Source organism: Pseudomonas sp. UBA6699 (genome assembly GCF_002454615.1).
Taxonomy (GTDB): Bacteria; Pseudomonadota; Gammaproteobacteria; order Pseudomonadales; family Pseudomonadaceae; genus Aquipseudomonas; species Aquipseudomonas juntendi.
Genome location: NZ_DKJF01000049.1, coordinates 1 through 46,458 on the forward strand (window position 1 = coordinate 1; position 46,458 = coordinate 46,458).

The window sequence follows — 46,458 nt, forward strand, 5'->3', positions numbered from 1 at the left end:
CAAACGTAGGAGCGAGCGCAGCTCGCGATGCGCCGCGCGGGCGGCGCTCGATCTCACAGGCGCTGAAGATGCTCCGGCTACCCCTGCCAGGAACCATAGAATCTCCCACAGGTAAAACTCAGCCTTCGAGACTTGTGGCATACCTGTGGAAGCTGGCTTGCCGGCGATTGGGTCGCGCAGCGGCCCCTTTGTTGTCCGATCCATTCAACGGACCGTTCCGGTTATTTTGGTTGTCCATGCTTGTACATACAAGTAAAGGTGTGTTTGTATATTGTCCACGACATACCCGCCCGCGCTCGACCGCAGAGGACCCTTCCCGTGACCGACAACAATAAATACCGTGACGTTGAAATCCGTGCCCCACGTGGCAACAAGCTCACCGCCAAAAGCTGGCTGACCGAAGCGCCACTGCGCATGCTGATGAACAACCTCGACCCGCAGGTCGCGGAGAACCCGAAGGAGCTGGTTGTTTATGGGGGCATCGGCCGCGCCGCGCGCAACTGGGCGTGCTACGACAAGATCGTCGAAACCCTGACCCGCCTGGAAGACGACGAAACCCTGCTGGTGCAGTCGGGCAAGCCGGTCGGGGTGTTCAAGACCCACAGCAACGCCCCGCGTGTATTGATCGCCAACTCCAACCTGGTGCCGCACTGGGCCAGCTGGGAGCACTTCAACGAGCTGGATGCCAAAGGCCTGGCCATGTATGGCCAGATGACCGCCGGCAGCTGGATCTACATCGGCAGCCAGGGCATCGTCCAGGGCACCTATGAAACCTTCGTCGAAGCCGGTCGCCAGCACTATGGCGGCAACCTGAAGGGCAAGTGGGTACTCACCGCAGGCCTGGGCGGCATGGGCGGTGCCCAGCCACTGGCGGCGACCCTGGCCGGGGCTTGCTCGCTGAACATCGAATGCCAGCAGAGCCGCATCGACTTCCGCCTGCAAACCCGCTACGTCGACGAGCAGGCCACCGACCTCGACGACGCCCTGGCACGCATCGCCAGGTACACCGCCGAAGGCCAGGCAATCTCCATCGCCCTGCACGGCAACGCCGCCGAAATCCTGCCCGAACTGGTCAAGCGCGGCGTGCGCCCGGACATGGTCACCGACCAGACCAGTGCCCACGACCCACTCAACGGTTACCTGCCCGCCGGCTGGACCTGGGAACAGTACCGCGACCGCGCGCAGACCGAACCTGCGGCAGTGGTCAAGGCCGCCAAGCAGTCGATGGCCGTGCACGTGCAGGCCATGCTCGACTTCCAGAAGCAGGGCATCCCGACGTTCGACTACGGCAACAACATCCGCCAGATGGCCAAGGAAGAAGGCGTAGCGAACGCCTTCGACTTCCCAGGTTTCGTACCCGCTTACATCCGCCCGTTGTTCTGCCGCGGCGTTGGCCCGTTCCGCTGGGCGGCGCTGTCCGGTGAGGCCGACGACATCTACAAGACCGACGCCAAGGTCAAGGAACTGATCCCCGACGACGCCCACCTGCACCGCTGGCTGGACATGGCCCGCGAGCGCATCAGCTTCCAGGGCTTGCCGGCGCGTATCTGCTGGGTTGGCCTGGGCCTGCGTGCCAAGCTGGGCCTGGCGTTCAACGAAATGGTCCGCAGCGGCGAGCTGTCGGCGCCGGTAGTGATTGGCCGCGACCACCTGGACTCCGGGTCGGTGGCCAGCCCCAACCGCGAAACCGAAGCCATGCGCGACGGCTCGGACGCTGTCTCCGACTGGCCGCTGCTCAACGCCTTGCTCAATACCGCGGGCGGCGCCACCTGGGTCTCGCTGCACCACGGCGGCGGCGTGGGCATCGGCTTCTCGCAGCACTCGGGCATGGTCATCGTTTGCGATGGTACCGATGAAGCCGCCGAGCGTATCGCCCGCGTGCTGACCAACGACCCGGGGACCGGTGTCATGCGCCACGCCGATGCCGGCTACGACATCGCCATCGACTGCGCCAGGGAGCAGGGCCTGGACCTGCCGATGATTACGGGCTGACCCCCGGCTTTGGCTCGCACCCCGCCAAGGGTGATACTGAACAACAAGAAGGAGCGCACGGCACCACAGACGGGCCTGTGGCTCCAAACGACTGGAGTAGCAACGTGACCGAATTCACCCTCAAGCCAGGCACCCTGACCCTGGCCCAGCTGCGCGCCATTCACGCCGCGCCCGTGCGTTTGCAGCTGGATGCCAGCGCCGCGCCAGCCATTGACGCCAGTGTGGCCTGCGTTGAGCAGATCATTGCCGAAGACCGCACCGCCTACGGTATCAACACCGGCTTTGGCCTGCTGGCGTCGACCCGTATCGCCAGCCACGACCTGGAAAACCTGCAACGCTCGCTGGTGCTGTCCCACGCTGCCGGTGTCGGTGCGCCGCTGGATGACGACCTGGTGCGGCTGATCATGGTGCTGAAGATCAACAGCCTCAGCCGCGGGTTCTCCGGCATTCGCCGCAAGGTCATCGACGCGCTGATCGCCTTGGTCAATGCCGAAGTCTACCCGCACATACCGCTGAAAGGGTCGGTCGGGGCTTCCGGTGACCTCGCCCCCTTGGCGCATATGTCGCTGGTGCTGCTGGGCGAAGGCAAGGCACGTTACAAGGGTCAGTGGCTGTCAGCGACCGAAGCCTTGGCGGTGGCCGGCCTCGAGCCATTGACCCTGGCCGCCAAGGAGGGCCTGGCCCTGCTCAACGGCACGCAGGCGTCCACCGCCTATGCGCTGCGCGGCCTGTTCCAGGGTGAAGACCTGTACGCCGCCGCCATTGCCTGCGGTGGCCTGAGCGTCGAAGCCGCGCTGGGTTCGCGTTCGCCATTCGATGCGCGTATCCACGAAGTGCGGGGCCAGCGTGGCCAGATCGACACCGCGGCGTGCTTCCGCGACCTGTTGGGCGACGCCAGCGAAGTGTCGCTGTCGCACAAGAACTGCGACAAGGTGCAGGACCCGTATTCGTTGCGCTGCCAGCCGCAGGTCATGGGTGCGTGCCTGACCCAGTTGCGCCAGGCCGCCGAAGTGCTGGCGGTCGAAGCCAACGCCGTATCCGACAACCCGCTGGTGTTCGCTGCCGAAGGGGACGTGATTTCCGGCGGCAACTTCCACGCCGAGCCGGTGGCCATGGCCGCCGACAACATTGCCCTGGCCATCGCCGAAATCGGCTCGCTCAGCGAGCGCCGCATTTCGCTGATGATGGACAAGCACATGTCCCAGCTGCCGCCGTTCCTGGTGGAAAATGGCGGGGTCAACTCCGGCTTCATGATTGCCCAGGTGACCGCTGCTGCGCTGGCCAGCGAGAACAAGGCCCTGTCCCACCCGCACAGCGTCGACAGCCTGCCCACCTCGGCGAACCAGGAAGACCACGTTTCGATGGCCCCGGCTGCCGGCAAGCGCCTGTGGGAAATGGCCGAGAATACCCGAGGCGTCCTGGCCATCGAATGGCTGGGTGCCTGCCAGGGCCTCGACCTGCGCAAGGGCCTGAAGACCTCCACCAAGCTGGAGCAGGCGCGCCAGGCGCTGCGCAGCGAAGTGCCGCACTATGACCGTGACCGTTTCTTTGCGCCAGACATCGAAAAGGCCGTGGAACTGCTGGCCAAGGGGAGCCTGACCGGTTTGCTGCCGGCCGGTGTGCTGCCAAGCCTGTAATGCCCCTGGGGCCGCCACGCGGCCCACTCGCCGGCAAGCCGGCTCCCCCAGTGAGGGGGCTGGCTTGCCGGCGATCTGGCTGCAAGGCAGCCCCCTCTCGACCTCACGACCACAAAAACAATTCAAGGACGTGACATGCAACAAGCTCAAGGTCTAAAGCGTGGGCTAAGCGCCCGCCACATCCGTTTCATGGCCCTCGGCTCGGCCATCGGCACCGGGCTGTTCTATGGCTCTGCCTCGGCCATCCAGATGGCCGGCCCGGCCGTGTTGCTGGCCTACCTGATCGGCGGCGCCGCCGTGTTCATGGTCATGCGCGCCCTCGGCGAAATGGCCGTGCACAACCCGGTGGCCGGCTCGTTCGGCCACTACGCCACCACCTACCTCGGCCCCATGGCCGGCTTCATCCTCGGCTGGACCTACGCCTTCGAGATGGTCATCGTCGCCATCGCCGACGTGACCGCCTTCGGCATCTACATGGGGTTCTGGTTCCCCGAGGTCGCCCGCTGGATCTGGGTGCTGGGCATCGTGTTCCTGATTGGCGGCCTGAACCTGTGCAACGTCAAGGTCTTTGGCGAAATGGAGTTCTGGCTGTCGTTGCTCAAGGTCGGCGCCATCGTGGCGATGATCCTGGCCGGCCTGGGCATCATGGCCTTCGGCTTCAGCCAGGTGGGCAGCGGGCAGGCCGTTGGCGTGAGCAACCTGTTCGACCATGGCGGCTTCATGCCCAATGGCGTCGGTGGCCTGATCGCCTCGTTCGCCGTGGTGATGTTCGCCTTTGGCGGCATCGAGATCATCGGTGTCACGGCCGGTGAGGCCAAAGACCCACAGCGCGTGATCCCCAAGGCGATCAACGCGGTGCCGCTGCGCATCCTGCTGTTCTATGTGCTCACCTTGTTCGTGCTGATGTGCCTGTACCCTTGGCCGCAGGTCGGTAGCCAGGGCAGCCCGTTCGTGCAGATCTTCAGCAACCTGGGTATCGGTTCGGCGGCCGCGGTGCTGAACGTGGTGGTGATCTCGGCGGCGATCTCGGCCATCAACAGCGACATCTTCGGTGCCGGCCGCATGATGTATGGCCTGGCCCAGCAAGGCCATGCGCCGCGCGGCTTCAGCAAGTTGTCCAGGCACGGCGTGCCGTGGATGACCGTGGTCGTGATGGGGGCGGCACTGCTGGTCGGCGTGCTGCTCAACTACCTTATCCCCGAGAACGTGTTCCTGCTGATCGCCTCGATCGCCACCTTCGCCACCGTCTGGGTGTGGTTGATGATCCTGGTTACCCAGGTGGCCATGCGCCGCAGCCTGCGCCGTGAAGAGGTCGCCCAGCTGAAGTTCCCGGTACCGTTCTGGCCCTATGGCCCGGCCATGGCCATTGCCTTCATGGTGTTCATCTTTGGCGTGCTCGGTTACTTCCCGGACACCCAGGCGGCGTTGGTCGTCGGGGTGGTCTGGGTGGTGTTCCTGGTGGCGTCCTACCTGCTGTGGTGCAAGCCGCGGGCAGGGCAGGGCCAGCCAGTTGCAGAGCCGGCCGAGCTACACCGCTAGTACAGGAGATTGTGCATGAGAACCCTCTGGCAGCACTGCCATGCGGCAACCATGGCCGAAGGCCGTTATTCGCTGATCGAAGATGCGGCCATCGTCACCCACGCCGGGCTGATCGAATGGATCGGCCCGCGGGCCGGGCTGGGCCCGGTTGAGGCCGAGCGCACGGTGGATCTGGGCGGCGCCTGGGTCACCCCCGGGCTGATCGACTGCCATACCCACGCGGTATTCGGTGGCAACCGCAGTGGCGAGTTCGAACAGCGCCTGCAAGGCGTCAGCTATGCCGAAATCGCCGCCCAGGGCGGGGGCATTGCCAGCACCGTGCGGGCCACCCGCGCGGCCAGCGAGGATGAGTTGTTCGCCAGTGCGCGCCAGCGGGTTCAAGCCTTGATGCGCGACGGCGTGACAACCCTTGAGGTCAAGTCCGGCTACGGCCTGGACCTGGCCAACGAACGCAAGATGCTGCGCGTGGCCAGGCGGCTGGCGGATGCCCTGCCACTGACGGTACGGGCCACCTGCCTGGCTGCCCACGCCTTGCCACCGGAATACGCCGGCCGGGCGGACGACTACATCACGCACATCTGCGACGAACTGCTGCCATGCCTGGTCGGCGAAGGCCTGGTGGACGCAGTGGACGCCTTCTGCGAGCACCTGGCGTTCACCCCGGCCCAAGTCGAGCGGGTGTTCATCAAGGCGCGGGCGTTGGGGGTGCCGGTCAAGCTGCACGCCGAACAGTTGTCTTCGCTACACGGCTCCAGCCTGGCTGCGCGTTACCAGGCGCTGTCGGCCGACCACCTGGAATTCATGACTGAAGAAGACGCCATCGCCATGGCCAAGGCGGGCACGGTCGCGGTGCTGCTGCCGGGCGCTTTCTATTTTTTGCGCGAAACCCAACTGCCGCCGATGGACGCCTTGCGCCGCCATGGGGTGAAGATCGCCCTTGCCAGCGACCTCAACCCGGGTACCTCGCCCGGGTTGTCGCTGTGGTTGATGCTGAACATGGGCTGTACGTGCTTCCGTATGACGCCGGAAGAAGCCCTGGCCGGCGTCACGGTGCATGCCGCCACCGCGCTGGGCCTGGGTGACAGCCACGGCTCGCTGGAAGTTGGCAAGGTGGCCGACTTCGTCGCCTGGCAGGTCGAGCGCCCCGCCGACCTGGCGTACTGGCTCGGCGGCGACCTGCCCAAGCGCGTGGTGCGCAGTGGCCATGAAATTACCAATTGAGGGAGGCTAGATGGACAAGGTATTGAGTTTCCACCAAGGGCATTTGCCGTTGCTGATCAGCATGCCCCACGCCGGCCTCAAGCTCACCCCGGCCGTGGACCAGGGCCTGGTCGACCAAGCGCGCAGCCTGCCCGACACGGATTGGCACATACCACGTCTTTACGACTTTGCCCGGGAACTGGGGGCCAGCGTGGTCGCCGCGCAATATTCGCGGTTCGTCATCGACCTGAACCGCCCGGCTGACGACAAACCGTTATATGCCGGTGCTACAACCGGCTTGTATCCGGCCACGCTGTTCGATGGCGAGCCTTTGTTCAAGCAGGGGCTGGAGCCCACTGCCGAAGCGCGCAAGGCCTGCCTGGCGACGATCTGGCAGCCTTATCACCAAACGATCCGCAACGAGCTGGCGCGCCTGCGGGAAACCCACGGCTACGCGCTGCTGTGGGATGCCCACTCGATTCGTTCGCTGATCCCGCACCTGTTCGATGGCAGGCTGCCGGACTTCAACCTGGGCACGTTCAATGGCGCCAGTTGCGACCCGGGCCTGGCCGAGCGGCTGGTCCAGGTGTGCAGCCAAGCCCAGGGTTACAGCCATGTGCTTAACGGGCGCTTCAAAGGCGGCCACATCACCCGGCATTACGGCGACCCGGCGCATGACATCCATGCCGTACAGCTGGAGCTGGCGCAAAGCACCTACATGGAAGAGCAGGAGCCGTTTACCTACCGCGAAGACCGCGCCCAGCCGACACGCGAGGTGTTGACGGCGTTGCTCCAGGCCGCATTGGCGTGGGGCCGGGCGCATTACTGCAAGTAATGGGCGGCGCCCAGTTGCGCGCCGCCGCCGCGTGGGCTTGCTCAGCTGTTGCCCACGAAGGTGAGGGTGAGTTCGCGCAGCAGCGCCAGCTCTTCCTGCTGCTTGTCCTCCCAAAGGCCCTGCTGCAGAGCGACTTCCTCGTGCAGCGGGTGCCCGCTGCCGGACAGCTCCAGTACCCGCTGGCGGTAACGGGCCTCTATCTGCGCGAAGCGCGGCGCATATTCGCCGCGCAGGCGCTGGGCCCAGCCGCTATTGGCCAGCAGGTAATCGATGAACACTTCACTGTGTTCGCTCTGGCGCACGCTTTCCAGTACCCGCGACAGCTCGCCACGGGCCAGGTTTGCGGCCCCGCGAAAACGCATGCTGTCGGCGATCGGCAGGTCCAGCTCCCTGGCCAGCTCGCGACGGTAGGCCAGGCGCACCGAGACCAGGTCGCCCGAACCGGTGCGCGTGGCGGCAAGCTTTTCCAGCTGGTCCACGCGGAACAGCCGTAACAGGCGCTGGTGCAGGCTGTGCAGGGTATCGCCAGCGTCGATCAGCAGGCGGTTGGCCATGAGGTACAGTTCGATGTTGTTGAACTCCTGAAGTGCGCCGTCGTGGCATGTCTGCGATCCCGTCTCTGGGTCGGGCAGCGCCGCTGCGGCAATGCTTTCCATGATCGGCCGTTCATCTTGGTTGGCTGCGGCTGCCACCAGCATCAGGCGCACCCGCGCACAGAAGTCGCCCCGGGTGGTAGGGTCGACGAACGGCGCGGCGTTGTGCAAACGGCCTGCTAGCCGCAACAGGTCGCTGCCCTCCAGCTGTTGCCAGCAGCTGCGCAAGGCTTCGTTCTGAGCCTCGTCACCCAGCAGCCAGTCTTCGAGCCTGGGGGTGTCGTCGCCCTGCAACGGGAAGTGCGGATGGTCGAGCGAGCCTTCACTGGACGAGTTGACCAGCATCAGGTTGTCTGGAATGTCCAGGGCGAACGAGTAACTGCGCTGGCTATCCGAGTAGGCCCGCACGCGCAGGATGGTGGCGTCGGGCAAGGGGTTGTCGAACAACGAAATCGACGAAATCGGCATGGCGTTGTTCAGGTTGGAGAGGATGTGCTCGGGCAGTTGGGTGATGTTGTTCGAGCTCAGGTCTAGCAACTCCAGGGGTAGCAGCGCGTCGCACCAGTCTGGCCACGCGTGCAGGTTCATGTTGGTCAGTTCGAGGGACGTCAGGTTGGCGGACAACCGCGCAGGCACCTGGGTGATGTTGCCGACCCGGTTGCCAGACAGGTCGAGCGAGGTCAGGTGCTCAAGCTCGGCAAAGGTTTCCAGCATGGCCTGGTCGACATCCAGGCCCATGTTGCGAAACTCCAGGTAGGTCAGGCGCGGCAGGCGTGGCAAGGCCGATGCCAGTGCAGGCGTAGCACCTTGGTGAGCATCGATGGTCAGGCGGGTTATATTCGGAAAGCGTGCAAGCAGTTCACTGAGTTGTGCTGAGGTGCCACTGAGGCGGGTCAGGGTCATTGCATGCACACGCTCGCCGAAGAACGCCGGGAGGCGGCGCGGGAAGTGTTCGATGGCAACGTCCTCCAGTTGCAGGCGAAGGTATCGCTGGCCCTGCTCCTGGCGCTCCCAGAATGCGTTTATCGCTGCCGCCATACGCTGCCGGTCGGTCAGGGCCGCCTGGGTCAACGGGTTGCTCGAACTCGAGGCATGGACCCAGCCATCGATCGCATCGCGCATGAGTTGCCGCTCGCTGCGGAGGCGTTCCAGCCGTTGGTTCAGCGCCGGGGGCTGATCCACGGTGACCTGGGCGGTTTCCGGGCGTTCGTTCAGCAGCAGGCGTTGCAGGTGCGTTTCATTGATGGGGTTGCCTTGCAGCGAAATCACCGGCGCGCGTTGCAGCGGCGTTTCCCCCAGCAGGAACGCGGGCAGTGACGTCAGGTTGTTGTCCTGTAACGACAGGTGCCCGATACGGCTCAGGGTTTCGCTGTCGATACCGGTGGGCCATTGGCTCAGTTGCATCCGGTTCAAGCCCAGGTAATCCAGGGTAAACCAGTGGAAGCTGGCCCTGTCGATGCCTTGCTGCAGCCGGTTGCCACTGAGGTCCAGATGGGCAAGCCGTGCATGGCCTGCCAGCTCGCCAAGGTGGCTGTTGCTGAACGCCAGGTTCTGGTTGGTCATGGCCAGCCTGCGCAGGTTCGGCAGGGTCGAGGCAATGGTCGGCACGCTGGGCAGCAGTAGCGAGGGGGTTGCCCTGGGGTTATACGGCCTGCTGATTTCCAGTGCTTCCAGCCCGGGCATCAGCCGCAGCAAGCGTTGCATCAGCCGCTCGCTCTGGCCCCAACCTGCCAGGGTGCCGCTTGGCAGGTCGAGCAGGTGCAGGCTGCGCACGCCGCGGTAGAAGAAATCGGGCAGGGTCAGCGGGATGTCGGTCAGCGGTACGCCTTGCACGCGCAGCTCGGCACCGAGCGCGGCATCATCCTCCAGGGCGGTGTCGTACCAGTGCTGCATGATCGCTTCACGCAGGGTGTCATAGGTGCGGGCCGCCTGGTCGGAGGCCGGTGAAATGGCTTCGCTCCAGTCGTCCAGGCTGCGTTGCAAGGCGTTGCGTTGCTCCATCAGCGTGGTCAGGTATTCGAGGATCTGCAGCCGGGTGCGGCCGTTGGCGGCAAGCGACATCAGCACCTGCTCGGCCGGCCTGCCGGTGCGTTCCGGAATGCCGGTGGCCCTCAGCGTGCTCAGCAGGTGCTGGCGCATGCTGCCCTGGCTTTGGTCATCACCGCTGCTCAAACGGTAGCCAACGCGGCCATCGGCAAGGCGCATCGGCGAGCGATAGCCGGGCCGGGGCGGTTGCATGCCTAACGCATCGCGCAAGGCCGGGCGGGGTAATAGCGGGCTCTGTTGCAGCAGGTGCTGAAGGGCCTCGCCGCTGGTGACGCCCAGGCCTTGCATGGCGTCGGGCAAGGCCGCATGCAGCGCGCTGAAGAGCTGCGGGTAGCGACGCACCACCGCCCCGGGCTCGCCCTGCGCGTGAACGATGTAGCCGGCTGGCGAGTGGGTGATGGTCGCCCAGGGGCTGCTGCCCTGCGCGCCGATGGCATGGTCCTGGTCGGGCCAGTGACTGCGCTGCAACAGGCGCAGCCGCGTGTCTGCGGGCCAGCCCGGCAGGTGGGGCAGGGTTTGCATGATCAGCCGGTCGCTGTCCCAGCTTTGCGCGCCGGCCAGGTACAGGCCCTCATAAGCGCGGGCAAGGCGCACGTGTTGTTGGTAGGCGCGAATTTCCTCGGCCAGGTGCAGGGGCACCTTGCCGGCACCAAGGGCTTGCAGGTCAATGGCACTTGCGTCGCGCACCAGCTCATCGATGATCGGCGCTGGCAGGCTGGGGTAGACCCGGCGGATCACCTCGCCGTTGGCCGGCAGGGGGCTAGCGATGCGCGCGTACGCCGTGGTGAACGCTGCAGGCCAGGCGCTTTGGTCTGGCAGCTGGCGGATGTGGGCATCCAGCTTGAACCGCTGCAGGGTGTCTTCCAGCAGTGCGGGCAGCCGCCGGTTGTGGGCCAGGCAGTGGCGCAGCGTGTCTTCGTGGATATCGCAGACGTGCAGGATCCGCTGCAAGGTCGCTTCATCGAAAGACCCGCTCAGGTGCCCCAGGCGGCGCAGCAGGCGTGCGCCGTCCCAGCTTTGCGGCTGCTCGGACTCCAGCAACCACGCCCCTGCACCATTGTGCAGCGCTTTGGGCTGGTAACCTGCCGGGCGGGTCGGGTGTTCAAGGCAGTAACCCGTCGCAGCGCGGGTCACCGAGTAAACCCGGTTTTCCACGGGCAGCCAGGTTTTGCCGCCATAGTGCAGCAGGCCGGATTCGTCTGGCTCCAGCCCACCCGGCAATACCCGGTCGTGGGCGAAGGGCGCCAGGTCCGCGTGCCACAGGCGTCGCTCGCCGTCGGCCAGGTCGATCGGCTGCAGTTCTTCGATGAAGGAGGGCGTCTCCACAGGGATCCGCTCGACCACCGGCGTAGCCTGCCCCCCGCCGGCTGCCGCGAGCGCGGCCATGATGGCGACGTTGTCGATCACGTCCATCAAGTAGTCGACTGCCTGCTGGCGATCACCGTCAAGCCAGCTGTCGATGCCCTCGAACGTTTCATTGGCCAGCTGCAGGGCCGTAACCCCAAGCATCGCGGCGCCGAGCGGGGGGATGAACAGGGCGGCAACGTTCAGGCTGACGAAGGCCAGGGCCTTGAAGTAGTCAAGGTGGCGTTGCGCAGTCTTGCCGTTTTGCATGGCTGTCGGCACCGCATGGAACAGCCCGTCATCCCTCAGCCGCTTCTGCCGCTGGCAGGCCAGCTCGTCCAGGTACGGGCGGGTGAAGGGCTGCACGTGCAGACGCACCTGCGCGTTGGCGATGCGCTCCAGGAAGGGGCGCTTGTGCCGATCGGGTAGCAGGCGCTGGCATTCCGGGCGGCGGAAGGCAGGCAACTGTTCACGCAGGAACGCTTCGGCATCGGCCCTGCTGGCGTGCTGGGTCAACGGCTCGGGCATGCCGGGCAGGTAAAGCACCACCCAGCCCGCATACGGGTACACCGGCCCTGGTGGGAATCGGCCGGCGCCCACCGGCCGGCGTGCGTCGAGGCCAATCGCCATGGCTCCGGTCAGCGGAACATGCAGCAACTCGATGCCCGCACACAGGACCGGGCGGCCATCGTGTTCAACCTTTGGCTCAGTGGCGAGCTTGAGCAAGGTTTCATGGAGGGCCGTGTCGATCCGGCCCAGCAGGCAGGCGTGGTGAACCTGCAACTCGAATGTGGAGCGCTCGGCAGCCTTGAATACGCCGGCAATGGCCGGCGCGTTGGGCTGCTCGGCCGGTGGGTCGAGCGCGTCGAGCAGCCGTTGATACTTGCCGCCGATATCCAGCTCGCGTGCCAGGGCCGCGAACGCTTCCGCGACGATGGGCAGTGGCACCGCCTGGGAGGCCAGGCCAACGTCGTTGCTATCGAGAATGGCCGAGGCGTGGCCGCCGGCGCACAAGCCGTCGGGCTGGGCCTCGAAGGCCTCGAAGTTCTGCAAGGCACAGTGCAGCAGGGGTTGGGTGGCCAGCTTGAGCGCGCGGGACGAGGTGACGAAAGGATCGCCGCCAGGGCTGGAGAGCACCTCGGTAAGGGCGGCCGCCCTGTTCAGGTTCATCAGGTAGGTACGCTCGACATCGAGTGTGGTGCCCAAGCGCTGGCTGACCGCGGTGGACAGCAGCTCGGTGGCATAGCGCTGCAGGTCCGGCAGGGTTGCCAGGAGGGCACTCAGGTTGGCCTCGGCTTGCACATGTTGGCCATAGGTTTGCACCAGGGCCTTGGCCACCGTTGGGTGTGCCAGGCATGCGCGTTCCAGCCTGGGGTCGCGCTGGCTGGCCGCCTGGCGCAGCTGGCGGCGCTGCTCTGGCCGGGCGTCGACCACCCAGGCGGGTAGCTTGCTGCTGACCAACTGGTGGTAGAAGTCGGGCTCGCAGGCTGCAGGTTTGGTGGAGTCGATCATGGGGAGTCTCACTTCGAGGGTGTTCCCCGATGCTAGGGAGGCTCGCCTGCGCCCTGCACATAAGATGATCTCGCTTAGGTACATGCTCTAAGCGCAATTCAGGTTTATGATGGCCAACGGCCGAATATATCCTTACACGGAGTGCGCGATGCAGACCCTCTACCCGCAGATCAAACCCTACGCCCGGCACGATCTGGCCGTGGAAGCGCCGCATGTGTTGTATGTCGACGAAAGCGGCTCGCCGGAAGGTTTGCCCGTGGTGTTCATCCACGGTGGCCCTGGCGCTGGTTGCGACGCCCAGAGCCGCTGCTATTTTGACCCCAACCTGTATCGCATCATCACCTTCGACCAGCGCGGCTGTGGCCGCTCCACGCCCCATGCCAGCCTGGAGAACAACACCACTTGGCACCTGGTCGAGGACATGGAGCGTATCCGCGAGCACCTGGGTATCGATAAATGGGTGCTGTTCGGTGGCTCGTGGGGCTCCACCCTGGCCCTGGCGTACGCCCAGACCCACCCCGAGCGGGTGCATGGCCTGATCCTGCGCGGCATATTCCTGTGCCGGCCCCAGGAAATCCAGTGGTTCTACCAAGAGGGCGCCAGTCGCCTGTTCCCCGACTACTGGCAGGACTACATTGCGCCGATCCCCGCGCAGGAGCGTGGAGACCTGGTGGCGGCCTTCCACAAGCGCCTTACCGGCAATGACCAGATCGCCCAGATGCACGCGGCCAAGGCCTGGTCCACCTGGGAAGGTCGCACCGCCACCCTGCGCCCCAATCCGCTGGTGGTCGACCGCTTCTCCGAGCCGCAGCGGGCCCTGTCGATTGCCCGTATCGAATGTCACTTCTTCATGAACAACGCGTTCCTCGAGCCGGACCAGCTGATCCGCGACCTGCCGAAAATCGCCCATTTGCCGGCAGTGATCGTGCACGGCCGCTACGATGTGATCTGCCCGCTGGACAACGCCTGGGCCCTGCACCAGGCCTGGCCGAACAGCGAGCTGAAGGTGATCCGTGACGCTGGCCATGCGGCCTCCGAGCCTGGCATTACCGATGCACTGGTCCGTGCCGCCGACCAAATGGCACGCCGCTTGCTCGACCTGCCGCTGGAAGAAGCATGAGGGGCCTGCTGCAACGGGTGCGTGGGGCGCGGGTAGAAGTCGCGGGCGAGGTGGTGGGTGCCATCGACCAGGGGTTGCTGGTGCTGGTTGCCGTAGAGCCTGAAGATTCCCGCGAGCACGCCGATAAGCTTTTGCACAAGCTGTTGAACTACCGGGTGTTCAGCGACGAGCAGGGCAAGATGAACAAGTCGCTCAAGGATGTTGGCGGCGGCTTGCTGCTGGTGTCGCAGTTCACCTTGGCGGCAGACACCCGCAACGGCCTGCGCCCGAGCTTCTCCACGGCTGCGCCGCCGGCGCTCGGGGCCGAATTGTTCGACTATCTTTTGCAGCAGGCCAACAGCCAATACGCCCCTGTGGCCAGCGGCCGATTTGGCGCAGATATGCAGGTGCACCTGGTAAATGATGGCCCCGTGACATTTATGTTACAAATTTGAGGTCAATAAACCCCTTGTTCACAGGAAAACAAGGGGTTTTGTACGATAAATAGTTGTTCCAGCCTGATGCGTTGTCACGCGACCTGCTGGATAATCGCGCGCTGCATGGACCTGCGTTCGCAGGTTCGTTTCACTCTGACTCGAGCATTGTCTGGAACCGTTTGGGGAATCATTACGCCCTCTCGGGGTCCGAACAGTGCTCGCCAACCCGGCATTTGTCGCTGGCCGTTGGTTTCATGATCTGTTTTCGGCGAGGGTTGCTCGTGATTGTTAGTCCCCAAAAAGCATCAAGAATCCCCGGCATCCGGTTGCGCAAGGCCCTGATGGCCAGCATGGCCCTGGTTGGCCTGATGAGCGCGGGCCAGCTGTGGGCATTCAATCTTGACGATGTTGCAGCCAAGGCAAAGGATCTGGCCGGCCAGAAGTACGAGGCACCGAAAAGCAACCTGCCGGCAGTGTTCCGCGACATGAAGTTCGCGGACTACCAGAAGATCCACTTCCTGCAGGAAAAGGCCGAGTGGGCCAAGGACAAGACCCCGTTCAAGCTGTCCTTCTACCACCAGGGCATGCACTTCGACACACCGGTGAAAATCAACGAAGTCACCGCGACCAAGGTCGAGGAAATCAAGTACGACCCGAGCCGTTTCGAGTTCGGTGACGTGCCACACGACCCGGATACCACCAAGAACCTGGGGTACGCCGGTTTCCGTGTGCTGTACCCGATCAACAAGGCAGACAAGCAGGACGAAATCATGACCCTGCTGGGTGCCAGCTACTTCCGCGTAGTCGGCAAGGGCCATGTATACGGCCTGTCGGCCCGTGGCCTGGCCATCGACACCGCGCTGCCGTCGGGCGAGGAGTTCCCGCGCTTCACCGAATTCTGGGTCGAGAAGCCCAAGCCGGCTGACAAGCACCTGGTGATCTACGCCCTGCTGGACTCGCCGCGTTCCACCGGCGCCTACAAACTGATCCTGCGCCCAGGCACCGACACCGTGGTCGACGTGCAGTCCCGCGTGTTCCTGCGTGATCAGGTCAGCCGCCTGGGCATTGCCCCGCTGACCAGCATGTACCTGTTCGGCCCTAACCAGCCGTCCAAAGTGCTCAACTACCGGCCGGCCCTGCATGACTCCGAAGGCCTGTCCATCCACGCTGGCAACGGCGAGTGGATCTGGCGCCCGCTGAACAACCCGAAACACTTGTCGGTAAGCAACTTCAGCGTGGAAAGCCCACGCGGTTTCGGCCTGATGCAGCGTCAGCGTGCCTTCAGCGACTACGAAGACCTCGACGACAACTACCAGAAGCGCCCAAGCGCCTGGATCGAGCCGAAGGGTGACTGGGGCAAGGGCACCGTCGACCTGGTCGAAATCCCGACTGCCGACGAGACCAACGACAATATCGTGGCGTTCTGGAGCCCGGAAAAGCTGCCTGAACCCGGCAAGCCGTTCGAGTACGACTACCGTCTGCACTTCACCATCGACGAACCCAAGTTCCAGGCCCCTGACCTGGGCTGGGTCAAGCAGACCCTGCGCTCCACGGGTGACGTCAAGCAGTCCAACCTGATCCGCCAGCCAGACGGCAGCGTGGCCTTCGTGGTCGACTTCGCCGGCCCGGCGCTGGCTGCCTTGCCTGAGGACACTCCGCTGCGCAGCCAGGTCAGCGTGGGCGACAACGCCGATGTGGTCGAGAACAACCTGCGCTATAACCCAGAGACCAAGGGCTGGCGCCTGACCCTGCGGCTGAAGGTCAAAGAGGTCAACAAGTCGACTGAAATGCGTGCCGCGCTGGTGCGTGATGTGCCAGCCGAACCGGCCAAGCCTGCCCAGGACGCCAAGCAGGACAAGGCCGCCGCCAAGCCTGCCAAGGCCGACAAAGCGGACAAGGCCGCCAAGGCCGAACAACCTGCCGCCGACGCGGCGCCCACCAACGGGGCCCCGGCCACCACCGAGAAGGTGCTGACCGAGACCTGGAGCTATCAGTTGCCTGCCGATGAGTAACTCAAGCGCAAGGCCGGAATCGCTTGGCGAGTACCTGGCCCACCTACCACTTGGCGACGAGCAGCGGGCAGAACTGGCCAGCTGCACCTCGTTCAGTGAGCTGCACCAACGCCTGGCGGCCAACCCGGCCGCCAGCCCTGCCGAGGCCGTGCAGGCCTCGGTGGGCCCGCGCCTTACCGTAGGCAGCGCCGCGGAGCTGGAAGAGGCCGAAATGCTCGGCGTCGACGGCAGCGGCCGCCTGTGCCTGAAGATTGCCCCGCCTATCAAGCGTACCAAGGTCGTGCCGGAGCCGTGGCGCACCAACCTGTTGGTCCGCATGTGGCGCCGCATGACCGGCCGCCCCAATGCGCCGCAGCCGCCCAAGCGCGAGCTGCCGGCAGCGCGCTGGCGCACGGTCGGGTCGATCCGCCGTTATATCCTGCTGGCCCTGATGATCGGTCAGACCATCGTTGCCGGCTGGTACATGAAGAGCATCCTGCCGTACCAGGGCTGGTCGTTCGTCGACCTCGACGAAGTGCTTAACCAGCCGTTGTGGGATACGGTGGTGCAGGTATGGCCCTATGCCTTGCAGACTTCCATCCTGATCCTCTTCGGCATCCTGTTCTGCTGGGTGTCGGCGGGCTTCTGGACCGCGCTGATGGGCTTCCTGGAGCTGCTCACCGGGCGCGACAAGTACAAGATCTCCGGCAGCAGCGCCGGCAACGAGCCGATTGCGCCCGAGGCGCGTACCGCGCTGGTGATGCCGATCTGCAACGAGGACGTGCCGCGGGTATTTGCCGGCCTGCGGGCGACGTTCGAATCGGTGGCCGCCAGTGGCAACCTCGACCGTTTCGACTTCTTCGTGCTCAGCGACACCAACGACACCGACATCGCCGTGGCCGAACAGCAGGCCTGGCTGGACGTGTGCCGTGAAACCAAAGGCTTTGGCCGGATCTTCTACCGCCGCCGCCGGCGGCGCGTGAAGCGCAAGAGCGGCAACCTCGACGACTTCTGCCGTCGCTGGGGTGGCGAGTACAAGTACATGGTCGTGCTCGACGCCGACAGTGTCATGAGTGGCGAATGCCTGAGCAGCCTGGTGCGCCTGATGGAGGCCAACCCGGACGCCGGTATCATCCAGACCGGGCCGAAAGCCTCGGGCATGGACACCCTGTATGCGCGCATGCAGCAGTTCGCCACCCGCGTGTATGGCCCGCTGTTCACTGCCGGGCTGCATTTCTGGCAACTGGGCGAGTCGCACTACTGGGGCCACAACGCGATCATCCGCATGAAGCCGTTCATCGAGCACTGCGCCTTGGCGCCGTTGCCGGGCAAGGGCGCCTTCGCCGGCGCCATCCTGTCCCACGACTTCGTCGAAGCGGCGTTGATGCGCCGTGCCGGCTGGGGCGTGTGGATCGCCTACGACTTGCCGGGCAGCTACGAAGAGCTACCGCCGAACCTGCTTGACGAGCTCAAGCGTGACCGTCGGTGGTGCCACGGCAACCTGATGAACTTCCGCCTGTTCCTGGTCAAGGGCATGCACCCGGTGCACCGTGCGGTGTTCCTCACAGGGGTCATGTCGTACCTGTCGGCACCGTTGTGGTTCCTGTTCCTGGTGCTGTCGACCGCGCTGCTGGCGACCAACACGCTGATGGAGCCGCAGTACTTCATCGAGCCGTACCAGCTGTACCCGCTGTGGCCACAGTGGCACCCGGAAAAGGCCGTGGCGCTGTTCTCCACCACCATCGTGCTGCTGTTCCTGCCCAAGCTGCTCAGCGTCATCCTGATCTGGGCCAAGGGCGCCGTCGAGTTCGGCGGGCGAATCAAGGTCACCTTGTCGATGCTGATGGAGATGCTGTTCTCCATGCTGCTGGCGCCTGTGCGCATGATCTTCCATACCCGCTTCGTCCTGGCCGCGTTCCTCGGTTGGGCGGCGACCTGGAACTCGCCGCAGCGCGACGACGACTCCACACCGTGGAGCGAAGCGCTACGCCGGCATGGCCCGCAGACGCTGCTGGGCATTGCCTGGGCCGGGCTGGTGGCATGGCTGAACCCAAGCTTCCTGTGGTGGCTGGCGCCGATCGTCGGTTCGCTGATGCTGTCGATTCCGGTATCGGTCATTTCCAGCCGCACCCGCCTGGGGCTGGCGGCCAAGGACGAGAAGCTGTTCCTGATCCCCGAGGAGTACGCGACGCCGCAGGAGTTGCTGGCAACCGACCAGTACACCCACGAAAACCGCTGGCATGCCCTGCATGACGGTTTCGTCCGTGCTGTGGTCGACCCGCGGCAGAACGCCCTGGCCTGCGCCATGGCCACGGCCCGCCACGGCCAGGCGGCGCCGATCGAGGCGCTGCGTGCCGAGCGCGTGGCCAAGGCCATCGAGGTCGGGCCGAAAGGGCTGGACCTCAATACCCGCCTGGCGTTGCTCAGCGACCCGGTCGCCTTGAGCCGCCTGCACGAGCAGGTATGGGCCGGGCACAATGCGGCGTGGATCGATGTGTGGCGTGCCTCGATCAAGAACGACCCGCATTCGCCGCTGCTGCCGTTGCATCCGGAGAATGAAGGCCAGCCGGCACTCGCCGGCGCCTGACCGGCCTTTTCGCGGGCACGCCCGCTCCCACAGGGATCCGCATTTCCCTGAGGGAGCGGGCGTGCCCGCGATGCTTCAAGGGCCCAACCCTGATTTTGGCCAACAAAGTCCCCCCCAGTGCTAGGTCCCCGGGCCGGCATGCGTTAGCATCCCTCTCCGATACGAAGCATCGGCCGGTACGGCCGTGCCAACACAATAAGATTCGCTACTTTTCTTGCTAGGGGACTTGGTGATGATCAAGAAATACCTTTCGCGACTGCTGGTCGGTGTTACCGCCCTGGTCGCCGTGACAGCGGCGCAGGCCGGCGCCATCGATGATGCGGTCAAGCGCGGCACCTTGCGGGTGGGCATGGACCCGACCTACATGCCGTTCCAGATGACCAACAAGCGTGGCGAGATCATCGGCTTCGAGGTCGATATCCTCAAAGCCATGGCCAAGTCGATGGGCGTCAAGTTCGAGGCGGTGTCCACCGCTTACGACGGCATCATCCCGGCGCTGTTGACCGGCAAGTTCGACATGATCGGCAGCGGCATGACCCTTACCCAGGAACGCAACCTGCGCCTGAACTTCAGCGAACCCTTCATCGTGGTTGGCCAGACCCTGCTGATCCGCAAGGAGCTGGCAGGCGAGATCAAGTCGTACAAGGACCTGAACAACGAGAAGTACCGCCTCACCTCCAAGCTTGGCACCACCGGCGAAATGGTTTCCAAGAAGCTGATCGGCAAAGCCAAGTACCATGGCTACGACAACGAGCAGGAAGCCGTGATGGATGTGGTCAACGGCAAGGCTGACGCCTTTGTCTACGACGCGCCCTATAACGTGGTGGCGGTGGACAAGGCCGGTGCCGGCAAGCTGCTGTTCCTCGAAGAGCCCTTCACCTACGAGCCGCTGGCCTTCGGCCTGAAGAAAGGCGACTACGACAGCATCAACTTCATCAACAATTTCCTGCACCAGATCAAGCACGACGGGACCTACGATCGTATTCACGACAAGTGGTTCAAGAACAAGGACTGGCTGAAGGAAATGGAATAAAAGCTGGCTTCAAGCCGCAAGCCGCAAGCCGCAAGCCGCAAGCCACAAGCCACAAGCCACAAGCCACAAGCCACAAGCTTCAAGCTTCAAGCTTCAAGCTTCAAGCGCAAGCGCAAGCGGACCGTGCACCGATCTGCTTGTGCTTGCAGCTTGCAGCTTGCAGCTTGCAGCTTGCAGCTTGACGCTTTCTGGAGTACCCACGTGATCAAACACAAGAAAGCCCAGTGGCCCTGGCACGGGCTGACCGCGCTGGTCCTGGTGGGCCTGGCGTTCAGCCTGTACATGGCCACCTCGATGATTTCCTACGAGTGGCGCTGGAACCGCGTTCCGCAGTACTTCGCGTACAAGGCCGAGGAAACCCAGCGTGCAGCCGATTATGGCACCGTGCAGGAAATCGTCATTTCCGGCGATAACGCCCGCGTGACGCTGAAGGACGAAAGCGGCGCCGAGCAGGTGCTGGATGTGGACGCGGACAGCCTGCAACTGAGCCGCGGCGATGATGTTGCCGAGGGCGACCAGATCGGTGTGACCCGCCACTGGGCCGCCGGGCCGCTGGCCTGGGGCCTGTGGACCACGCTATGGATCTCGGTCGTGTCCGGCGCCTTGGGCCTGGTGATCGGCCTGTTCGCCGGCCTGTGCCGGTTGTCGACCAACCCGACCCTGCGCGACCTGTCGACGGTGTACGTCGAACTGGTGCGTGGCACCCCGTTGCTGGTGCAGATCTTCATCTTCTACTTCTTCATCGGTACCGTGCTCAACCTGTCCCGCGAATTTGCCGGGGTGGCTGCACTGGCGTTGTTCACGGGCGCCTACGTGGCAGAAATCGTCCGTGCCGGGGTGCAGTCGATCGCCAAAGGCCAGAACGAAGCTGCACGCTCGCTGGGCCTGAATGCCGGCCAGTCGATGCGCCACGTGATCCTGCCCCAGGCTTTCAAACGCGTACTGCCGCCCTTGGCCGGCCAGTTCATCAGCCTGGTCAAGGACACCTCGCTGGTGTCGGTGATCGCCATTACCGAACTGACCAAGAGCGGCCGCGAGGCCATTACCACCTCGTTCTCCACCTTCGAGATCTGGTTCTGCGTGGCAGGCCTGTACCTGCTGATCAACCTGCCGCTGTCGCACATTGCCAGCCGGCTCGAGCGGAGGCTTGCGCAAAGTGATTGAAGTCCGTGACCTGCTGAAAATATTCGACACCCGCGGCCAGGTGGTCCGGGCTGTGGATAACGTCACCACCCAGGTGGCCAAGGGCGAAGTGGTGGTGGTACTGGGCCCGTCGGGCTCGGGCAAGTCCACCTTCCTGCGTTGCCTTAACGGGCTGGAGCACTTCGACCAGGGTTATGTCGCCATCGACGGCCTGCAACTGGCTGACCCGAAGACCGACATCAACGCCTACCGCCGTGAAGTCGGCATGGTGTTCCAGCATTTCAACCTGTTCCCGCACATGACCGTGCTGGAAAACCTGTGCCTGGCGCAGAAGGTGGTGCGCAAGCGCAACAAGGCGGACCGCGAGGCCAAGGCCCGGGCGTTGCTGGAGAAGGTGGGCATTGCACAGAAGGCCAACGAATACCCCTCACGGCTTTCCGGCGGTCAGCAGCAGCGTGTAGCGATTGCCCGCGCCTTGTGCATGGAGCCCAAGGTCATGCTGTTCGATGAACCGACTTCTGCGTTGGACCCTGAAATGGTCGGCGAGGTGCTGGACGTGATGAAAACCCTGGCCCAGGAAGGCATGACCATGGTCTGCGTCACCCACGAAATGGGCTTTGCCCGCGAAGTGGCCGACCGGGTGCTGTTCTTCGATCACGGCAAATTGCTGGAAGACTCGGCCCCGGCCACGTTCTTTGCCGCGCCGAAAGACCCGCGCGCGCAGGCCTTCCTGCGCCAGGTGCTTTAACCTGCACCGGCCTCTTCGCCGCTAAAGCCGCTCCTACACGCAACGTGGTCGGTGTAGGAGCGGCTTTAGCCGCGAACACCGGCAATGCCGGTGCCATCCACTGCGATGTCCGCGTCGCGACCCTCAGATATTGAACCGCCCGACCATCCCCCGCAGCTGCTGCCCCAGCTGTTCCAGCTCGCCGCTCGACATCGCTGTCTGCTCACTGGCCGCACTGGTCTGGTCCGACACATCCCGCACATTCAGCACGCTCCGGTTGATCTGCTCGGCCACCACGCTCTGTTCTTCGCTGGCCGTGGCGATCTGCTGGTTCATGCCCTGGATGTTCGACACCGTGTTGGTGATCTGGCCCAAGGCATCGCCGGCCCTGCGGCTCAGCTCCACACTTTGTTCGGTCAGCTGCTTGCTGTTGTCCAGCAAGCGGGTGACCTCGTCGGTGCCGCTGTGCAGGCTGTCGATCAACTGGCCGATCTCTTCGGTTGCCGTTGAGGTGCGCTGGGCCAGGCCGCGTACCTCATCGGCCACCACGGCAAAACCGCGCCCGGCTTCACCGGCCCGTGCCGCTTCGATGGCAGCGTTCAGGGCCAGCAGGTTGGTCTGCTCGGAGACCGACTTGATGACATCGAGAATGCTGCCAATCCGCTGGCTTTCGCCCGCCAGGTGATGCATGGCCGCCAGGCAATGGTCCATCTGCCCGGCCAGTTGCTCGATGCGGCCGATGGCTTCGGCCACCACCTGGTCGCCTACCTGGGCCTGCTGGTCGGCGCTGGTGGCGGCCTGCGAGGCCTGCTCGGCGTTTTGCGCCACTTCCTGAACCGTGGCGCTCATCTGGTTCATGGCGGTGGCAACCTGGTCGGTTTCCTCGCGCTGCTGGTTGATGCGCAGCTTGGTGTCTTCGCTGCTGGTCGCCAGCTGCGAGGCCGCCTGCGACAGCTGGCCGACGCCCTGGTCGATGCCCCCGATCAGTTCGCGCAGGCTCAAGGTCATCTCCCGCATGCTGGTCTGCAACTGGCCCATTTCGTCACGGCGCTGCACGGTGTCGACCTGGCTCAGGTCGCCCTTGGCGATGCGCGCCGCCACCGCCAGGGTCTGGCGCAAGGGCTGGGTGATCTGCAGGGTGATCAGCCAGGCAGCCAGGGCCCCCGCTACCAGTGCCAGCAACGCAACGCTGGTCAGCAGCGAGCGGGCGGCCAAGGCTTCGCGGTCACGTTGCTCGACCTTGCGTTTACCCAGTTCCAGGCTGAGCGCGCGCAACTCGTTGCCCATTCGCTCCATGTTGTTCTGCAATTGCTCGACCCGCACGGCGGCGCGCCGGTATTGGTCCAGGCTGGCGCGGTACTTGGCCAGCTCGACACCGGGCTGCTCGCTGACAGCGCGTGGCAGGCCAAGCGGCGCCAGGCCTTTGAGCAGTTGCTCGAGGCTGGCCTGGGCTGCGTCCAGGGCGCTGTCGCCGACTTTGGCAAAGTCCTCGACCGGGGCGAACGTGTAGGCGGGTACCAGGCTTTGCTGGTTGGCACCGTCCACTTGCCGGCTGAGGGTGTCCATTTGCGCCAGGGCACCATTTTGCTGGCTGTGGGCCGGCATGTTCAGCAACGCCTGGGTCTGCAGCTCGTCGATGGCATCGTTGAGCTTCTGTTCCTGCTCCTGCATTGCCTGGCGCAAGGCCACCCGGTTGGCGACGGTGCGCTGCAACTCGGTGAAGTCATCGCGCAGGCGCTGCAGCAGGGTCAGCTTATCGGTCCGCATCTGGCGCGACTCATCGACGTTGCTGCGCTGCTGCAGGGTGCTGAGCATGCTGTTGAGCTGGTCGAGGATGTTGCCGATAGTGGCCTTGCTGGCGTCGTCGTTGAGCACGCGGAAGGTGATGCGCTCTGCGCGCAGGTCTTTGGTCAGGTCGTTGATCCGGCCGATTTCGCTGAGCTGTTGCGAGCGGACGATGGCGTCGTCCAACGCACGCCAGCCGCTGATGGTGGTGGCCAGGGTAAGCAGCAGGACCACAGCGAAGCCGAGGGCCAGCTTGGCAGCCACGCTGATGTTGCCGAGCTTGCGGTTGAGGTAGCCGAGCATGGTGAGTCTCCGTGCGAAAGGGGGAGGGCATGCAGGCGTATTGCCGGCATGACACCTTTGCCCATCGGCAGCGGAGCTGTAGGACTTGACCTGATAATCAGGTAGGAAATTTCGCTGCGGCTAGTAGGAAATGTGTCGCCTGTGCCTGGCCGCTCCGCGCCGAACTGACGCGAAGAGGCCAGGCACACCCGATCAGAGCCTGAAGCGCCCCACCAACCCTTGCAAATGGGTGCCCAGCCGCGCCAGCTCCACGCTGGAGCTGGCCGTCTCCTCACTGGCCGCCGAGGTCTGGTCGGAAATGTCCCGCACATTCATCACGCTGCGGTTGATCTCTTCGGCCACGGCCGTTTGCTCTTCTGCCGCGGTGGCGATCTGCTGGTTCATCGCCTGGATGGACGACACGGTGCGGGTGATGGTTTCCAGCGAGCTGCCGGCGCGGCGGGTCAGCTCGACGCTGCTGTCAGTCAGTTGGCGGCTGCTGTCCATCACGCTGGCCACCCGCTGGGTTCCGCTTTGCAAGCCGGCAATCAGTTCTTCGATTTCTTCGGTCGACTGCTGGGTGCGCTGGGCCAGGCTGCGTACCTCGTCGGCCACCACGGCAAAGCCGCGCCCGGCTTCGCCTGCACGGGCAGCCTCGATCGCTGCGTTGAGCGCCAGCAAATTGGTCTGTTGAGCCACCGACTTGATCACGTCGAGCACGCTGCCGATCTTGTCGCTCTCGGCCTTGAGCTGGTTCATCGCTTCGCTGGAGTTGATCACTTCGCCGGCCAGGCGCTCGATCTGCGCCACCGCTTCGCCCACCACCCGGTCACCTTCACGGGCCTGCTGGTCGGCCATCAAGGCCGCTTCCGAGGCTTGCTCGGCATTGCGTGCCACGTCGTGCACGGTCGCGGTCATCTGGTTCATGGCAGTCGCCACCTGATCGGTCTCGACCTTCTGGTTGTTGACCCCGACGCTGGTCTGCTCGGTCACCGCCGACAGTTGCTCGGCCGCACTGGCGATCTGCGTTACCCCATCGCCGATGCCACCGATCAGCTCGCGCAAGCCTTGGGTCATGCGCTGCATGCTGGCTTGCAACTGGCCCAGCTCGTCACGGCGGTCTACCGGCAGGTTGTGGCTGAGGTCGCCGCTGGCTACCCGCTCGGCGGCGCTCAGGGTCTGGCGCAGGGGCACGACGATCTGCCGGGTAATCGCCCAGGCTGCCAGCAGGCCAAGGGCCAGCGCCAGCACCGTGGCGATCAGCAGCAGGGTCTTGGCCTGGGCGGCAGCGCTATCCCGTACGGCGGTCTGGGAGGTGGTCATCGCCTCGCTGGTCTGCAGCAGCGCCGCGCCGAACTCGACCATGCGTTGCAAGGCTTGATCGCTGGCCGTCTGGGCAGCGCCGAACTGGCTGACCGCATCCCGGTAGCCGCCCATGGCGGTGGTCGCATCGTCCAGACTGGCGGCGTAGTCGGCCGGCACCTTGGCCGGCAGCGCGCGCAGTTCGAGCAAGGCCTGGTCAATGGCTTTCAAAGCGGTTTGCTGGTACTCGGCATTGCCGCTGTAGGTATAACCGCGTACCTGGAAGCGGGCTTGCTGCAGCAGGGCGCTGACCTCCACGGCGGACTGGTATTGGCTTATGTCGCCGCCCTGGCGCAGGCGCTGTTGCACCCGGCTCAGCAGTTCCACGGCCTTGTCGGCGCTATCGCCGAGCACTGCGCGGCTTGCCTCGCGGCGTTGGCCGGCCTGTTTCAGCTCGCCCAAGGCCTGCTGGTAGCCGCGCACGGCCTCGCGCTGCTGCTCCAGGCGCTGGTGGTCGGCGGGCTGCTCGATCTGGCCGAGCATCACTTGCACTTGGCGGTCCAGCGTAGCCAGGGCTTTTTCCACGTCTGCGATCGAGGCTTCGTCGCGCTCGCGTTGATAGCGCTGGCGGGCGATACGCAGTTCCTGGGTGTGCTGCTGAATGACCGAGATATTCCCCAGCTTGTCGCCACGGGCGGTGATGCTGTCCATGCCGTGCCAGCCGGTCAGGGTGATGGCCACGGTCAATAGCAGGACCAGGCCGAAACCCATTCCCAGTTTGCGGTTCACGCTCATATTGCCCAGCGATTGGGCTAACCATTGATACATGTAGACTCCCGGTCGGCTTGGCAGCACGAAACTTTGTTGTGTTGCCAAGGCCATCGGCCCGGGAAGGGGAAACTTGATGGGCGATTAGGTGGCGTTTGCGTCAGAAAATGCGCGAAAGCAGCGCAGTGACGGCCGTTTCCACGCGCAGAATGCGCTCACCCAGCTGCACGGGCGCCAGGCCTGCCTTGCCCAGCAGGTCGATTTCGTAAGGAATCCAGCCACCTTCGGGGCCGATGGCCAGGGTCACGGGCTGGTCCACGGCGCGCGGGCAGGCAGGGTACGGGCCGGGGTGACCGACCAGGCCCAGGGTACCAGCAGCGATCGCGGGCAGGCGGTCTTCGACGAACGGCTTGAAGCGCTTCTCGATGATCACCTCGGGCAGTACCGTGTCGCGGGCCTGTTCCAGGCCGAGGATCAGGTTGTCCCGAATGCTCTCCGGCTGCAGGAACGGCGTTTGCCAGAAGCTTTTCTCGACCTTGTAGCTGTTCAGCAGGATCAGCCGCGGTACACCCAGTGTGGCCACGGTCTGGAACAGCCGGCGCAGCATCTTCGGGCGGGGTACAGCCAGCACCAGGGTCAGCGGCAGTTTGGCCGGCGGTTGCTGGTCGAAGGCTACCTCCAGCTCGGCCTGGTGCGGTGCCAGGCGCAGCACCGTGGCCTTGCCCATCAAGCCGTTGACGCGGCCCACGCGCAGCTGGTCGCCGACCGCCACGCGGTGGATTTCCTGCATGTGGGTGAAGCGCCGGTCAGCCAGCACAACGCGGTCGGCCGCAACGAAGTCGGCCTGTTCAAGCAGCAGCAGGTTCACGGTTGAGTCGCTGGCGGCTGGTCGTTGGAATCGTCGGCAGTTTCGTCGTGGGCACTGCGCTTGCGCACCAGGCTGCCGCACAGCACGCCGACTTCGAACAACAACCACATGGGTACGGCCAGCAGGGTCTGCGAGAAGATGTCCGGTGGCGTGAGGATCATGCCGACCACGAAGCAGCCGATGATCACGTAAGGGCGGATCTTCTTCAGGTACTTCACGTCGACCACGCCGATCCACACCAGCAGCACCACCGCCACCGGGATCTCGAAGGCCACGCCAAAGGCGAAGAACAACGTCATCACGAAATCGAGGTAGTTGGCGATGTCGGTCATCATGGCCACGCCTGCCGGGGTGGCTGCCGCGAAGAACTTGAACATCAGCGGGAACACCAGGAAATAGGCGAACGCCATACCGGCATAGAACAGCAGGATGCTCGACACCAGCAGCGGGATCGCGATGCGCTTTTCGTGGCGGTACAGCCCAGGCGCGATGAAGCCCCAGATCTGCTGGAGGATGAAGGGGATGGCCAGGAACAGCGACACGATCATGGTCAGCTTGAACGGCGTGAGGAACGGGGAGGCCACGTCGGTGGCGATCATCGTTGCGTTGGCCGGCAAGTGATCACGCAGGGGGGCGGAGACCAGGGTGTAGATCTGCTGGGCGAAGGAGAACAGCCCGGCAAAGATCAGGAAAATGACCGCAACGCAGCGCAGCAGGCGGGTGCGCAGTTCGGTCAGGTGCGAAACCAGCGGCATTGGCTGGTCGTGTTCCGGATTCTCGCTCATGGGGCTCGCGGCGGTTGAGGCGGTTCAGTGGTTGTGCCCGGGGTGGCCGGTGTTTCCACTGGCCTGGCTGCGACCCCGGCGGGTGGCTGCACGGTGGCGGTGGTCACGGGCGGCTGTGCCGGTGGCGTCAGCGGGTTGAGGATGCGCTTGGCTTCCTCTTCCATCTGCAGGATGTGCTCGTTGTGCAGCTGACGGCGGATGTCGTCGGCGCCGATTTCACGCTCCACTTCCATCTTGATGCTGTTGAAGCTGCGCTTGAGCCGCCCGATCCACAAACCTGCGGTGCGGGCGGCGCCTGGCAGGCGCTCGGGGCCGAGCACCAACAGGGCGACCAGGCCGACGAGCAGCAGCTCGCTGAAACTGATGCCGAACATGGGTCAGTCTTTCCGCTGTGGCTCTTGGACCGGCTGTGCCTGGCCCTCGATGGTGTGGCCTGGCTGCGGCTGGGCGGTGTTCTGCACCGGCGGCACAGGCTGGGCAGGCGGCGGGGTTTGCTCGGCCGGCTTGTGCTCTTCATCGTTCATGGCCTTGCGGAAGCCCTTGATCGACTCGCCCAGGTCACTGCCGAAGTTCTTCAGCTTCTTGGTGCCGAATACCAGCACCACGACCACCAGCAGGACGATCCAGTGTTTCCAGTCAAAGATACCCATTTCGTACTCCTGAAAAAATGTCAGTGAAGCTTCAGGGGCGCCCGGCGCCCCCCGCAAATGCATCAGGCAGAAGGCGTTCGCGCAGCCTTCTCATCATGTCCGGACAGCCCGAAGCGGCGCTCCAGTTCGTCCAGCACCGCTTGCGGATGCTGGCCCAGCGCGCTGAGCATCACCAGGCTATGAAACCACAGGTCGGCGGTTTCGTAGATGACATCGCTGTAATCCTTGCTGTGCGCGGCGTCCTTGGCGGCGATGATGGTTTCGACCGACTCTTCGCCGAGCTTTTCAAGGATCTTGTTCAGGCCCTTGTGGTACAGGCTGGCCACATAGGAGCTGTCGGGCGCCGCTTGCTTGCGTTCTTCAAGCACGGCGGCCAGGCGGTTGAGGGTGTCGCTCATGTCAGTGTCCTGCGCTGTAGATGGCACCCGGGTCCTTGAGGACAGGGTCGACGATGTTCCACTGGCCGTCTTCGTAGACGCGATAGAAACAGCTTTCACGGCCGGTATGGCAGGCAATATGGCCCAGTTGCTCGACCATCAGGATGATGACGTCGGCGTCGCAGTCCAGGCGCAGCTCATGCAGCTTCTGCACATGCCCGGACTCTTCGCCCTTGCGCCACAGCTTGCCACGCGAGCGCGACCAGTAGATGGCGCGTTGCTCGGCGGCCGTGAGCGCCAGCGATTCGCGGTTCATCCAGGCCATCATCAGCACCCGTCCGGTCTTGTGGTCCTGGGCGATCGCTGGCACCAGGCCATCGCTGTTCCACTTGATCTCGTCCAGCCAGTCTTTCATCGTCGACTCCAAAGCGAGCCCGCTCCTGTACCGGGCCATTTGCGCTAGTGTGCCAGCCACAGGCGCGGCTGGCTATTGGCGCACGATCAGGTAAAGGCCGGCGGCCAGCATCAGCCAGGCTGGCCAGGCTGCAGGCGCGGCCAGGCTGGCGGCCTCGGCAGCACCCGCGGCCAGTACCGCGCCCCCGCCCAGCAGGCCGGCACCCAGCAGGCGCAGCGCCCAGCGGTCGCCCTTGCGGCGCTCTGGCAGTTGCGGGTCATGCAAATGCGGTTGCGACAGGCGTTCGAGCAGGTCGCGGGTCATACCGGCCAGGTGCGGCAACTGCTCGACATGGCTGTGCAGGTTGCCGAACATGGCCTTGGGGCTGTAGCGCTCGCGCATCCAGCGTTCCAGGTAGGGCTTGGCGGTGCTCCACAGGTCCAGGTCAGGGTACAGCTGGCGGCCTAGGCCTTCGATGTTGAGCAAGGTTTTTTGCAGCAGCACCAACTGCGGCTGCACTTCCATGTTGAAGCGCCGTGCGGTCTGGAACAGGCGCATCAGCACCTGGCCGAAGGAAATATCCTTTAACGGTTTTTCGAAGATCGGTTCGCACACGGTGCGGATCGCGGCTTCGAATTCGTTGACCTTGGTATGCGCCGGGACCCAGCCCGAATCGATGTGCAGCTCGGCCACACGCCGGTAGTCGCGCTTGAAGAAGGCAAACAGGTTGCGCGCCAGGTAGTCCTGGTCTTCGGCGGTGAGGCTGCCGACGATCCCGCAGTCGATGGCGATGTACTGCGGGCTCCACGGTTTGACCGTGCTGACGAAGATGTTGCCCGGGTGCATGTCGGCATGGAAGAAGCTGTCGCGGAACACCTGGGTGAAGAACACCTCCACACCCCGTTCGGCCAGCAGCTTCATGTCGGTGCGCTGGTCGGCCAGGGTAGCCATGTCGGTCACGGGCACGCCATAGATGCGCTCCATGACCAGCACCTTGGGGCGGCACAGGTCCCAGTACACCTGGGGCACGTACATCAGCTCGGACCCTTCGAAGTTACGCCGCAGCTGGCTGGCATTGGCCGCTTCGCGCAACAGGTCGAGCTCGTCGTAGATGGTTTTTTCGTAGTCGCCGACGATGTCCACCGGGTGCAGGCGGCGGGCATCGGCCGAGGCGCGCTCGGCGGCCTTGGCAATCAGGAACAGCCAGGCCAGGTCCTGGGCGATGACCGGCTTGAGGCCGGGGCGTACCACCTTGACCACCACCTCTTCGCCCGTTTTCAGGCGCGCGGCATGCACCTGGGCGACCGAGGCCGAGGCCAGCGGCTCGACGTCGAAGCGGCTGAACAGCTCGCCCACCTTGGCACCCAGTTGCGCTTCGATCAACGCCACGGCGTGTTTCGGGTCGAATGGCGGCACGCGGTCCTGCAGCAGCATCAGCTCGTCGGCGATGTCGGGGGGCAGCAGGTCGCGGCGGGTGGACAGCAACTGGCCGAACTTGATGAAGATCGGCCCCAGGTCCTGCAGCGCCAGGCGCAGACGTGCGCCACGGTTGAGCTCGGACGGCTTGCGTGGCAGCCAGCGCCACGGCATCAGCAGGCGCAGGCTGGCCAGCCACCAGGGCAGCAGGGGTTGATCGAACAGCAGGTCATCCAGGCGGTAGCGGATGACCACACGCTGAATGCGGAAAAGGCGGCGGACGGCGAGCAGCTTCATGCGTTATCGCTGGAATCAAGGGATCGGGAAAGGCGCTTGAGGCGCGCCTCAAGGCGTTCGGTGTCGAGTTTCAGGGCATCGAGTTCGCTGAAGGCAGCCTCGGCTTCGCGCTTGCCGACCAGCGTGCGCGACTCTTCGGCCAGGTACTCGGACAAATTCTGGCTGAAGCGCGCCAGGCCCTGGCGGGTCCAGCGTGCGCGCAGGCGGATGTGGCCGGCCAGCATGGCCGTGGCCACCGGGCCGAGCCAGCGTTGCAACTCGTGCTCCCAGTCCAGTTCCAGGTCCTGCAGCACACCGAACAGGTCGAGCAGCACGGCGCTGTCGCCGTGCAGCTCGACCTGCGGGCTGTGCAACACGCCAGTCTTGTCCTTGGTCACGGCCAGTTGCACCAGGCTGCCGGCCGGGGCGCGCAGGCTGCAGTCGACCTCGCCTTCCCAGTGGGCGGCGAGCATCAGGCCCTCTTCATCGGGCAGGATGAACACCTGCAAGGCCGGTTGGCGGCAGTCTATCTCGATGACCTTGCCCGCCAGCGCGCCCAGCCGCGGCAGGGCCGTGCTGTCCATGCGCAGGACGCGGTTCAGGCCCTGTTCGACACTGGCGAGCAGCCCGGCCAGCAGCATCAGGGCTTGATTCCCCGGTGCACGGCAACAATGCCGCTGGTCATGTTGTGGTAGGTGACGCGGTCGAAGCCGGCCTCGACCATCATGCTTTTCAGGGTTTCCTGGTCGGGGTGCATGCGGATCGACTCGGCGAGGTAACGGTAGCTTTCGGAGTCGTTGGTGATCAGCTTGCCGGCCAGGGGCATGAAGGCGAACGAGTAGGCATCGTAGGCCTTGGACATGAGCTTGTTGGTCGGCTTGGAGAACTCCAGGATCAGCAAGCGGCCACCGGGCTTGAGTACACGCAGCATCGAACGGATGGCTGCATCCTTGTGGGTGACGTTGCGCAGGCCGAAGGCGATGGTCACGCAATCGAAGTGGTTGTCCGGGAACGGCAGCTTTTCCGCGTCGGCCTGCACGAATTCGATGTTGCCGGCCACGCCGCGGTCCAGCAGGCGGTCACGGCCAACCTTGAGCATCGAGTCGTTGATGTCGGCCAGTACCACTTGCCCGGTCGGGCCGACCAGGCGCGAAAACTTGGCGGCAAGGTCGCCGGTACCACCGGCGATGTCCAGCACGCGGTTGCCGCTGCGCACACCCGAGAGCTCGATGGTGAAGCGCTTCCACAGGCGGTGCATGCCGCCGGAGAGCACGTCGTTCATCAGGTCGTACTTGGCAGCTACCGAATGGAATACCTCGGCAACTTTCTTGGCTTTCTGGCTTTCAGGGACGTCCTGGTAGCCGAAATGGGTGGTGGGTTCGGCGTGGTCGCCTTTGCGCTGGTCGTTCATATCGCTTCACCGGAAAAAATTACCGCCATTCTAGGGCGAACGGGCGGATTTGTCTTGGCAGGGTGTGCCTGTGGCCGGGGGCGGGCATAATGCCGATTATGTCTACATCTTCAGGAACACCTGCATGACCCAGATCAGCGTCGAACGCAAACACTCCCTCGGCCGTGACGCCGCCCGTGCCAAGGCCCAGGCGCTGGTCGACAAGCTCAGCCGCGAGTACGACCTCCAGGCCACCTGGAACGGTGACCGGGTCGATGTGGCGCGCAGCGGCGCCAAGGGTAGCGTGCAGATCGGCGAAGACAGCATCCGCGTGGAGCTGAAACTGGGCATGATGCTGTCGATGATGAGCGGCACCATCAAGGGCGAGATCGAGCGGGCCCTGGACAAGGCACTGGCCTGACGCCCGCTTTATTCAGCTGGCGGGGAACGGGATCAGGTCTTCGATCTGGTCCAGGCGCAGGTCACCCCGGTACACCTGGCAACGCTCCGCCGAAGCCTGTGCCCGTTGCAAGCGCTCGTCGCGGCCCATGGCCTCCGGAAACTTCAAATGGCCTTTGGCAAAGCGCCGGGCATTGGCGGTGGCGGTGGTGTAGTGGAAGTGCGCCTCCCAGAGCTTCTGCCTGGGCTGCAGGCGATAGATGTCGTACACATCCAGAAAGTCATTGGGCTTGAGCTGTTTGCGCGCCCTGTGGGTCAGTGGTTGCTCGGGTACTGCATCCTGGCGATCGGTCTCGGCCGCCAGGTTGGCCATGTCATCCTCGCCCAGGCTTATCAGTAGATTGAGCTCAACGATGTAGGCCTCGAGTTGGCTGCTGTCCACCGCAGGCATGTTGCGTGAAAGCAGGTAATGGGCATTGCTCAGGGCCAGCTTGTATTCGCGAAGGGCGCTCTCCAGGGGCGCCTTCTGTTGTTCGGGTGTCAGGCCGGCGGCAGCCAGGCTGTCGTGGCTCAGCAGTGCTTCGTGAAAATGCTTGCCGCGCAGGGTTTGCTGGGCGAGCAGGGTACTTTCGAAATCGTCTGCGCTGAGCCGGTCCCTGCGGACGACGAGTTGATGCAGGTCACTGATGATCTGGGCCCTGTGGTAGATAAAGCAGTGCGCCGATCTTAGGGTGAAGATTCTAATTCCTGCCTCTACCTTATGCTCAAGCCCACCCTCCATGGGCGGTTCCTCCTCCACTCATGAGCATGAGGTACAGAGCATGGCCAAAGTGAATGTGAAGAAAAAGGCGGACGCGCCGGGCACGCTGGGTGAGGTGCGGGGTTACGCACGCAAGATCTGGCTGGCGGGCATCGGCGCCTATGCGCGTGTCGGCCACGAAGGCGCCGACTATTTCCAGGCGCTGGTCAAGGCCGGCGAAGGTGTCGAGAAGCGGGGCAAGAAGCGCATTGATAAAGAGCTGGACGCCGCCAACCAGCAGATCGATGACGCCGCCCAGGAAGTGAGCCGCGTACGTGGCAAGGTTGAAATTCAACTCGACAAGATCGAAAAAGCTTTCGACGCACGGGTAGGGCGCGCCTTGAATCGCCTTGGCATACCGTCTAAACATGACGTTGAGGCGCTGTCGATCAAGCTTGAACAGCTGCACGAGCTGCTTGAGCGCGTCGCGCACAAACCATAAGGAGAGCAGGATGGCTGGCAAGAAGAATACCGACAAAGCAGGCAGCACCTGGGTCGGCGGGATCGAAAAGTACTCCCGCAAGATCTGGCTGGCGGGGCTGGGTATCTATTCGAAGATCGACCAGGACGGCCCCAAGCTTTTCGACTCGCTGGTGAAAGATGGCGAGAAGGCCGAAAAGCAGGCCAAGAAGAGCGCCGAAGATGTGGCCGAAAGCGCCAAGTCTTCGACCACTTCGCGGGTGTCCGGCGTGAAGGACCGGGCGCTGGGCAAGTGGAGCGAACTCGAAGAGGCTTTCGATAAACGCCTGAACAGCGCCATCTCGCGCCTGGGTGTACCCAGCCGCAACGAAATCAAGGCCCTGCACCAGCAGGTAGACAGCCTGACCAAGCAGATCGAGAAGCTGACCGGTGCCTCGGTGGCGCCGGTTTCGTCGCGAGGGGCCGCAGCCAAGCCGGCAGCCAGCAAGGCGGCAGCCAAGCCACTGGCCAAGGCGGCAGCGGCCAAACCCGCAGGCAAAACCGCTGCGGCGAAACCTGCAGCCAAGGCGGCAGCAGCGAAACCCGCCGCCAAGCCTGCGGCAAAGCCGGCAGCAGCCAAACCGGCAGCAGCCAGGAAGCCTGCAGCGAAGAAAGCACCGGCCAAGCCGGCGGCCAGCGCCGCACCTGCCGCAACCGACGCCCCGGCCCCGGCTGCAGCCCCGGCCAGCAACACGCCGTCGGCGGCCAACGGGACCGGTACCCTGATCTGATACCGCAACGGCCTCTTCGCGGGTGGCCCCGCGCCTCAGGTTCAGCACAACCCTGCAGGCGCGGGTTCACCCGCGAATGCGTTGGCGGCGGCAGCACAGCCCCTGCAGGGCTAGTCCTCCAGATACTTCATCGCCAACTGCTCGGCTGCCCCCCGGGCCTGAGCCTGCAGGTGCGGCGCCACCAGCATCATCACCTGGTACACCACGATCCCCACATCCCCTTCGCGCCCCAGCACCCGCTGGTAATCCAGCGAGAACAGCAGCGTCAGGGTGATCTGTTCCACCAGTTGCCCCAAGGCCTGGGTGTCACTCTGTACCAGGCCCTGGCCCTTGAGGCTGGCCAGCAGTGCCGCCAGCGTGCGCTTCAGGGCGTTGATCAGGCTGCGCATGCCGCGGGCCAGCTTGGGCAGGCGCCCGGTCAGGTTCGACAGGTCCTGGAACAGAAACCGGTACTGCGCCATGTGCTCGACGATCAGGTGCAGGAACAGCCAGTAGTCCTCGGCATCCAGGCGCACTTCCAGCGGCGGGTCCAGCAGCGGCATCAGCGCTTCCTCGAAGCGCTCGAACAACCCCAGTACCAGGGGCTCCTTGCCGTGGAAGTGGTAGTAGAGGTTGCCCGGGCTGATACCCAGCTCGTTGGCAATCTCCAGGGTCGATACGTTCGGCTCGCCCTGCTGGTTGAACAGCTGCAGGGCGCACTCAAGGATACGATCGCGGGTTTTCATCCGGTCGGTCTGCTCATCGGGTCAGCACATAGGTGCCGGGCGCAGGGGCCAGGGGCGGGTGGGTGGCGTTGCCCAGGTCGTTGCGTGGCGCCTTGAGCGGACCGGAGCGCTGGGTGATCCACGCCAGCCACAACGGCCACCAGCTACCCTCGCTGCGCGTAGCCTCGTGGAACCATGCGCGCGGGTCACTGCTCAGGCTGGGGTTGGTCAGGTAATAGGCCTTGGGGTTGCCTGGCGGGTTGATGATGCTCTGGATATGCCCGCTGTTGGCCAGCACGAAGCGGCGCTCACCGCCCAGCAGCAAGGCCGACCGGTACACCGCGTCCCAGGGGGTGATGTGGTCGTTGCTGCCGGCGACGGTAAAACTGTCCACGCTGACCTGTTGCAGGTCGATTGGCGTGCCGCAGACCTCCAGCCCGGCCGGGTAGGTCAACGGGTTGAGCTTGAAGAAATCCAGCAGGTCGCCATGCAATGCGGCAGGCAGGCGCGTGCTGTCGGCGTTCCAGTAGAGAATGTCGAACGCAGGCGGTGTCTTGCCGAGCAGGTAGTTGTTGACCCAGTAGTTCCAGATCAGGTCGTTGGGGCGCATCCAGGCAAACACCCGCGCCACTTCGGCGCCGTCCAGCACGCCGCGCTGGTGAGAGCGGCGTTTGGCTGCCTGCAGGGTCTGCTCGTCGGCGAACAGGCTGGCCGGGCTGTCGAACTTGCTGTCCAGCAGGCTGACCAGGTAGGTGGCACTGCGCACCCGGCGCAACTGGTTCCTGGCTTGCAGGTGGCCTTGCAAGGCGGCCATGGTCAGGCCGCCGGCGCAAGCGCCCATGAGGTTGGGGTCGCGGTTGCCGCTGATGCGGCGGCAGGCATCCAGGGCTTCTTCCAGCGCCTGCACGTAGCTGGACAGGCCCCATTCACGATGGCGCGGGTCTGGGTTGCGCCAGCTGACCATGAACACTTGCAAGTTGTTCTTGAGCATGTACTGGACGAAGCTGTTGTTCGTGCTCAGGTCGAAGATATAGAACTTGTTGATCTGCGGCGGCACCACCAACAGCGGGCGGCTGTGCTGTTTTTCACTCATCGGCCGGTACTGGATCAGCTCCAGCAGCTCGTTGCGAAATACCACGGCCCCAGGGGTGGCGGCCAGGTTGCGGCCCACGTCGAAGGCCCGCTCATCGACCTGGCGCGGCAGGCCATCGTTGTGGCGCAGGTCTTCGAGCAGGTGGGCCAGGCCGCGCACCAGGCTCTGGCCACCGGTGTTGAACAGTTCCTTCACGGCCAGCGGGTTGAGCAGCGAGTTGCTGGGGGCCAGCGCATCGTTGAGCAGGTTGAACAGAACGTGGGCGCGGGCCCGGTCATCGTCATGCAGCTGGCTTTCGTCGATCCACTGGCGGGTCTGCTGCTGCCAGGCCAGGTAGGCTTGCAGGCCTCGGCGGTAGAACGGGTTCAGGCTCCATGCAGGGTCGCTGAACCGGTTGTCACGCGGGTTGGGTTGAAGCGGTGAATCGCCCAGCATCACCCGCCCCAGTTGCCCGCCAAGGGCCAGCAGGTGATGGGCGGTATGCAACGGGTGGCGCAGGCCGTGGCGGCCGACATTGCGTAGCGTGGCCAGCAGGTCGCGGCCGCGCAGGCCGAGCATGGCATGCTGCACGGTCATTCTGCCGGCAGGGACCGTTTGCGATCCTTTGGCCGGTTTGTCTGTCATGGCAACACTCCCTTGTCTGACCCATTGCGCGTTATAGCCCCTTTCGCGGTGCTGGCGCTTACCCTCCCGAGGCCGGGCGCGGGTGCATCACGGCGCGCTGACGTTCTTGCTGCAGGAACTTCATGATGATTGGCGCGACAGCCTCGGCTCGGGTAATCAGGAACAAATGGCCGTCGTCGATAATATGTAGCTCGGCGTTGGGAATCCGCCAGGCCAGCAGGCGCATGTTAACCAGCGGGATCAGCGGGTCGTCGTCGCCCGCCAGCACCAGGGTCGGCTGCTGGATCTTGTGCAGCCAGTGAATGCTGGTCCAGCCCAGGCCGGCGAACAGCTGCCAGTAGTAGCCCATCTTGCCGCCGGAGCGCACCTTGGCTGCGTGGTGCATGGCCAGCTCTGGGTCCCGGCGAAAACCGCCACCGTAGATCAGCGGGGCAATGCGCAAGACATGCGATGGCTGCACATAGCGCCTGGGGCTGGCCATCATCCACAGCACCTTGGGCTTGCCGGGTACCATCACGGCACCGGCGGCAGTGGCGGCGAGTATCAGCTTCCTGCAGCGTTCGGGGTAGTCGTGGGCGAACTGCTGGGCCAGGGCGCCGCCCCAGGACACCCCAATCACATTGACCTGGCCGTAATCGAGGTAATCGAGCATCCGTGCCGTCAGCTTGGCCAGCCCGGGGAAGCGATACGGGTGGCGCGGGGTGGACGAGCCGCCGACACCGGGAACGTCGAAAGCGATCACTTCCAGGTCCGGGTCCAGTGCTTCGATGAACGGGAATACCAGCTCCAGGTTGGCGCCGATGCCATTGAAGATCAGCAGCGGCGTCAAGTGCGGCTTGCCGGGGCGGACGGCGGTGCGGATGGACTGGTTGTCCAGCTCGACGGTCCGGAAGATATACGGTTGCGTCATGCGCGTGACTCTTGGGTGAAATGAACACCGTGGCGCCCTGAGGGCCGCCACGGCGCTGCCACTCAACGCTCGTGAACGTAGGTGCCTGGGGCCGCCTCGCCCGCAGCATAGGCACGGTTGCCCAGGCGGGTCGGCGCTTTTTTCAGTTCGCCTGCGCGCTCGGCCAGCCAGCCTTGCCAGTGCAGCCACCAGGAGTCGGCATGCTTGGTGGCATTTTCCTGCCAGGCCAGCGGATCACCCGGGCGGTCGTCACCGGTCATGAAGCGTGCCTTGGGGTTGCCCGGTGGGTTGAGGATGCTCTGGATATGCCCGCTGTTGGACAGCACGAACTCGATCTTGCCCCCGAACAGGTGGGCCGAGCGGTAGCACGACTGCCACGGGGTAATGTGGTCAGCGGTACCCGCCACGCTGAAAATGTCGCACTGCACGTTTTTCAGATCGATGGGGGTGCCGCACACTTCCAGGGCGTTGGGGCGCGTCAGCGGGTTGGTCTTGAACATTTCGATCAGGTCGCCATGGAAGGCGGCGGGCAGGCGCGTGGTGTCGTTGTTCCAGAACAGGATGTCGAACACCGGCGGCTCGTTGCCGAGCAGGTAGTTGTTCACCCAGTAGTTCCAGATCAGGTCGTTGGGGCGCATCCAGGCGAACACCTTGGCCCTCTCGCTGCCTTCCAGCACACCGGCCTGGTAGGAGTGGCGCTTGGCGGCTTCCAGGGTCTGCTCGTCGACGAACAGCGCCACCTGGGTATCCATCGTGGTGTCCAGCACGCTGACCAGCAGGGTCAGGGCATTGACCTTGTGCTCGCCGAGGGCTGCGTAGTGCCCTACCAGTGCCGTGCAGGTGATGCCGCCAGAGCAGGCACCGAGCATGTTCAGGTCCTTGCTGCCGGTAATCGCCAATACGGCGTCGACGGCTTCCTTGAGTGCGTCGATGTAGGTGGACAAGCCCCATTCACGCTGGGCCTTGGTCGGGTTGCGCCAGCTGATGATGAAGGTTTGCTGCTGCGAGCGCAGGCAAAAACGAGCCAGGCTCTTTTCCGGGCTCAGGTCGAATACGTAGAACTTGTTGATCTGCGGCGGCACCACCAGCAGTGGCCGGGCGTGCACCTGTTCGGTGATCGGGCTGTACTGGATCAGTTCCAGCACATCATTGCGGTACACCACCGCGCCTTCGCTGGTGCCCAGGTTCTTGCCCACCTCGAAGGCGTCCATGTTCACCTGGCTAGGCATGCCGCCGTTGTTGACCATGTCCTTGGCCAGGTTGGACAAGCCGTCGAGCAGGCTCTTGCCACCGGTCTCGAAGAAGCGCTTGACCGCCGCCGGGTTGGACAAAGTGTTGGTCGGCGCCATGGCTTCGGTCATCAGGTTGATGACGAACTGGCCGCGGCTGATGTCCTGAGGTGACAGGTCACTGCTGCCGATCCAGTCCTGCAGTTCGTTGCGCCAGGCCAGATACGTCTGCAGGTAGCGGCGGTACAGTGGGTTGCTGCTCCAGGCCGGGTCGTTGAAGCGTCGGTCGTCGCTTTCCGGGGCCAGGCTGGACTTGCCCAGCAGGACGTTTTTCAGTTCCAGGCCAAAATGGGCCACGTGCTTTGCGCTGTGCAGCGGTTGGCGCACGGCCTGACGCAATACGGTGCGTGCCGAACTCAGCAGGTCTTTGCGGCGAATGCCGATGATCGGGTTCAGCCCCAGGGTGTTTTCCGAGGCCTGCCGCTGCAGCTCATCGTTGTTCTTGTTATTCATCTACGACGCTCCGTTGTCCTGAGACGAGTACCGGTTGCTGTGACGGGGGCACAGCCCTGAGCCCGGTACTGCTACTCGGGTGACCAGTGATAAGGAACAGCGGTGCTGCGGGGTTCTGAATACCTGCAGCGTGATGCAGGGAACTTGCCACTCACATTGGTTACCCGACTTTCATGTAATGCGCAAGACAGCCCGTCACTGGGCCGTCTGACAATCATTCAAACAGATGAAACTAGAAAATGCGCTCTAAACCTTGCAGCCCTTGCGCTAGAGCATGAATTTGACGACCGACTCCGCCGGGTCGCGGGACTTGCCGGCCTTGTGCAGCTCGTCGAGGTATTCGGCCCACAGCTCGTTTTGGCGCAGGCACAGCTGTTCCAGGTATTCCCAGGTGAACAGGCCGCTGTCATGGCCGTCGTCGAAGGTCAGTTTCAGTGCATATTGGCCGGCTGGCTCGATGCCGCTGAGGCCGACGTTGAGCTTGCCGAATTGCAGAATGGGGTTGCCGTGGCCCTGGACCTCGGCGGAGGGGGAGTGCACGCGCAGGAACTCGGCGGGCAGGGTGTAGACCTCACCGGGCGCATAGGTAAGGCTGAGGGTTTTCGAGGCTTTGTGCAGGTTGATGGCGGTGGGCATGCGGGCCATGGGCTGAATCTCTTCTTGGCGACAAGACTCAAGCTTCAAGCTTCGAGCCTCAAGCTGCAAGAGGAGATGGCCAAGACATGTAACGGCCATGTTTTGCGGTGCTGCAAGCGACGCCTAACAGCTCGTCGCTTGCAGCTTGCCGCTTACAGGATGTAACGCGACAGGTCTTCGTTCTGCGCCAGCTCACCCAGGTGGCTGTTCACATAGGCCGCGTCGATCTGGATCGGCGTTTCGTCATGGGCGCTGGCCAGGTCACCGGCACTGAACGACACCTCTTCAAGCAGGCGCTCCAGCAGGGTATGCAGGCGACGGGCACCGATGTTCTCGGTTTTCTCGTTGACCTGATAGGCAATTTCGGCCAGGCGCTTGATGCCGTCGGCGACGAACTCGATGTTCAGGCCTTCGGTTTTCAGCAGCGCCTGGTACTGCTCGGTCAGCGAAGCGTGCGGCTCGCGCAAAATACGCTCGAAGTCTTCCGGGGTCAGTGCCTTGAGCTCTACACGGATCGGCAGGCGGCCTTGCAGCTCGGGTACCAGGTCGCTGGGCTTGCTCAGGTGGAACGCGCCCGAGGCAATGAACAGGATGTGGTCGGTCTTGACCATACCCAGCTTGGTGTTGACGGTGCAGCCTTCGATCAGCGGCAGCAGGTCGCGCTGCACGCCTTCACGGGACACATCGGCACCGCCCACATTGCCGCGCTTGGCGACCTTGTCGATTTCGTCGATGAACACGATACCGTGCTGCTCGACCGCTTCCAGGGCCTTGGCCTTGAGCTCTTCCTCGTTGACCAGGCGGCCCGCTTCTTCATCGCGGACCATCTTCAGCGCTTCTTTGACCTTCAGCTTGCGCGCCTTGCGCTTGCCCTTGCCCATGTTGGCGAACAGGCTTTGCAGCTGGTTGGTCATTTCTTCCATGCCGGGCGGCGCGGCAATTTCGACACCTACGGCATCGGCGACTTCGATCTCGATTTCCTTGTCATCCAGCTGGCCTTCGCGCAGGCGCTTGCGGAACAGCTGGCGGGTGTTGGAGTCGCTACTGGTCTGCGCGGCTTCCTCGTTGAAGCTGGTCACCCGCGCCTGCGGCAGCAGGGCATCGAGAATACGGTCTTCGGCGGCGTCTTCGGCGCGGTGGCGCACACGGATGATCTCCTGCTCGCGCAGCATCTTCAGTGCGGCATCGGCCAGGTCGCGGATGATCGACTCGACGTCACGGCCGACGTAGCCGACTTCGGTGAACTTGGTGGCTTCGACCTTGAGGAACGGGGCGTTGGCCAGCTTGGCCAGGCGGCGGGCGATTTCGGTCTTGCCGACACCGGTCGGGCCGATCATCAGGATGTTCTTCGGCGTCACTTCGGCGCGCAGCTCAGCCGGCAGCTGCATCCGCCGCCAGCGGTTGCGCAGGGCAATGGCCACGGCGCGCTTGGCGTCGTCCTGGCCGATGATGTGGCGGTTGAGTTCGTGGACGATCTCGCGGGGGGTCATGGACATGATCAATTGGGTCCTTGGGCAGATGAGTCAGCGTGGAAAAGCCCCATCACCGGGATGGGGCGCCAGAACAGCTGAGTCAGTCGGCCAGGTCCTGCTCCTCGATGGTCAGGTTATGGTTGGTGAACACGCAGATGTCGCCGGCGATGTTCAGGGCGGTCTCGGCGATTTCACGGGCCGAGAGGTCGGTCTTGTTCAGCAGTGCGCGGGCGGCAGCCTGGGCGTAGGCACCACCGGAACCCATGGCGATCAAGCCATCTTCGGGTTCGACCACGTCGCCGTTGCCGGTGATGATCAGCGAGGCATCCTTGTTGGCCACGGCCAGCATGGCTTCCAGGCGGCTCAGGGAACGGTCGGTACGCCATTCCTTGGCCAGCTCGACGGCAGCACGGATCAGGTGGCCCTGGTGTTTCTCCAGCTGCCCTTCAAAGCGCTCGAACAGGGTGAATGCGTCGGCGGTGGCACCGGCGAAGCCGGCGATGACCTGGCCGTGGTACAGGCGGCGCACTTTCTTGGCGTTGCCTTTCATTACCGTGTTGCCGAGGGATACCTGGCCGTCGCCGCCCATGACGACTTTGCCGTTACGGCGGACAGAAACGATGGTGGTCAAGGGGAGAGTCTCCACGCAGCGGGGCGAAAGTGCCTGATGCAGACTCATATGGGGGTGGGGGGGAGAGTTTCAAGCTTCAAGCTACAAGCGACAAGAAAAAGCAGATCGGTGGGTGGCTTGCTTCTTCTTCAAGCTGCAAGCTGCAAGCTGCAAGCTGCAAGCTGCAAGCTGCAAGCTGCAAGCTACAAGCTACAAGCTACAAGCTACAAGCGGCAAGAAAAAGCAGATCCGTGGGAGGCTTGCTTCTTCTTGCGACTTTCGACTTTCGACTTTCGACTTGCAGCTTGCAGCTAGCCCTTAGGCCTCGTGGCAAACGTGCCCATCGACCAAGGTATAACGCACTGCACCCGGCAGGCAGTGGCCGATGAACGGGCAGTTCTCACCCCGCGACAGCCATTGCTCGCCGGCAACGGTCGAGGCTTGCGGGTCGAACAGCACCAGGTCGGCCGCGCCGCCTGCTTTCAACTCACCCGCAGGCAGGCGCAGGGCGGCAGCCGGGCCGCTGCTCAGGCGGGCGAGCAGGGTGGGCAGGTCGAGCAGGCCGTCCTGCACCAGGGTCATGGCCAGCGGCAGCAGCAACTCGACGCTGCTGATACCCGGTTCGGTAGCACCGAAAGGGGCCAGCTTGGCATCGCGTTCGTGCGGCTGGTGGTGGCTGGAAATCGCCTGGATCACGCCAGACTTGACCGCTTCACGCAGGCCGTCACGGTCAGCAGCAGTACGCAGCGGTGGCTGCACGTGGTACAGGCTGGAGAACTCGCGCAGCGACTCGTCGGTGAGAATCAGCTGGTACAGCGCCACGTCAGCGGTTACCGGCAGGCCAAGTGCCTGGGCCTGGGCGATCAGCCGCGCGCCACGGGCGCTGGTGATCTGGCTGAAGTGCGCGCGCACGCCACTCTGCTCGACCAGCAGCAGGTTGCGCGCCAAGGCCACGGTTTCGGCGCTTTCCGGAATGCCCGGCAAGCCAAGGAAGCTGGCCATGGCGCCTTCATGGGCCAGGCCGCCCTGGGCCAGGTCGCGGTCCTGGGAATGGAACACCACGGTCAGGTCGAAGGTGGCGGCATACTCCAGGGCGCGGGCCAAGGTACGGTTGTTGGGGATTTCCTTCAGGCCGTTGCCGAATGCCACGCAGCCGGTGTCACGCAGGGCCACCAGCTCCGCCAGTTGCTCGCCTTCCAGGCCCTTGGTCAGGGCGCCGATCGGGTAGACCTTGCTGTTGGCCGCTTCGCGGGCACGGTCGAGAATCAGCTCGGCCACGGCCGAGGTGTCCAGCACCGGCTTGGTTTGCGGTGGGCAGCACAGGCTGGTCACGCCGCCGGCCACGGCTGCGCGGGTTTCGCTGGCGATGTTGCCTTTGCGGCTAAAGCCCGGTTCGCGCAGGGACACGCCAAGGTCGACCAGGCCAGGCGCGGCAACCAGGCCTTGCGCCTGGATCGTGCGGCTGGCGCTGAAACCGGCCGGGGCGGCGCCGATGGCAGCAATGCGGCCACCGTCCAGGTGCAGGTCGGTGACCTGGTCTAGGCCGCTGTTGGGGTCGATGACCCGGGCGCCAAGAATGCTGATGGTCACTGGGCGTTCTCCTGGTCGAATTGACGTTGCGCGTTTTGCCCGCTCATGGCCATGGACAGCACTGCCATGCGTACAGCGATGCCGTAGGTAACCTGGTTGAGGATCACCGAATGCTTGCCGTCGGCCACCGCCGACTCAATCTCCACGCCCCGGTTGATCGGGCCTGGGTGCATGACGATGGCATCCGGCTTGGCCCCGGCCAGGCGGGCGGTGGTCAGGCCGAACAGGCGGTAGAACTCGCCTTCGCTGGGCAGCAGGCCACCGGCCATGCGCTCACGCTGCAGGCGCAGCATGATCACCACGTCGACATCCTTCAGGCCCTCGGCGAGGTCGGTGTAGACCTTCACGCCGTACTGCTCGATACCGACCGGGATCAGGGTTTTCGGCCCGATCACGCGAATGTCCGGGCAACCCAGGGCCTTGAGCGCCAGCATGTCGGAGCGGGCTACCCGCGAGTGCAGGATATCGCCGACGATCGCTACCGACAGGTTCTCGAAGCTGCCCTTGTGGCGACGGATGGTCAGCATGTCGAGCATGCCCTGGGTCGGGTGCGCATGGCGGCCGTCACCACCGTTGATCACGGCAACGTGCGGGCACACGTGCTCGGCGATGAAATGCGCAGCCCCCGAGTCGGAGTGGCGCACGACGAACATGTCGGCGGCCATGGCTTCGAGGTTGCGCAGGGTGTCGAACAAGGTCTCGCCCTTGCTGGTCGAGGACGTCGACACATTCAGGCTGATCACGTCGGCAGACAGGCGCTGGGCTGCCAGCTCGAAGGTGGTGCGGGTACGGGTCGAGTTCTCGAAGAACACGTTGCACACGGTCTTGCCGCGCAGCAAAGGGACTTTTTTCACGGCCCGGGCACCGACTTCCAGGAAGGAGTCGGCGGTGTCGAGGATCTCGGTGAGCAGTTCGCGGGGCAAACCGTCAAGCGAGAGGAAGTGGCGCAGCTGGCCCTGGTCATTGAGCTGCAGCGGGCGCTTGGCGTCGATTGGCGTCATCGCGGGGGACTCTTAAAGGGCGGAAGCGGGGGCGAGGTCCTGGCGCTCGAGGGCGAGCGGTGCGGGTCCGGTCAATTTTACCCGTTCATCGGGGGCCAGCGACAGGGTGGTGCCGACCACATTCGGGCGGATTGGCAGTTCGCCGGCATCCAGGTCCACCAGGCAGACCAGGGTGACGCTGGCCGGGCGGCCATAATCGAACAGTTCGTTGAGCGCCGCGCGGATGGTGCGGCCGCTCATCAGCACGTCATCCACCAACACCAGGTGCTGACCTTCGACTTCGAACGGCAGCTCGGACGGGCGTACCTGCGGGTGCAGGCCATTCTGGCTGAAGTCATCGCGGTAGAACGAGACGTCCAGGGTACCCATGGCACTCTCGTCGCCCATGGCCTCCTGCAGGGCCTGGGCAACCCAGACACCACCTGTACGAATACCGATGTAACGCGGCCCGCTGATGCTGCGGCGGGCCAGGTGGGCGCGAAGGTCGACAGCCATCTGCCGGACCAGCTCGGCGGGGTTGGGTAGGCTCATTGCGGGCTCCTCGGAAGGGTGCGCCGGGCGTGGCCGGCGGCAAAGATGATCAGGTATTGGCCTCCAGCCAGCCTTGCAGCAACAGGGCCGCGGCGATGGCATCGACCGGGTTGTCGCGGTAGCTGCCGCGCTGGCCGCCACGGGCCATGCGCTCGCCTTTGGCCTCGAAAGTGGTCAGGCGCTCGTCGTGGGTGTGCACGGGCAGGTTGAAGCGGCCATTGAGGCGGCGGGCAAATTTTTCGGCGCGGGCGCTCATTTCGCTGGGCGTGCCGTCCATGTTCAATGGCAGGCCGACGACGATGGCGTCCGGCTTCCATTCGGCAATCAGCTTTTCCACCTGGGCCCAGTCCGGCACGCCGTTCTGCGCCTTCAGCGTGCACAGCTCACGGGCCTGGCCGGTGATGACCTGGCCGACGGCCACACCGATCTGTTTGCTGCCATAGTCGAAACCCAGCAGCAGGCGTAGTTCGGTCATCAGGCGTGGCCCGCCTGGCTGGTCAGCAGGTGCAGGTTGATGCCCAGGCTGGCGGCGGCGGCCTCCAGGCGCAGGTCACTGGCCATTTCAAAGATGATTTGCGGGTCGAACGGGCAGTTGAGCCAGGCATTTTCGGCCAGCTCCGCTTCCAGCTGGCCGGCTTCCCAGCCGGCATAGCCGAGCGTGATCAGGCTTTGCTTGGGGCCGACCCCGGCGGCAATGGCCAGCAGGATGTCCTGCGACGTGCTCAGCGTCAGCCCTTCCAGCGCCACGCTCGCCTGGAAGCTGCACTCGCTGCTGTGCAGCACGAAGCCACGGTCGGTCTGCACCGGGCCGCCCTGGTAGATCGGCACTTGCAAAGTGCTGTCCGGCGGCGTTTCGTCCGGGCGCAATTGCTCGAGAATATCGGCCAGGCTCAGTTCCTGCGGCCGATTCACCACCAGGCCCATGGCACCATGGGCGTTGTGCTCGACAATGTACGTGAGGGTCTGGGCGAAGTTCGGATCGGCCATGTGCGGCATGGCGATCAGGAACTGATGCTTGAGGTAGCTCGGGGCGAGGGTTTTCATGGGGGATAGTGTGGCGCCAGGTGGCGGGGCTGACAAGGTCCGCTTTGTGTCGTTTGGTTGGTCAGTGTCTTGAGGGTTTTGTTGGTTGTGAGATCGAGCGCCGCC

At 64.3% G+C, this 46,458-nt stretch carries 40 protein-coding genes and 2 pseudogenes; 15 read left to right on the forward strand and 27 right to left on the reverse strand.

Annotation, left to right across the window (positions count from 1 at the left end; translation table 11 throughout):
- Positions 1–318: 318 nt before the first annotated feature.
- The 5 genes from hutU (at position 319) to hutG (ending at position 7,203) form a co-directional block, all read left to right on the forward strand.
- The gene (gene hutU, locus B3361_RS09355; protein ID WP_178126163.1) at positions 319–1,992 is read left to right on the forward strand and encodes a urocanate hydratase; all 1,674 of its coding nucleotides are present in this window, start codon (positions 319–321) and stop codon (positions 1,990–1,992) included.
- A 104-nt stretch (positions 1,993–2,096) separates the two neighbouring features.
- Positions 2,097–3,629 (forward strand): histidine ammonia-lyase, encoded by a 1,533-nt coding sequence (gene hutH / locus B3361_RS09360; protein ID WP_029885413.1) that lies wholly within the window; start codon positions 2,097–2,099, stop codon positions 3,627–3,629.
- A gap of 135 nt (positions 3,630–3,764) precedes the next feature.
- The gene (locus B3361_RS09365) at positions 3,765–5,168 is read left to right on the forward strand and encodes an amino acid permease (protein WP_054905302.1); all 1,404 of its coding nucleotides are present in this window, start codon (positions 3,765–3,767) and stop codon (positions 5,166–5,168) included.
- Between the two features lie 15 nt (positions 5,169–5,183).
- Positions 5,184–6,389: an imidazolonepropionase gene (hutI, locus tag B3361_RS09370; RefSeq protein ID WP_286920187.1), complete on the forward strand. Its 1,206-nt coding sequence runs from the start codon at positions 5,184–5,186 to the stop codon at positions 6,387–6,389.
- A 10-nt stretch (positions 6,390–6,399) separates the two neighbouring features.
- On the forward strand, positions 6,400–7,203 hold the full coding sequence (gene hutG, locus B3361_RS09375) for an N-formylglutamate deformylase (protein ID WP_054905300.1): 804 nt from the start codon (positions 6,400–6,402) through the stop codon (positions 7,201–7,203).
- Between the two features lie 41 nt (positions 7,204–7,244).
- Here hutG and B3361_RS09380 read toward each other — a convergent pair whose 3' ends face one another.
- Positions 7,245–12,698 (reverse strand): dermonecrotic toxin domain-containing protein, encoded by a 5,454-nt coding sequence (locus B3361_RS09380; RefSeq protein ID WP_154211051.1) that lies wholly within the window; start codon positions 12,696–12,698, stop codon positions 7,245–7,247.
- 148 nt (positions 12,699–12,846) lie between these two features.
- On the opposite strand from B3361_RS09380, the gene pip reads away from it, so the two are divergent.
- From pip to B3361_RS09415, 7 genes are all read left to right on the forward strand, one after another.
- Positions 12,847–13,818: a prolyl aminopeptidase gene (gene pip, locus B3361_RS09385; RefSeq protein ID WP_029885408.1), complete on the forward strand. Its 972-nt coding sequence runs from the start codon at positions 12,847–12,849 to the stop codon at positions 13,816–13,818.
- Positions 13,815–14,252 carry a D-aminoacyl-tRNA deacylase gene (dtd, locus tag B3361_RS09390; protein WP_009684267.1) on the forward strand — a complete coding sequence of 146 codons (438 nt, stop codon included), beginning with the start codon at positions 13,815–13,817 and terminating at the stop codon, positions 14,250–14,252. The genes pip and dtd overlap by 4 nt, the downstream gene beginning before the upstream one ends.
- A gap of 263 nt (positions 14,253–14,515) precedes the next feature.
- Entirely contained in the window at positions 14,516–16,246 is a 1,731-nt protein-coding gene (locus B3361_RS09395) for a glucan biosynthesis protein G (RefSeq protein WP_218186634.1), read from the forward strand.
- The gene (gene mdoH / locus B3361_RS09400; RefSeq protein ID WP_054905299.1) at positions 16,239–18,812 is read left to right on the forward strand and encodes a glucans biosynthesis glucosyltransferase MdoH; all 2,574 of its coding nucleotides are present in this window, start codon (positions 16,239–16,241) and stop codon (positions 18,810–18,812) included. The genes B3361_RS09395 and mdoH overlap by 8 nt, the downstream gene beginning before the upstream one ends.
- 235 nt (positions 18,813–19,047) lie before the next feature.
- Positions 19,048–19,845, forward strand: a complete 798-nt coding sequence (locus tag B3361_RS09405; protein WP_033690660.1) for a transporter substrate-binding domain-containing protein — start codon at positions 19,048–19,050, stop codon at positions 19,843–19,845.
- A gap of 201 nt (positions 19,846–20,046) precedes the next feature.
- Positions 20,047–21,009 carry an amino acid ABC transporter permease gene (locus tag B3361_RS09410; RefSeq protein ID WP_054905298.1) on the forward strand — a complete coding sequence of 321 codons (963 nt, stop codon included), beginning with the start codon at positions 20,047–20,049 and terminating at the stop codon, positions 21,007–21,009.
- Positions 21,002–21,736, forward strand: coding sequence for an amino acid ABC transporter ATP-binding protein (locus tag B3361_RS09415; RefSeq protein WP_054905304.1), 735 nt, complete (start codon positions 21,002–21,004; stop codon positions 21,734–21,736). The genes B3361_RS09410 and B3361_RS09415 overlap by 8 nt, the downstream gene beginning before the upstream one ends.
- Positions 21,737–21,859: 123 nt before the next feature.
- Here B3361_RS09415 and B3361_RS24045 read toward each other — a convergent pair whose 3' ends face one another.
- The 13 genes and pseudogenes from B3361_RS24045 to ubiE all read right to left on the reverse strand — a co-directional run bounded on the left by B3361_RS24045 (position 21,860) and on the right by ubiE (position 32,029).
- On the reverse strand, positions 21,860–22,753 hold the full coding sequence (locus B3361_RS24045; RefSeq protein ID WP_370593834.1) for a methyl-accepting chemotaxis protein: 894 nt from the start codon (positions 22,751–22,753) through the stop codon (positions 21,860–21,862).
- Between the two features lie 9 nt (positions 22,754–22,762).
- A pseudogene (locus B3361_RS24050) lies at positions 22,763–23,803 on the reverse strand (methyl-accepting chemotaxis protein); the annotation flags it as partial.
- A gap of 192 nt (positions 23,804–23,995) precedes the next feature.
- The gene (locus B3361_RS24055; RefSeq protein ID WP_414708856.1) at positions 23,996–24,868 is read right to left on the reverse strand and encodes a methyl-accepting chemotaxis protein; all 873 of its coding nucleotides are present in this window, start codon (positions 24,866–24,868) and stop codon (positions 23,996–23,998) included.
- Positions 24,851–25,966 (reverse strand): annotated as a pseudogene (locus B3361_RS24060) (methyl-accepting chemotaxis protein); the annotation flags it as partial. The pseudogene B3361_RS24060 and the gene B3361_RS24055, both read right to left, overlap by 18 nt.
- A gap of 46 nt (positions 25,967–26,012) precedes the next feature.
- On the reverse strand, positions 26,013–26,720 hold the full coding sequence (locus B3361_RS09430; RefSeq protein ID WP_054905295.1) for a 16S rRNA (uracil(1498)-N(3))-methyltransferase: 708 nt from the start codon (positions 26,718–26,720) through the stop codon (positions 26,013–26,015).
- Complete coding sequence (gene tatC, locus B3361_RS09435; protein ID WP_009684304.1) at positions 26,717–27,505, reverse strand: twin-arginine translocase subunit TatC; 789 nt, start codon at positions 27,503–27,505, stop codon at positions 26,717–26,719. Before tatC ends, B3361_RS09430 begins: the two co-directional genes overlap by 4 nt.
- Positions 27,502–27,879, reverse strand: coding sequence for a Sec-independent protein translocase protein TatB (gene tatB, locus B3361_RS09440; RefSeq protein ID WP_009684305.1), 378 nt, complete (start codon positions 27,877–27,879; stop codon positions 27,502–27,504). Before tatB ends, tatC begins: the two co-directional genes overlap by 4 nt.
- A 3-nt stretch (positions 27,880–27,882) precedes the next feature.
- Positions 27,883–28,155, reverse strand: coding sequence for a twin-arginine translocase TatA/TatE family subunit (locus B3361_RS09445; protein ID WP_029886370.1), 273 nt, complete (start codon positions 28,153–28,155; stop codon positions 27,883–27,885).
- 62 nt (positions 28,156–28,217) lie between these two features.
- The gene (locus B3361_RS09450) at positions 28,218–28,553 is read right to left on the reverse strand and encodes a phosphoribosyl-ATP diphosphatase (RefSeq protein WP_009684306.1); all 336 of its coding nucleotides are present in this window, start codon (positions 28,551–28,553) and stop codon (positions 28,218–28,220) included.
- 1 nt (position 28,554) lies between these two features.
- Positions 28,555–28,947, reverse strand: a complete 393-nt coding sequence (gene hisI, locus B3361_RS09455; RefSeq protein WP_054905294.1) for a phosphoribosyl-AMP cyclohydrolase — start codon at positions 28,945–28,947, stop codon at positions 28,555–28,557.
- A gap of 72 nt (positions 28,948–29,019) precedes the next feature.
- Positions 29,020–30,639: a ubiquinone biosynthesis regulatory protein kinase UbiB gene (gene ubiB, locus B3361_RS09460; protein WP_054905293.1), complete on the reverse strand. Its 1,620-nt coding sequence runs from the start codon at positions 30,637–30,639 to the stop codon at positions 29,020–29,022.
- On the reverse strand, positions 30,636–31,259 hold the full coding sequence (locus B3361_RS09465; protein ID WP_054905292.1) for a ubiquinone biosynthesis accessory factor UbiJ: 624 nt from the start codon (positions 31,257–31,259) through the stop codon (positions 30,636–30,638). The genes ubiB and B3361_RS09465 overlap by 4 nt, the downstream gene beginning before the upstream one ends.
- Complete coding sequence (ubiE, locus tag B3361_RS09470) at positions 31,259–32,029, reverse strand: bifunctional demethylmenaquinone methyltransferase/2-methoxy-6-polyprenyl-1,4-benzoquinol methylase UbiE (RefSeq protein WP_009682367.1); 771 nt, start codon at positions 32,027–32,029, stop codon at positions 31,259–31,261. Before ubiE ends, B3361_RS09465 begins: the two co-directional genes overlap by 1 nt.
- A 124-nt stretch (positions 32,030–32,153) precedes the next feature.
- On the opposite strand from ubiE, the gene B3361_RS09475 reads away from it, so the two are divergent.
- Positions 32,154–32,429 (forward strand): polyhydroxyalkanoic acid system family protein, encoded by a 276-nt coding sequence (locus B3361_RS09475; RefSeq protein ID WP_009682366.1) that lies wholly within the window; start codon positions 32,154–32,156, stop codon positions 32,427–32,429.
- A gap of 12 nt (positions 32,430–32,441) precedes the next feature.
- On the opposite strand, the gene B3361_RS09480 is transcribed toward B3361_RS09475, so the two are convergent.
- Positions 32,442–33,188 (reverse strand): hypothetical protein, encoded by a 747-nt coding sequence (locus B3361_RS09480; protein ID WP_054905291.1) that lies wholly within the window; start codon positions 33,186–33,188, stop codon positions 32,442–32,444.
- Between the two features lie 40 nt (positions 33,189–33,228).
- Between B3361_RS09480 and B3361_RS09485 the strand changes: the two genes are divergently transcribed.
- Positions 33,229–33,648: a phasin family protein gene (locus B3361_RS09485; RefSeq protein ID WP_009682364.1), complete on the forward strand. Its 420-nt coding sequence runs from the start codon at positions 33,229–33,231 to the stop codon at positions 33,646–33,648.
- Between the two features lie 10 nt (positions 33,649–33,658).
- A complete protein-coding gene (locus B3361_RS09490; RefSeq protein ID WP_054905290.1) occupies positions 33,659–34,396 on the forward strand; it encodes a phasin family protein in 738 nt (245 codons plus the stop codon).
- Between the two features lie 110 nt (positions 34,397–34,506).
- Here the strand turns inward: B3361_RS09490 and B3361_RS09495 are convergent, their stop codons facing one another.
- The 12 genes from B3361_RS09495 to B3361_RS09550 all read right to left on the reverse strand — a co-directional run bounded on the left by B3361_RS09495 (position 34,507) and on the right by B3361_RS09550 (position 46,353).
- On the reverse strand, positions 34,507–35,121 hold the full coding sequence (locus B3361_RS09495) for a TetR/AcrR family transcriptional regulator (protein ID WP_029886365.1): 615 nt from the start codon (positions 35,119–35,121) through the stop codon (positions 34,507–34,509).
- Between the two features lie 13 nt (positions 35,122–35,134).
- On the reverse strand, positions 35,135–36,817 hold the full coding sequence (gene phaC / locus B3361_RS09500) for a class II poly(R)-hydroxyalkanoic acid synthase (RefSeq protein WP_054905289.1): 1,683 nt from the start codon (positions 36,815–36,817) through the stop codon (positions 35,135–35,137).
- A gap of 58 nt (positions 36,818–36,875) precedes the next feature.
- Entirely contained in the window at positions 36,876–37,727 is an 852-nt protein-coding gene (gene phaZ / locus B3361_RS09505; protein ID WP_029886363.1) for a poly(3-hydroxyalkanoate) depolymerase, read from the reverse strand.
- Positions 37,728–37,789: 62 nt separating this feature from the next.
- Positions 37,790–39,469, reverse strand: a complete 1,680-nt coding sequence (phaC, locus tag B3361_RS09510) for a class II poly(R)-hydroxyalkanoic acid synthase (RefSeq protein ID WP_286920190.1) — start codon at positions 39,467–39,469, stop codon at positions 37,790–37,792.
- A gap of 267 nt (positions 39,470–39,736) precedes the next feature.
- Complete coding sequence (locus tag B3361_RS09515) at positions 39,737–40,114, reverse strand: gamma-butyrobetaine hydroxylase-like domain-containing protein (protein WP_029886361.1); 378 nt, start codon at positions 40,112–40,114, stop codon at positions 39,737–39,739.
- A 143-nt stretch (positions 40,115–40,257) separates the two neighbouring features.
- Entirely contained in the window at positions 40,258–41,601 is a 1,344-nt protein-coding gene (gene hslU / locus B3361_RS09520) for an ATP-dependent protease ATPase subunit HslU (protein WP_009682354.1), read from the reverse strand.
- 76 nt (positions 41,602–41,677) lie between these two features.
- Entirely contained in the window at positions 41,678–42,208 is a 531-nt protein-coding gene (gene hslV / locus B3361_RS09525) for an ATP-dependent protease subunit HslV (protein ID WP_009682353.1), read from the reverse strand.
- A 297-nt stretch (positions 42,209–42,505) separates the two neighbouring features.
- On the reverse strand, positions 42,506–43,777 hold the full coding sequence (locus tag B3361_RS09530; protein WP_029887681.1) for a dihydroorotase: 1,272 nt from the start codon (positions 43,775–43,777) through the stop codon (positions 42,506–42,508).
- Positions 43,774–44,778 (reverse strand): aspartate carbamoyltransferase catalytic subunit, encoded by a 1,005-nt coding sequence (locus B3361_RS09535; RefSeq protein WP_009684474.1) that lies wholly within the window; start codon positions 44,776–44,778, stop codon positions 43,774–43,776. The genes B3361_RS09530 and B3361_RS09535 overlap by 4 nt, the downstream gene beginning before the upstream one ends.
- Positions 44,779–44,790: 12 nt before the next feature.
- Positions 44,791–45,309 (reverse strand): bifunctional pyr operon transcriptional regulator/uracil phosphoribosyltransferase PyrR, encoded by a 519-nt coding sequence (gene pyrR / locus B3361_RS09540; RefSeq protein ID WP_054905287.1) that lies wholly within the window; start codon positions 45,307–45,309, stop codon positions 44,791–44,793.
- A 49-nt stretch (positions 45,310–45,358) separates the two neighbouring features.
- On the reverse strand, positions 45,359–45,784 hold the full coding sequence (ruvX, locus tag B3361_RS09545; protein WP_054905286.1) for a Holliday junction resolvase RuvX: 426 nt from the start codon (positions 45,782–45,784) through the stop codon (positions 45,359–45,361).
- Positions 45,784–46,353 (reverse strand): YqgE/AlgH family protein, encoded by a 570-nt coding sequence (locus B3361_RS09550; RefSeq protein WP_054905285.1) that lies wholly within the window; start codon positions 46,351–46,353, stop codon positions 45,784–45,786. The genes ruvX and B3361_RS09550 overlap by 1 nt, the downstream gene beginning before the upstream one ends.
- Between the last annotated feature and the right edge of the window lie 105 nt (positions 46,354–46,458).

Excerpts from the sequence above, each read along its gene's own strand:
- pyrR (WP_054905287.1), bottom strand. The coding sequence starts at position 45,309 with ATGAGCCTACCCAACCCCGCCGAGCTGGTCCGGCAGATGGCTGTCGAC.
- B3361_RS09480 (WP_054905291.1), bottom strand. The coding sequence starts at position 33,188 with ATGGAGGGTGGGCTTGAGCATAAGGTAGAGGCAGGAATTAGAATCTTC.
- B3361_RS09465 (WP_054905292.1), bottom strand. The coding sequence starts at position 31,259 with ATGCTGCTGGCCGGGCTGCTCGCCAGTGTCGAACAGGGCCTGAACCGC.
- B3361_RS09475 (WP_009682366.1), top strand. The coding sequence starts at position 32,154 with ATGACCCAGATCAGCGTCGAACGCAAACACTCCCTCGGCCGTGACGCC.
- B3361_RS09490 (WP_054905290.1), top strand. The coding sequence starts at position 33,659 with ATGGCTGGCAAGAAGAATACCGACAAAGCAGGCAGCACCTGGGTCGGC.
- hutG (WP_054905300.1), top strand. The coding sequence starts at position 6,400 with ATGGACAAGGTATTGAGTTTCCACCAAGGGCATTTGCCGTTGCTGATC.
- phaC (WP_286920190.1), bottom strand. The coding sequence starts at position 39,469 with ATGAATAACAAGAACAACGATGAGCTGCAGCGGCAGGCCTCGGAAAAC.
- ruvX (WP_054905286.1), bottom strand. The coding sequence starts at position 45,784 with ATGACCGAACTACGCCTGCTGCTGGGTTTCGACTATGGCAGCAAACAG.
- phaC (WP_054905289.1), bottom strand. The coding sequence starts at position 36,817 with ATGACAGACAAACCGGCCAAAGGATCGCAAACGGTCCCTGCCGGCAGA.
- pip (WP_029885408.1), top strand. The coding sequence starts at position 12,847 with ATGCAGACCCTCTACCCGCAGATCAAACCCTACGCCCGGCACGATCTG.
- B3361_RS09445 (WP_029886370.1), bottom strand. The coding sequence starts at position 28,155 with ATGGGTATCTTTGACTGGAAACACTGGATCGTCCTGCTGGTGGTCGTG.
- B3361_RS09550 (WP_054905285.1), bottom strand. The coding sequence starts at position 46,353 with ATGAAAACCCTCGCCCCGAGCTACCTCAAGCATCAGTTCCTGATCGCC.
- tatC (WP_009684304.1), bottom strand. The coding sequence starts at position 27,505 with ATGAGCGAGAATCCGGAACACGACCAGCCAATGCCGCTGGTTTCGCAC.
- ubiB (WP_054905293.1), bottom strand. The coding sequence starts at position 30,639 with ATGAAGCTGCTCGCCGTCCGCCGCCTTTTCCGCATTCAGCGTGTGGTC.
- B3361_RS24045 (WP_370593834.1), bottom strand. The coding sequence starts at position 22,753 with ATGGGCCAGTTGCAGACCAGCATGCGGGAGATGACCTTGAGCCTGCGC.
- tatB (WP_009684305.1), bottom strand. The coding sequence starts at position 27,879 with ATGTTCGGCATCAGTTTCAGCGAGCTGCTGCTCGTCGGCCTGGTCGCC.
- B3361_RS09535 (WP_009684474.1), bottom strand. The coding sequence starts at position 44,778 with ATGACGCCAATCGACGCCAAGCGCCCGCTGCAGCTCAATGACCAGGGC.
- B3361_RS24055 (WP_414708856.1), bottom strand. The coding sequence starts at position 24,868 with ATGCAGCGCATGACCCAAGGCTTGCGCGAGCTGATCGGTGGCATCGGC.
- phaZ (WP_029886363.1), bottom strand. The coding sequence starts at position 37,727 with ATGACGCAACCGTATATCTTCCGGACCGTCGAGCTGGACAACCAGTCC.
- B3361_RS09450 (WP_009684306.1), bottom strand. The coding sequence starts at position 28,553 with ATGAGCGACACCCTCAACCGCCTGGCCGCCGTGCTTGAAGAACGCAAG.
- B3361_RS09365 (WP_054905302.1), top strand. The coding sequence starts at position 3,765 with ATGCAACAAGCTCAAGGTCTAAAGCGTGGGCTAAGCGCCCGCCACATC.
- mdoH (WP_054905299.1), top strand. The coding sequence starts at position 16,239 with ATGAGTAACTCAAGCGCAAGGCCGGAATCGCTTGGCGAGTACCTGGCC.
- hutI (WP_286920187.1), top strand. The coding sequence starts at position 5,184 with ATGAGAACCCTCTGGCAGCACTGCCATGCGGCAACCATGGCCGAAGGC.
- dtd (WP_009684267.1), top strand. The coding sequence starts at position 13,815 with ATGAGGGGCCTGCTGCAACGGGTGCGTGGGGCGCGGGTAGAAGTCGCG.
- B3361_RS09485 (WP_009682364.1), top strand. The coding sequence starts at position 33,229 with ATGGCCAAAGTGAATGTGAAGAAAAAGGCGGACGCGCCGGGCACGCTG.
- B3361_RS09380 (WP_154211051.1), bottom strand. The coding sequence starts at position 12,698 with ATGATCGACTCCACCAAACCTGCAGCCTGCGAGCCCGACTTCTACCAC.
- hslU (WP_009682354.1), bottom strand. The coding sequence starts at position 41,601 with ATGTCCATGACCCCCCGCGAGATCGTCCACGAACTCAACCGCCACATC.
- B3361_RS09495 (WP_029886365.1), bottom strand. The coding sequence starts at position 35,121 with ATGAAAACCCGCGATCGTATCCTTGAGTGCGCCCTGCAGCTGTTCAAC.
- hisI (WP_054905294.1), bottom strand. The coding sequence starts at position 28,947 with ATGAAAGACTGGCTGGACGAGATCAAGTGGAACAGCGATGGCCTGGTG.
- B3361_RS09515 (WP_029886361.1), bottom strand. The coding sequence starts at position 40,114 with ATGGCCCGCATGCCCACCGCCATCAACCTGCACAAAGCCTCGAAAACC.
- ubiE (WP_009682367.1), bottom strand. The coding sequence starts at position 32,029 with ATGAACGACCAGCGCAAAGGCGACCACGCCGAACCCACCACCCATTTC.